The sequence below is a fragment of the Hephaestia caeni genome, from assembly GCF_003550065.1.
GTDB classification, from domain to species: Bacteria; Pseudomonadota; Alphaproteobacteria; order Sphingomonadales; family Sphingomonadaceae; genus Sphingomonas; species Sphingomonas caeni_A.
On record NZ_QXDC01000004.1, the window covers coordinates 677,187 to 732,350 of the forward strand.

Consider the following 55,164-nt stretch of genomic DNA (forward strand, 5'->3'; position numbering starts at 1 on the left):
GCGCGTGAACCGCAAGCACGGGCTCGACCCCAAGATCGCCGACGCGATCGAGGCCGCCGCGCAGGAAGTCATCACCGGCAAGCTCGACGATCAATTCCCGCTCGTCATCTGGCAGACGGGCTCGGGCACCCAGACCAACATGAACGTCAACGAGGTGATCGCGGGCCGCGCCAACGAGATGCTGGCCGGCACGCGCGGCGGCAAATCGCCCGTCCACCCCAACGATCACGTCAACATGAGCCAGTCGTCGAACGACAGCTTCCCCACCGCGCTTCACGTCGCCGCCGTGCTCGCCGCGCGCGACGCGCTCGCCCCCGCGCTCGACCGGCTCGAAGGCGCGCTGGCGGCCAAGGCGAAAGCGTGGGATCACATCGTCAAGATCGGCCGCACGCATACGCAAGACGCGACCCCGCTCACGCTCGGCCAGGAATTTTCGGGCTATGCCGCGCAACTCATAAGCTGCCGCGCGCGGATCGAGGGCGCGCTGGGCGGCAATCTGCGCAAGCTCGCGATCGGCGGCACCGCGGTCGGCACCGGCCTCAACGCGCCCGAAGGCTGGGCCGAGGATATGGCGGGGGCGATCTCCGACATCGCTGGCACGGCGTTCGAGCCCGCCCCCAACAAATTCGAGCAGCTCGCCGCCAAGGATGGCCTGGTGTTCTTCTCAGGCGCGCTCAACACGCTCGCGGTCGCCTTGAACAAGATCGGCAACGACATCCGCTATCTCGGCTCGGGCCCGCGCTCGGGGCTCGGCGAATTGTCGCTGCCCGCGAACGAGCCGGGCAGCTCGATCATGCCCGGCAAGGTCAATCCCACCCAGTGCGAATCGTTGACGATGGTGGCAGCCCAGGTGATCGGCAACAACCAGGCGGTCACGATCGGCGGGATGCAGGGCCAGTTCGAACTCAACGTCTTCATGCCGCTGATCGGCGCGAACGTGCTGCGCTCGATCCATCTGCTGGCGGTGGGCATGACCAATTTCGCCGAACGCTGCGTCGACGGGATCGAGGCCAACGAGCAGCAGATCGCCGATCTCGTCGGCCGCTCGCTGATGCTGGTCACCGCGCTCGCGCCCGAAATCGGCTACGACAACGCCGCCAAGATCGCCAAGAACGCCCACGAAAAGGGGCTTACCCTGAAAGAATCGGGTCTCCAGCTCGGCCTCGTCGACGAAGCCACGTTCGACCGCGTCGTCCGCCCCGAAACGATGGTCGGCCGCTAAGAGTCCGTTTGAGAAATCGCGAAAGGGCGATTTCCGAAGCGTCCCCGGCCCGCTCCCCCACCCGGCCACCCATAGGATAATCGCATTGGGTGGCCGGGTGGGGAAGCGGGCCGGGGCCGCAATGCACCGAGAGGCGCTTTCTCAAACGCCCCAAACTCCTTCCGTCACCCCGGCCTTGTGCCGGGGTCCAACCCTCCGCAAGCGCCGGCGCTCGCGGCTCATGGGTGCCGGAAGCACTTTTCCCGTCTCACCGGAACCCGCCTCCTCCTCGCGGATTGACCCCCTGATACCAAACGCCAAGGAGCATTGCATGGGAGCGACCACCATCGGCGCCATCGTCGGCGCCGCGATCGACGGCATGAGCGGGGACGACGGCGCGGTCGACGGCGCGATCACCGGCGCGGTGGCGGCGAACGTCCTCAAGGTCGCGGTGCCGGTCGTCGCGACCTGGGCGGTCGGCTGGCTGGTGCTGCGTGGCTTGGGCGCGGCCTGGGATCGAGTAGCGAAAGAGGGAGAGACGGCATGATCGGCAAGCTCATCGGCGCGCTGGTCGGCCGCGAGATCGATCGCCGCGACGGCAAGGGCGGCCTCAAGGGCGCTGCGATCGGCGCGGTCGCGGTCGGCGCGATGCGCCGCCTCGGCCCGCTCGGCCTCGCGCTCGGCGGCGCCTATGCCGCCAAGAAAATACACGACCGCCGCAAGGCGCGGCGCTGATCCGACTGCCGCACCGGCCCGCTCCCCTACCCCGCCTGCCACACGCGGATCGCCTCGACCGGCCACACCAGCATCAACACGTTGAGCGTCAGGTTGTCGCGGATCGCCGCCAGCGCGATCAGTTCGAGCGCGATCCCCAGCGCCACGCTCGCCCGCCACGGCAAGACGCGCGCGAGCCAGAAGCCTATGGCCATGCACCCGATGTCCGACAGCGAATTGAGGATCGAATCGCCGGCATAGCCCCACGCCATCGTCACGGCGCGATAGCGGTCGATGATGATCGGCGAGTTCTCGAGCACTTCCCATCCCGCCTCGACAAGCACCGCGAGCGTCAGCCGCGCCGCCACCGACCACCGCCTGAACACCGCCCAGCCAATCGCGTAGAACAGCAACCCGTGGATCACATGGCTCAGCGAATACCAGTCGGAGAGTTGCTGGCTGTTCTCGTCGGACTGGACGACGCCGTGCCACAGCTTGACCGTCCCGCACGGACAGATCGCCGACCGCCCCGCAAAATGCAGCGCCAGCCCCGCCGCCACGACGATCACTGCACAGGCGATGATCGCGCCGCGCGCACCAAGCGAAGAAAAAGGCCGCCCCATCATGATTTAGCGTAGCGCGCGCCGCTGCCACACACCATCACCTTTGTCTCCCCGGCGGCGTGCCCGGCTTGATTCGCGCCGCGCCGCCACCCAAGAAGAGCCATCTCGCAAGGAGCCCCGCACGACGTTGGCCGACGCCCCCCGCCTTACCCTGTTCCGGCCGTTCCGCCACCGCACCTTCCGTTCGGTGTGGATCGCGAGCACGGTCTCCAATTTCGGCGGGTTGATCGAGGGCGTCGGCGCGGCGTGGATGATGGTGCTGCTCTCGGCGCCCGCCAGCATGATCGCGCTCGTCCAGGCATCGAAGGCACTGCCGGTGATGCTGCTCTCGCTGCTGGCGGGCGCGATCGCCGACCAGTTCGATCGCCGGCGCGTGTTGATCGGCGCGCAATGGTTCCTGTTCATCGCCTCGGCGGGGCTCTGCCTCGTCACCTTTTTCGACGTGGTGACGCCGTGGTTGCTGCTCGTCTTCACCTTCCTGATCGGCTGCGGCAACGCCTTCAACCGCCCCGCCTGGCAAAGCTCGGTCGGCGAGATGGTGCCGCGGGAGGATCTGGCGGGCGCGGTCACGCTCAATTCGATGGGGTTCAACCTCGCGCGCAGCGTCGGCCCGGCGGTCGGCGGGATGATCGTCGCCGCGTTCGGCGCGGCGGCCGCGTTCGCGTTCAACGTCCTGTCCTATCTCGGGCTGATCGGCGTGCTCGGCCGCTGGCGCCCGGTGCTGCCCGAACGCACGCTCCCGCGCGAGCGGATCGGCGACGCGATGGCGGCCGGCGTGCGCTATGTCGCGATGTCGCCGCACATCCTCGTCGTGCTCGTCCGCTCGACCTTGTTCGGGATCGGCTCGATCGTGGTCCAGGCGCTGCTGCCGCTCGTGGCACGCGATCTCGTCGGCGGCGGCTCGTTCACCTACGGCGTCCTCCTCGGCGCATTCGGGATCGGCGCGGTCGGCGGCGCGGTCGGCAGCGGCGTCCTCCACGAGCGCCTGTCGACCGAGGCGGTGGTGCGCGTCGCGAGCATCGCCTTCGCGGTCGCCACCGTGGTCGTCGGCGTCTCGCCGTTCCTGCCGCTGACCCTGCTCGCGCTCGCGGTCACCGGGGGCGCGTGGATCATCGTGCTGTCGAGCTTCAACACCGTCATCCAGCTCGCCTCGCCGCGCTGGGTGGTGGGGCGCGCGCTCGCGCTCTACCAGATGGCGACCTTCGGCGGCATGGCATTGGGAAGCTGGCTCTGGGGTGTCGTCGCCGAAATCCACCAGGTCGGGATCGCGCTGGTCGTGGCGGGCCTCGTCCAGATCGTCGCGCTCGTCGTCGCGCTGCCGTTCCGCCTCACCGAGGTCGAGGATCTCGATCTCGCGCCGATGCGCGAATTCACCGCGCCCGACACGCAAGTGCCGGTCGACGCGCGCAGCGGCCCGGTCGTCATCACGATCACCTACACGATTCCCGAGCAGGACGAGGTCGCCTTCCTCACGGTGATGGCCGAGCGCCGCCGCATCCGCCGCCGCGACGGCGCGCGCCACTGGCATCTGCTGCGCGACCTCGCCGACCGCACCCACTGGATCGAGCGCTATCACGTGCCGACGTGGCTCGATTACGTTCGCCACAACCAGCGCCGCACCCGCGCCGACGCCGCGGTAAGCGAGGAACTCCGCCGCCTCCACCGCGGTGCCTGGCCCCCGCCGACGATCCGCATGCTCGAACGCGACATCTCCGCAACGCTGGGCGACCGGCTCGGCAATATCCTGCCTGGGCTCAGGCAGGTGCATTGGTAGCAGCGGCGTCCGGGCAGCCACGCCCGGGCGCCGGTGGCCATCGCTATGCCGGTGTCAAAGCAACGATCCCTGCGTTGCAGTCTCCTCGCGCCGCGCCTTCTTGCCGACGGTCGTGTCCACCCACGGAATGTCGGGGCGCTTGTTCTGGAACAGCTCGGCCAGCGTGATGATCTGCAACCGCCCGTGCTTGCGGCCGGTATAATCGTTCGCCCAGACCCCGACCGCCGCGGCGTCGCGCTCCATCGCGCGCGTCGGCATCTGCGCGGTGATCAGCACGCCGATCTTCGCATTCTCGCGCTGGATCACCTGTGCCAGCCGCCCGACATCCTTCACGCCGGTGCCGCCGCCCTTGACCTCGACGATCGCCTTTTCGGTCTTCTTGCCGTCGGGCTTGAACCAGATGATGCCGTCGATGCCGCCATCGGGGCCCTTACGGCCGCCCTTCCACGGATCGGCCTCGACGACGGAGAGCGCCCATAGCTCGAACTGATGCTTGTCGCGCCGCGCCAGATCCCGCGCGGAGGACAGCGATTGCGGGCGGCCGACCACCTCGAACGCGATGCCGGGAAACGCCTCGGTCATCCGCTTTTCGATCAAGCCGATCGCCAGATGGGTCACATCGATCCCTATCCACCGCCGCCCCAGTTTCTGCGCGGCATGAACGGCGGTGCCGCAGCCGCAGAACGGATCGAGCACCACATCGCCCTCGCTGGACGACGCCGAGATGATCCGTTCGAGCAGCGCAAGGGGCTTTTGCGTGGGATAGCCAAGGCGTTCCCTTGAGGACGAAGAGATGATGGGAATCCGCCACACGTCCGAAATCGCCTTGCCGCCCTCGATGATATCATCGACCCGGCGCATCTTGCTCTTGGATTTGCCTTTGCCGCCCGGCATCCAAATCCACTCGACGCCGTCATCGTCGGTATGGATTTTCTGTTTTCGGCTGCGTTCGAGATCGTCGCGTGTCCACGCCGTCTTGGGCATATGAAATGTCTGCCCTTTGCCTTTGGCATAGAACAGGATCACGTCGTGTTTGCGGTTGTAGAAGCTGGGCAAGTCCATCAGCCTGAACGAATAATCCCAGATGATCTCGTTTCTGTAGGCTTTGGCTCCGAACACCCCGTCGAGCAGCAACTTCAGATAGTGGCTCGCGGTCGGATCGCAGTGCAGGTAGAGCGACCCCGTCGGCTTCAGCACGCGGTGGAGTTCGATCAACCGCACCGCCATCATGGCGAGATACGCCATCATGTCGTTGTCGCCCAGAAACTCGCGCATCGCGCGCAGCAGCGTGAACGCGCCGGTGTTCCCGCTGTGCATCACCTCGTCGAAGGCGCGTTCGGCGCGGTCGTTCCAGTGCCAGGTGTCCTCGAACGCCTCGATCTGCGATTCGGATTGCCGGCCCTCGGGCGATTTGAACAGGATGTTGTAATTGGCGTTCGAATTGAACGGCGGGTCGAGATAGATCAGGTCGACGCTCGCGTCGGGCACATGCGCGCGCAGCACGTCGAGATTGTCGCCGTAGAACAGATGATTTGTCGGTTGCATCGCCGGTCCCCCCGGCGGCGCATCCTCGGGCGACGGCGGTGCGAAAGCCCGCAGCGATGACGCAGCTTCGGAGGCGTCGCCACTTTCCGGGCGGGAGACCGCTCCATATCGGATACGATCGCCGCCTGCTGGCACGCCGGCCGCCGCCTTCCTATCTCCCCTCTAGCCTCCAGCAAAGAACAGAAGTAGAACCCGCTTCATGGCCCTGACTCAGATAAGCGTGCGCGGCGCGCGCGAGCACAACCTCAAGAATGTCTCGATCGACATCCCCCGCGACACGCTCACGGTGATCACCGGCCTGTCGGGCTCGGGCAAATCGAGCCTCGCGTTCGACACCATCTATGCCGAGGGGCAGCGCCGCTATGTCGAGTCGCTCTCGGCCTATGCGCGCCAGTTCCTCGAACTGATGCAGAAGCCCGATGTCGATCATATCGAGGGGCTCAGCCCCGCGATCTCGATCGAGCAGAAGACCACCAGCCGCAACCCGCGCTCGACGGTCGCCACCGTCACCGAGATCTACGATTACATGCGGCTGTTGTGGGCGCGCGTCGGCATCCCTTATTCGCCCGCCACGGGTCTTCCGATCAGCGCGCAGACCGTCAGCCAGATGGTCGATCGCGTGCTGGCGCTGCCGCAAGGCACGCGGCTCTATCTGCTCGCCCCCGTCGTGCGCGGCCGCAAGGGCGAGTATCGCAAGGAACTCGCCGAGTGGCAGAAGGCGGGCTTCACCCGCGTGCGCATCGACGGCGAACTGTACGAGATCGACGATGCCCCCGCGCTCGACAAGAAATACAAGCACGACATCGAGGTCGTGGTCGATCGCCTCGTCGTCGGCCCCGATCTCGCGACGCGCCTCGCCGACAGTTTCGAAACCGCGCTCAAGCTCGCCGATGGCCTCGCCTATGTCGATCTGGTGGATACGACGGTGGCAAGCGCAACCCAGTTCCCCTCCCCTTCAGGGGAGGGGCTAGGGGAGGGGAACGCATCAACTGCCCCTCTCCCAACCCTCTCCCCTGAAGGGGAGAGGGCTAGTGGCATGAAGGGCGCCGGCATCCCCGCCAACCGCATCGTGTTCAGCGAGCGTTTCGCCTGCCCGGTCTCGGGCTTCACGATCGCCGAGATCGAGCCGCGCCTGTTCAGCTTCAACGCGCCGCAAGGCGCCTGCCCCGCGTGCGACGGCCTGGGTGAGAAGATGCTGTTCGACGAGGATCTGGTCGTCCCCAACCACGCCCTCTCGATCAAGAAGGGCGCGGTCGTCCCCTGGGCCAAGTCCAACCCGCCGTCGCCTTATTACATGCAGGTGCTGGGCTCCCTCGCCCGCGAGTTCGATTTCGACCTCGAGACCCCGTGGAAAGACCTGCCTGACGAGGTCCGCCAGATCATCCTCCACGGCACGCGCGGGCGCCCGGTCACGCTGCGCTTCGTCGACGGCCGCAAATCCTATGAGGTGAAGAAGCCGTTCGAGGGCGTGATCGGCAACCTCAACCGCCGCCTGCTGCAAACCGAATCGGCGTGGATGCGCGAGGAACTGAGCAAATACCAGGCCGCGCAGCCCTGCGAGGTGTGCCACGGCGCCCGCCTCAAGCCCGAGGCGCTCGCAGTCAAGGTCGCGATGCGCGATATCTCCAGCGTCACGCGCCTGTCTGTCGTGGATGCGCTCGCCTTCTTCGCGGCGCTCCCCGCCGATCTCACCGATCAGCAGAACGAGATCGCCCGCGCCATCCTGAAGGAAATCGACGAGCGGCTCGGCTTCCTCAACAATGTCGGGCTCGATTATCTCAACCTTGATCGCACCTCGGGCACCCTCTCGGGCGGTGAATCGCAGCGCATCCGCCTCGCGTCGCAGATCGGCAGCGGCCTGTCGGGCGTGCTCTACGTCCTCGACGAGCCCTCGATCGGCCTCCACCAGCGCGACAACGACATGCTGCTCGCCACGCTCAAGCGGCTGCGCGATCTCGGCAACACCGTTCTCGTCGTCGAGCATGACGAGGATGCGATCCGCACCGCCGATTATGTGATCGACATGGGGCCCGGCGCGGGGGTGCGCGGCGGCCATGTCGTCGCCCACGGCACGCTCGATCAACTGCTCGCGAGCACCGGCAGCATCACCGCCGATTATCTGAACGGCACCCGCGAAGTCCCCGTCCCTGCGCACCGCCGCAAGGGCAGCGGCAAGAAGCTCAGCGTCGTTGGCGCCACCGCGAACAATTTGCGCGACATCACCGCGACCATCCCCTTGGGCACCTTCACCTGCATCACCGGCGTCTCGGGCTCGGGCAAGTCGAGCCTCACGATCGACACGCTCTACGCCGCCGCCGCGCGCACGCTCAACGGCGCCCGCATCCTCGCGGGCAAGCATGACAAGATCACCGGCCTCCAGCATCTCGACAAGGTGATCGACATCGATCAGTCGCCGATCGGCCGCACCCCGCGTTCGAACCCGGCGACCTATACCGGCGCCTTCACCCAGATCCGCGATTGGTTCGCGGGGCTGCCCGAGGCGCAGGCGCGCGGCTACAAGCCCGGCCGCTTCTCGTTCAACGTCAAGGGCGGCCGCTGCGAGGCGTGCACCGGCGACGGCCTGATCAAGATCGAGATGCACTTCCTCCCCGACGTCTACGTCCAATGCGACGTCTGCCAGGGCCGCCGCTACAACCGCGAGACGCTCGAGGTGAAGTTCAAGGGCCATTCGATCGCCGACGTGCTCGACATGACGGTCGAGGACGCCGCCGAATTCTTCAAGGCCGTGCCCCCGATCCGCGACAAGATGGCGATGCTTGTCGAGGTCGGCCTCGGCTACGTCAAGGTCGGCCAGCAGGCGACGACGCTCTCGGGCGGCGAGGCGCAACGCGTCAAGCTCGCCAAGGAACTCTCGCGCCGCGCCACCGGCAACACGCTCTACATCCTCGACGAGCCCACCACCGGCCTCCATTTCGACGACGTGAGGAAGCTGCTGGAGGTGCTCCACGCACTGGTCGAGCAGGGCAATACGGTGGTGGTAATCGAGCACAACCTTGATGTCATCAAAACCGCCGACTGGGTGATCGACCTTGGCCCAGAAGGCGGCGTCAAGGGCGGGGAGATTGTGGCGGTTGGGACGCCGGAGACGGTCGCGGGGACGGCGCGGAGCTTTACCGGGCGGTATCTGGCGCCGTTGTTGGGGGTGCGAGGGGCGCGTGGTGAGGCTGAGCGGGTGGCGGCGGAGTGAAGTATATATTGGGTGAACATTTATCTCCCAAGGCTTGTTAAGTTTTCCGCCAAAAAGCCTTCTCCCTTGCCCGTTATATGCCAAAGTTCGCCGTTCTTATGGATATAGCGTTCGTCGTCCAACTTTTTCAAAGCATGTGTAATCGAACTGGGAGTTCGTTTTACGAGTCGCCCGAGATCGCGGCGGTTTATTCCGCCCGGATTACCATCAATGATATAAAGTGTTTCGATATAAGCGGGTAGATTTTCTGTCACAACTTGAATTCCATCGATTACTTCTACAATCGGCTTCTTAGCTCTCACCAATGAATTAATAATATCATCCAGTTTATTAGCAGGAAGATCGCTAAATAGGTCAAGCAATTCCGCCATAACCCAAGAACTGGAATTAACGACGAGAAAGGCATCGCGTTTTCTTGGGCTAACTTCTTTTACATGAACCGCTCCCCGCTTCGAGCGGACATCATATATCAGCGCAGCCAATATCGACGGAACGAGCTTCGTGACTGTTTCGCTCTGATCGCCAGACTTCTTGACCTGTTCAACCGCCTGACCAAAGTTCTTGATCTCTTTTGGCAAACTCCCGGTCACGCGCAACAGCAGGGCCCTCATCGCGTGCTCCGCAAAAAGTCCGCTCGTGACTAGGCAACTAGAATAGTCCGCAGCGTGCAAATTTTGGACGGCGGAAGAGTAGGTGCCTTCAAGATCACGAGCGAGATTTTCTGGCATTCCCGCTGCGAGAGCCTCGGCCATCTCTCTACTGCGACTCACTTACCACTTCCTAAATGAGACTTAACTTTCGCCAAATTTGCAGCGATCACTCTGTAGCCACTTCCCATCTTCCGAATGAAATTGTCTGCCTCCAAGGCGCGCAGCGTAGGCCTGAGTGACCCCCCCTTCATTCCAAGGGGGGCCTCCATGTCCTTCGGAGCAAGAGGCTGGACGGTGTAATCGTCGATCACATAGGGCCAACCCTCATTAGCTGTCAGATAGACAAGAACTTTGACTTTATTGCTTAACGAAGCAGCTTCTGGAGTCATGACAATAGATTTTTCATCCGAGTCATAGCGGACATAAGATCGAACAATGTCCTCAATCAAATCTTCACTGACTGAAAAAACGGAGCCTTTTAGATCCTTTAGAGCCATGACTCGATCTCCTAACCTTTTTTAGATAGCGCCTGACCTGTCTTAGTTACGTAAAATCTATTCTTGTTACCGCGCATCGGTGCCAAAAATCCCTTTTGTACGGCTTTGGCAAAATCCCTGTGAAAATTTCCCGGCATAGAGAGGCGCGCATCTTGGTACCGATCGCTGACATCCTCCCGAGAAATGCTCTCGACCTCGTCCTCGCTCATTACCCAGTCAGCGATGACCGCAATGGTTTCGGGACTTGTTTTAGGCTCCGCGGTAGAAAGAGCTTCGCTTAAGGAAATTTGTGCGCCCATTCTCGGCTGCTCGATTTTAGCGCCAGCAGAGACGTCATCCACGCTAGCGACCTCGTCTGCGGACATCGCAGCTACGCGCATGATTGCAACGGCCTGCTTCATGCTAATATACTTCTCGAAGCTCAGCCCATCACCAGCCAAACTGAGCTTGACCGACCCCATTTCACCGCTCATTCTTACCTCCGCATTATACCGTTGCCGCCATGTAGGTATAAACCTTGTACGGAGTCAAGCATGGCTTTACTCATTGGAACGCCCAGCCCTGGCGGGCATCTGCCTCATTCCATCCGAAAACCACGGTGAACGATTCCTTTTCGCCGACGAGTTGCATTCTTTTTTGCGTAGCTATGCCCGTTCAAATTCGATCTATGCCTTGTCCTGCGTCAGCAAGACGCGCGGCTGTCATGGCGACGTAGGTGTTTGGAACGGTATTTTCCTCCTGTATTAGACTGATATAGAAGAATAATATAAGGCACCATAAAATACTCTGACGTATACGGTTATGACTTTTTTATTGCTGATGCAGGACAAGAAGCGGACTCAGTTTGAATGGATTGCGGAGCGAGCCGCAGGACTGCTTCCAAAGCCCCTCAAGGACGGCACACCGTTTGTCCTCGGAGCTGCGACTTAACGATATTGTTATTTCTGGCGGGAAGCAGTTGGCCAACGCGGGAGTAAATCCCGCGTCGTCGGTCGGCGCTGGCAGCGCCGCCGGCCGGCCCGCGCTAGTCGCTCGCGATTAGCGTTCCCGCTAATCGCGTCGCCGCGCGGGCTGTCCTACAAGCCCCGTTTCGGTATATATGGCCGGTCGTCTTTTGTTCTCATCTGGGAAAGGACGACCCGCATGAACGCCATCACCGAGACCACCGCCGCACCGCAATTGCCCGCCCCCCGCGCCCAGCGGCACGATGGCTGGACGCCCGATCGGCAGCGCGCCTTTCTCGAAAACGTGGCCGAGGGGTACAGCGCCGAACAGGCCTGCCGCATCGTCGGCATGGCGCCGTCCTCGGCCTATGCGCTGCGCCGGCGCGCCGCCGGCGCCGCCTTCGCGATCGGCTGGCGCGCCGCCAATCTGCTCGCGCGCGACAAGGTCGCCGATACGCTGCTCGCCCGCGCGATCGACGGCCAGGTCGATACCTATACCCGCGCCGACGGCACCGAGGTCACGCGCCACCGCTATGATAACCGCCTCGCCTCGACCATGCTCGCCCGGCTCGATCGCTTCGCCGATGCCGCCGCCGGTGAGGCGACGCATCACGCCGCGCGGCTCGTCGCCGCCGAGTTCGACAGTTTCCTCGATCTGATCGATCGCGATCAGGGCCCGGCGCGCACCGGCATGTTCCTCGCCACGCGCATCGCCGGAGAGGAGGCCGATCCCGATCTCGGCGCCGTCGTCGCGCTCGCCCGCGCCGATCGCTGGCTGCGCACCGGGCGCGGCACCGCCGCCGAGGTCGATACAAGCGATCTCGATCCCGATGCCCGCGCGGCATGGACCGCCGAGCAATGGACTCGCGCCGAAGCCGCCGGGCTGATCGCCTTCGCCGCCCCGGCTGATGCCGCGCCACACGCTCCACTTTCTCCACTTCACCCCGAAGCGATGCGTGAACCCGAGCCCGATTCGCCGGTCTGGTGGTGCCCCTATGCCGACGATTGGCGCACCCGCTTCGCCCCGCCCGCCGGTTTCGACGGCGATCAGGCCGGCCGCTTCGGGGACGAAGGCTACAGCCGCACGCTGACGCTCGACGAGCACCATCTGGTCGAAACCGCCGCCGCGATCGAGCATGTCGAGCTGTGCGCGGAACACGCCCCCGAGCGGACCGCCTGGTTCGCCGCACTCGCGGCCCAGACCGGCCCCGACGCCCCCGATGCCTCCGCACCCGATGTCGCTGACGCGCCCGAGGCGCCCGCCCCCGACTCAGCCGATCACGCCGCCGCCGACCAACCGGCCACCGCCCCGCAACAGGATCAACCCGACTCCATCAACCCGGCGGATAACCTCAGGACTGATCGAGATTCTGGCCACGTTGAGCCGAAAATGGTGGTTTCTCGCGACCCGAAGCGCAGTGCACGCGCGGTTCATCAGCACCGCAAGCGCGGAAAACCGCCCGTTGCAGGTCAATCCGAGGGCCGACCGACATTCAGTTCACGTCGAGTCGAACATGGTGGTTTCTCGTGACCCGGAGCGCAGCGTCCTAAAGGATCGTGAGCACTGGAAGCACGGGAAACCGCCATTTGCGCAGCCAACATGGGCGGAATGCCGGCCGGTCCTAATCCTCGGCGGCGATCGTCACGCGCAGCCCGTCGAGCGCCTCGCTGAACGCGATCTGGCATGACAGCCGCGAGTCGGCGTCGCGGTCGGACGAGGAATCGAGCAGATCGTTCTCGTCCTCGCTCATCGGCGGCAGTTTGGCCGCAAATTCCGGGTCGACATGGACGTGGCACGTGGCGCACGAACAGCAGCCGCCGCACAGCGCGAGCACTTCGTCGATGCCGTTGTCGCGGATCACTTCCATCACCGAAAGGCCCGCCTCACCCGAGACCACGCGTTCTTCCCCTTCGCGGGTGACGACGATAAGCTTGGGCATGCAATCCTCCTGGCGGGTGAGCCGTCGCCATGCCGCCCCCGCGCGGCGAGATCAAGGGATCGACCGATGGGCCTGACCGCCGACCAGCTCCGCGCCGGGATCGATGCGCTCGCCGCGGGCGAACCCGGTTTCGCCGCCGCGCTCGCCCGCGCCGGCTATCCCGAGCCCCGGATTCGGGAACGCGGCTATGCCACGTTGCTGCGCACGATCGTCGGCCAGCAGGTCAGCGTCGCCGCCGCCGCGTCGATCTGGCGCAAGCTGGAGGAACAGGTCGGCGATCTCACCGATCCCGCCGCCATCGCCGCCGCCGCCGACGAAGCGCTCCGCGCCGCCGGTCTCTCCCGCCAGAAAGCAGGCTATGCCCGCAGTCTCGCCGACGAAGTGATCAGCGGCCGGCTCGATCTTGAGCATCTTCCCGGCGACGACGAGGATGCGATCAAGGCGCTCACCCGGATCAAGGGCATCGGCCGCTGGTCCGCCGAAATCTACCTGCTGTTCGCGGAAGGGCGCCCCGATGTCTGGCCCGCGGGCGATCTCGCGGTCCAGATCGAGATCGGCCGCATCCTCGGCCATCCCGAACGCCCCAGCGAAAAGGCGCTGCGCACGCTCGCCGAAGGATGGCGCCCGCATCGCGGCGCGGCGGCGATCATGGCGTGGCACCATTACAAGATCGAGGTCATCTGATCGCCATGCCGCCGCCGTCGGCCTCGCTAGCGGAAGACGCCGCACCGCGCGCCAGCCGCTATCCCTCGCTCGAGGAAAGCCACCACACGATTCCGGTGCCCAAAGGCGGCGGCATCTGGCGGCGGTTGTTCGCCTTTGCCGGGCCGGGCTATCTGGTCGCGGTCGGCTATATGGATCCGGGCAATTGGGCGACCGACATCGCCGGCGGTTCCGCCTTCGGCTATGCGTTGCTCTCGGTCATCCTGCTGTCGAGCCTGATGGCGATGGTGCTGCAAGCGCTGTCGACCAAGCTCGGCATCGTCGCCGGGCTCGATCTGGCGCAGGCGTGCCGTGCTCGCTATTCGCGCCGCACCACGATCGGGCTGTGGGTGCTGTGCGAGATCGCGATCATCGCGATGGATTTGGCCGAAGTGCTCGGCACCGCGATCGCGCTGCAATTGCTGTTCGGGCTGCCGCTGCTTGCCGGCGTCGCGATCACCACCTTCGACGTGATGCTCATCCTTGCGCTGCAACGCTTCGGATTCCGCAAGATCGAAGCGGTGATCGCCACGCTGCTCATCGTCGTGGCGGGCAGTTTCGCCTACGAATTGTGGCTCGCCAGGCCCGATATGGCCGCGGTCGCCGGCGGGCTCGTCCCCACCACGCAGATCGTCACCGATCCGGTGATGCTCTATCTGGCGATCGGTATCCTCGGCGCCACGGTGATGCCGCACAATCTCTATCTCCATTCCGCCGTCGTCCAGACCCGCGCCGTGGCGCCGGACGCGGTGTCGAAGCGCCAGGCGCTGCGCCTCGCCACGCTCGATTCGAGCGTGGCGCTGACGCTGGCCCTGTTCATCAACGCCGCGATTCTGATCCTTGCCGCTGCGACCTTCCACGTCGCCGGGCGCCACGATGTCGCCGATATCGATCAGGCCTATCACCTGCTCAGCCCGATGCTGGGGGCCAGCGCGGCCAGCGTGGTGTTCGCCGTCGCCTTGCTCGCCTCGGGGCAGAATTCGACGATCACCGGCACGCTCGCGGGGCAGATCGTCGCCGAAGGTTTCCTCGATCTCCGCCTCCCCTTCTGGGCGCGGCGGATGGCGACCCGGCTGCTCGCGATCATCCCCGCCGTCGCGATGATCTGGATTGCGGGCGAAGGCTCGGCTACCGAATTGCTGGTGATGAGCCAGGTGGTGCTCAGCCTCCAGCTTCCCTTTGCGATCGTCCCGCTCGTCACCTTCACCGGCGATCGCAAGTTGATGGGCGAATTCGTCAATCCGCGCTGGCTGGCGGCGCTCGCCTGGGCGATCGCGCTGGTCATCATCGGGCTCAACCTGACGCTGGTGATCGGCTTTTTCTGACGCGCGCGCCTGGGCGATGGCCATCGGTGTCATCGCCCGCTATGCGCAAACCGCCGCCGCCACCCGCGCGGCACGAACCGGGAGATGATGATGGGGCGCTTCCTCGCCTTTGGGGAAATCATGCTGCGGCTGTCGCCGCCCAACCGCGAGTTGCTGCTCCAGACCCCGCATCTCGACGTGTGGACCGCGGGCGCCGAAGCCAATGTCGCGACCGCGCTCGCCTTGCTCGGCCACGACGTCGCCTTCGCCACCGCGCTCCCCCAAAATGCGCTCGGCGATACGGCGATCCGCTCGCTGCGCGGGCACGGCGTCGATTGCCGCCGCATCATCCGCCGTGCGGGGCGAATGGGGCTCTATTTCGTCACCCCGGGCGCCGGGCTGCGGCCGACCGATGTGGTCTATGACCGCACCGGCTCCGCCTTTGCCGAAACCCCTGCCGAAACGTGGGATTGGGACGCGCTGCTGGACGGGGTGACGCGGCTGCATCTGTCGGGGATCACGCCCGCTTTGGGGCCGGTGCCCGCCGCAAGCGCGCTCGCCGCCGCCCGCGCTGCCGCCGAACGGAACATTCCGATCTCGTTCGACGGCAATTACCGCGCCCGGCTGTGGGAAGCCTGGGACAGCGACCCGCGCAGCATCTTGGCCGAACTGGTCAGCCATGCCGACATCCTGTTCGGCAACCATCGCGACATCGCGCTGCTGCTCGACCGCGATTTCGGCGAGGACAGCGAAGGCCGTCGCCGCGCCGCCGCCGAGGCCGCGTTCGAGGCGTTCCCGAAGCTCACCGTCATGGCCTCAACCGCGCGCCACGTCGTCGATGCCGATCGCCACCGCCTTTCCGCCCGCATCGACGCACGCGACGCCGTCGCGCAGACCGAGGAAGTCGCGCTCTCGGGGATCGTCGACCGGATCGGCGCGGGCGACGCCTTCGCCGCCGGTGTGCTCCACGCGCTGTTGCTCGGCGAAGACATCGAGCGTGCCGCCCACTCCGGGCTCGCGCTCACCTGCCTCAAACATTCGCTGCCCGGCGACGTGAGCCTCTTCACCCGCGCCGATCTCGACGCCTTCACCGCCGACGGCGTCGACGTCCGGCGTTAATAACGCCCCCAGGTGAAACGCGACGACAGCGCATAGTTCCACACCGCGCCGACGAGCACCCCGACAAGCGCGGACGCCGCCCAGGTGCCGCTGCGGGCATCGTGAAGGAAGGCCGCCACACCGACATTGGCGACGAGGCCGACCGAACAGACGACGCAGAACGACACCCAGCCGTCGATCAACTGCCGCCAGCCCCGGAGCCGCCGGTCGCGATAGGTGAGCGCGTTGTTGAGGAAGAAGTTGGCGGTCATCGCCACCGTTGCCGCAACGATCTGCCCGGCGACGAAAGCAGTGTCGAACGCGAACAACAGCACCGACAGCACCGCCATATGTACCCCGACGCCCAACAGGCCGATCGCGGAGAACATCGCGAACCGCACCGGAATCAGCCGTCCGAACATGCGATCATAAAGCGCGATCAGATATTCCATCGCGACGACGTGATCGAGCTTGCTCTCGCCTCGCGTGCGGCTGCGGAACGTGTAGGGCAGTTCGACAAAGGCAAGCGGTCGCGGGCTGGTGGTCATGATATCGAGCAGGATCTTGAAGCCGATCCCCGTCAGGTCAGGCGCGAGACGGCGGACGATCGCCGTGCGCACCATGAAGAAGCCGCTCATCGGATCGCTGAGATCGGCGCGCAGCACATGGCGCGCGAGCCGCGTCGCAAGCGCCGACTTGGCGATCCGGTCGCGATCCCAATTGCCGGTCCCGCCGCCCTCGGCGAAGCGCGAGCCGATCGCGATGTCGAGCGTGGGATCGCCCTCGAGTGCATCGAGCATCCGGGGCAGCAATGTTTCGTCATGCTGGAGATCGCCGTCGATCACCGCGACCAGCGGCGCGGCAGTGGCGCACATGCCCTCGATGCACGCCGTCGAAAGCCCGCGCCGGCCGATCCGCTGAATCACGCGCACCCGACGATCGATCCGGGCGATCTCGCGCGCCGCATCGGCCGTGCCGTCGGGCGAATTATCGTCGACGACGATCGCTTCCCAGGTACGCCCCGCCAGCGCCGCATCGAGCCGGGCAACGAGCGTCGCGACGTTCGCGGCCTCGTTGAAGGTCGGGATGACGACCGCCAACTCGATGCACTCCGCGGTCATGCGAGCCCGGCAAGCACCGCATCACCCATCGCCGAGGTCGAGAGCGTACCGCCGAGATCGGGCGTCCGCGCGCCGCCGGCGATCGCCGCGGCCACCGCAGTTTCGATCCGATCGGCAGGCTCGGGCATGTCGAGCGAATGGCGCAGCAGCATCGCCGCCGACAGGATCGCCGCGCACGGATTGGCCTTGCCCTGCCCGGCAATGTCGGGCGCGCTGCCGTGGATCGGCTCGTACAGGCCGCACGCGCCCGCCCATTCGCGGAGCGCCGCCGAGGGCAGCATCCCGATCGAGCCGACGCACATGCTCGCGAGATCGGACAGGATGTCGCCGAACATATTGCCCGTCACCATGACGTCGAACTGGCCGGGGTGGCGCACGAGCTGCATCGCGGCGTTGTCGGCATACATATGGATGAGCGCAACCTCGGGATAGCCCGTGGCCACCTCGTTCACCACGTCGCGCCACAATTGCGAGGTTTCGAGCACATTGGCCTTGTCGACCGAATGGAGCCGCTTCTTGCGCCGCATCGCCATCTCGAAGCCCACGATCGCGATCCGACGCACCTCGGCCTCGTCATAGGCCATCACGTCATAACCCTGACGCAGCCCCTCGCCGGTGGTGCGCAGCCCCTTTTCGCCGAAATAGACGTCGCCGGTCAGTTCGCGCAGGATCACCATATCGATGTCGCGGGCCACGTCGGGGCGCAGCGCCGCGGCATCCTCGAGCCCCTCGAACAGCGTCGCCGGGCGCAGATTGGCGAACAGCCCCAGTTCCTTGCGCAGGCCCAGGATCGCCTGTTCGGGCCGCATCGCACGTTCGAGCGCATCGCACGCCGGATCGCCGACCGCACCGAACAGTACGCCATCGGCGCGCTTGGCGAGATCGAGCGTTGCGGGCGGCAGCGGGTGCCCGGCGCCGCGATAGCCCGCGCCGCCGACCAGCCCTTCTTCGAAGTCGATCCCGAGATCGAGCGCCTCGAGCACGCGCCGCGCCTCGGCGGTCACTTCGGGGCCGATCCCGTCTCCGGCAAGAATCGCGACAAGCGGCATCAAATTTTCCCCCGGTTCGGTGAGCGTCGCGCCCGACTAGCCGCGCCGCGCCCGATCACGCAACCGCTCTCTTGAGACGATCGACCAACCGGGCGCGTGCCGCCAGCGTATCGGCGCGGCGATCACCGAATAGGTCGCGTTCGAGGAAGTGCCCCGTGATCGCGAGCCCGGCGAGGATGTCCGCCCAATCGGCCGCACCGCCCGATGCCAGAAACGGCGGCAGGGCAAAGAGGCGATCGGCATAACCCGCCCCGGCGGTGCGACAGACGGCGGCACCGCTTTTGGGGCTGACGAAGGCCAGATCGGCGGTCGCGCCCGTCACCACGCATCGATCGAGCGCGAGCCCGAAGCCGAGTTCGGCGAGCAGCAGCAGTTCGTAGCGAACCAGCGCCACCGCCCAGCCGCGCGCCGCGGGCGCAGCCTCGATCGCGTCGAGCACGCCCGCAAGTGCAGCGTGGACCGCGGGATAGGGCTGCCCTTCGGGAAGCACGGACGCGGTGAGCGCGGTCACCCAGTCGAGCGCGACCGCGGGCAGCGGCTCGGCGAACAGCAGCGCGCGGCTGTGGACGAGGTCGACCGCGAGCTGCGGTAGTTGATCGTCGGTGCGCGCGCGCCATTCGCCGAGAACGATGTTGGCGGGTTGCAGGATCGGCCGCAGCCGCCGCGAACGGCCCCCGCGCACATAGCCCGCGAGCATCCCGTCGACGGGCGTGAGCGCGCGGAGAATCGCGCCGTGCTCGCCGTGGGCACGGACCGCGAGGACGATGGCTTCGGCACGCAGGTGCATGGCTTGGGCATAGCCGAGCCGGGGCGAAGCGCAATCAGTGGCGGCGCAGGCGGCGGACCAGCGCCTCGGCGCGCAGCTTCCTGGTCAGACGCTTGGCGAGCGCCATCGTGCGGTCGAAACCCGCCAGCGCGGCGATCGCGGCGCGGTTGGCGAGGCTCGGCCGCAACAGCATCAGATCGACGCAGGCGACGCCGCCGGTCGCGAACTGGCGCTTGTGCTGGCCCTCACCCTCGGTGAAATCGAAGCGGGCGAAGCGGCTTTCCGCGAACAAGACGCGCATCGCCTCGACCTGGAGCACGCTGCCGGCCGACCAATCCGACCATTCTGGATCGTGCCCGAGATAGTCGTAGCGCAGCGTATCGCCCTCGGCGGTGCAATAGAGATAGGCGATCGGAAACCCGTCCACGAACAACAGCCAGGCGCGCACCTGATCGGCGGCGGCGGCGGCGAGCATCGCGCGGACGAAGGCGGGCGTCGCGGGCAGGCCGCTGCCGAGCAGCGCTTCCTGATACGTCCGTTCCGAGACGGTGCGCGCGATCGGATGGAAGACCGCCAGTTCGTCGGGCGTGCGATAGGCGCGGACGTCGAGCGTGCCCCCCGAGCGTTTGGCGAGCTTCTTCGCCTTGCGCTTCAGCCCCGAGCGCGTGTTGGCCGACATGCCGCCGAGCCAGGCGTCGAAACCGCCGTCCAGATCGGCGAAGTAGCGCGTGTAGCGCTGGCGGACGAAGGCGATGAGGCCCGGCGCCTGCGCGGTGACCGCCGCGACGCGCGCTTCGGGGAGCGAGGTGACGAGGATGCCGTCGGCCGCGTCGCCCAGCGACGGCAAGGGCGGCACGCGCGGTTCGAGCACGTCGGCAAGCGACAGCGGCACGCGCACCAGCCGCCGCGGGATCGACCACAGGGTGCGCGCGCCGACCTGGAATTTGAGCGGCTGGACGACCGCGCTCACGCCGCGCGTTCCTCGACCATGTTCGACCAGAGCTGTTCGGCCTGCCGCCAGCGCGTGCGCAGCGTGTTGGGCGCAAGCGGATGATCGGCGGCCCCGAGGCGAAGCGCGGGGCGATCGGCGAAATGGCAGGTCGGCAGATCGTGGCGCCGCGCGCGCAGCATCTCGCAGAGCGCCTCGAAGCGGCGGGCGTGGATACCGTTGGCACGGGTGCCGGCGCGGCTGGCGAGTTCGAACGAATGGCTGACGATCGTCACCGCGGCGTGATCGGCTGCCACCGCATGATCAAGCGCGGCGCGGATCTCGCCGATCGACAGCGCGCAGACCTGGACGTTGCGCAGGCTGCCCGGCGCGTCTTCAATCAGCGTCACGGGAAGCTCGACCAGCCCGGCGCGGACGACCGGGGCGATGGTATCGGCGGGCAGGCCGATCTGGCTGGGCCACGGCGTCGCGGCGCCGTTGTGGCTGCTGTCATAGACGAAGCCCAGCGCGGCGAGCGCGGCGAGCGTTGTATCATTGGCGCCGTAGCTGCCCGCGCGGAACGCGATCGGATGCGGGGCGCCGCCGGCTTTGAGCAGGTCGATCGCGCCGGCGATCAGATCGCGCTGTTCGTGCGCCGAATATTCGACCATCTCGAAGCGGGCATGGGCGGCACCGCCGTCGCCGGCCCTGGCCCCCGCCCAATTGGGGTGGAGGTGAAGCTGCACCTCCTGCCCGCGCGCGAGGATCGTCGCGACGAGCGGCTTGAGCCAATCGAGCCCGAACACCAGCGCGGGCATCGGATCGACGAAGAAGCACGCCTTGAGCCCGTGCATCGCGAGGCGATCGAGCTGATGGCGGACCCCGACGCCCGCCGGATCGAGCGAGCGTTCGACGATTGCGGCCGCGTCGAGCCCGGTGGCGTGATGGCGCCAGGCCAACTCGGTATCGACGGTGAGGAAGACAGGCGTCGGCATGAAACCAGCGCTAGCGTGGGCGAGTGAAGAATTTGCCAATGCGCGGGGGATCACGGCGCGGAAGGTTAGGCGAAGGTGAGGCCAAAACGCTGTCGGGTGATTGTCCACTTCGACCACGTACCGCCTCGCTTGTATCCCCGCACAAGGATGGGGATGGGGATACGGTACAGGCGCACGCTATCGAATCCGTTCGGTTCGGCGGCGGGACGAGTCGATACTATCAAAGAGCGGCGGCAATCATGACATGATCGCGCGCTTGTAGGACAGCGTTTTTTCGCCATGCACCGCACACGCTCTGCGACCCGTGCCGCCCCGGAAACCACAGCCCTGGAGCGGCGAGCGTTAAACCTGAATCGTTCGCCCTGAGCTTGTCGAAAGGGCCGCCCTTCCCCTTCCTGCGAAAGAAAGAGCGGTGCTTCGACAAGCTCAGCACGAACGGGATAAGTGGGTCCGATGTCGCGCATCCGGCCCTAAGGCTTGATCCCGAAGCGCGCATAATCCTTGTCGATCGTCGGCCGGATCAGGCGCGCCGCCGCGAGATCGGCGGTGGCGCTGGCGGTGGTGCCCTGCCGCTTGTGGATGATGCCGCGCAGGTAGATGCTCGCGGCCTGTTCCGGCGCCGCATCGAGCGCGGCGTTGAGATCGGCGAGCGCGTCTTCCATCCGATCCATGCGGAAATAGACCAGCGCGCGGCTATCGAGCGCGGCCGCGGGCGAATCGGCAAGCTCGATCGCCTTGGTGCAATCCTTGAGCGCGGTATCGAGCGCGACGCCGAGCGTGCCCTTGATCCAGCAGCGGCTGTTGAGCAGGTTCGGATCGCCGGGACGGACGGTGATCGCCTCGTCGATCGTCGCGAGCGCGGCCTCGTCGTCGCCGGTGCGGCTGAGAAGATCGGCCTTGAGCGCCAGGAAACCGGGCTTTTCCTTGCCGCCCTGATCGATCCGCTCCTGGACCAGCGCGATCGCCGCATCCTTGTTCCCGAGATCGCTCTGCGCCGTGGCGAGCCCGCCGACACCCGCGATCGAGCCCGGATCGAGCGCCTGTGCCGCCTGATAATCGGTGAGCGCTTTGGCGTCGTCACCGAGCCCGGCATAGAGCATCGCGCGCCGGCGATAGAAATCGGCATCGGGCTGGAGCGCGATCGCCTGATCGAGATCGGCGATCGCGGCGCGATAATCGTAGATCCCGGCCTGAAAATAGGCGCGGTTGCTATATGCCCATGCCTTGTCCGGATCGTCGGTCTGTTTGGCCAGCGCCTTGGCATAGACGGCGAGGATCGCGGCGGCGCCATGATCGCGCGCCAGACGCTGCGCCAGTTGCCAGTGCGTCGGCGTATCGGTCGGCGCCAGCGCCCGCAGGACGCGGGACTTGGCCAGCGTGACCGCCGCGCGCGCCTGCGGCAGATCCGCCACCGCGATTTCGCGCGCGGCCGAGGTGACATGATCCTCGACCGAGATCGTGCCGTCGTTCAGCGCGAAACGCCGCTCGATATGGCCGCCGGCAAGATCGGCGGACAAGCTCTTGTCGCCTTCGATCGTGAATCCCTGGCCGCGATCGGGCAAGGCCATCGTCGTGTGCAGCGCGATGTCGAACGGCTGGCCGGTCGAGACCGGGATGGTCTTCCAGGCGGCGCGGCTACGATCGGGATTGAACGTCAGATTGTCGACGAAATAATCGAGCGTCGCCCGATAGCGCCGATCCTCGCGATGCCATTTGGTCGATACCAGCCCCGACGCGGTGATCGTCGCGGTGGCGTCCGCCTCATTATAGGCGACGGCGTTGTCGGCGATGACGGCGTTGCCGACATAGGGCGAAATCGTCGCGCGGACCATCTGCTCGATCTGATCCTTGCTCGCCTGGCTCTTGGCGGCGTGGACCATCTGCGCCAACTGGCCGCGCGCCTTCATGGTGAAGGTGTAGAGTGTCGGCAGCGTGAGCCCGGCCGATTGATCGAACGCGATGGCGATATCGGCATCGGGCCGCGCGGCGGTGCGGATCGGCAGCGGCATGATGTCCGCGCCGCCGGCGCGCAGCGGAAGGACGTTCGCAAACGCCGGCACATCATCGATATCGACGAATTGCGCGCCGATGTCGGTGCCGTCGAGCCACAGCGACCGACCGCCGATCGTCGCGTGGACAAGGACGTGATCGAACGCGCCGGGCATCGGCAGCCGCGTCGGGATCGCATCGCCGAGATTGCTCGAGGCGAGCACCGGTTCGGCATCGATCTTCATCGCGTGCAGCAGCGCCAGCAGCAGCATCGTCTTCGCCTTGCAGTCGCCGTAGCGCGATTGCCAGGTGGCGGCGGGCGTCTGCGGCACGTAATTGCCGTTATCCATGCCGTTGAACAGATAGCGGACCTTATCCTGGACGAGTTGCAGCGCGAGCATCGCGCGCCGCGCCGGATCGGGGGTCGCCTGCTCGATCCGGGCGACTTCGGCGGCAAGCGGGCTATCGGGCGCGATCGTGCCGGCGGTGTCGTAGAGCGGCGCCATCACCTTCGATACCGACGCCCAATCGGCGAAGGTCGTCGCCTCGATCGCGGTGCCGCGCTTGTAGCGCGGGGGTGCGTCGCCCGGCATCTCGGGCTGTTTGGCGACCGGTTCGGTGATCACCAGTTCCTGATAGCCGCCGGCGCGGGTGACGACGGGCGTGATCTTGGCGCCGAGCACCTTGTAATGAAGCCCGGCGCCGTCCGGCCACAGCAGCCGCTCGCGCGCGAACCGGACGCGGAAGGGATCGGCGACGATCGGCGCGAACGTCTGGACGTTGCCGGCGAGCGTCGGATCCTTTTGCGTGGTCGAATAGGTCAGCCGCAGCGCATCGCCGACGCGCAGGCCGCTGACCGCCATCGTCGCGGTCAACATGCCGTCGAGCTGGAGCTGTTCGAGCTGCTGCTCGCGCCGCAGCACGGTGAACGGATCGCCGCCCTTGAGCAGATTGATATGCTCGCCGCCGCGGATGATCTCGGCACGGTGGATGATGAGATCGCCCTTGTCGGGCGACCAGGTGAGCGAGATGGTGCCGATCTGCGAAAGGATTTCCGGGTTGGCCGCGCGCGTCTCGCTATCCTGATACGACCAGACCTGCCCATCCTGGAGCCGTTGCTGCCGATCGAGGATCAGGAACACCGGCGCGTCATCGGCGAGCGTCGCGAGATCGACCGCGGGGGCCGGCGTCACCCAATCGGGCGCGGGCGCGTAGATCGGCTTGTCGCTGGCATAAGCGGCGGTGGTGGCCGTGGCGGCCAGAAGACCCGCGATGATGACGCGACCGAACATGCTGATACTCCCCCGTTTTAAACGGGGTCACCCTAAACCCCGCGCCCGCCGGATCAAAGGATGAATCGTGCAGATTCAGCGACGAAATGACGTCATTTCAGTGGGAAGGCCAGCTCGGCGGCGGCGTTATACTTACCGCGCGTGGTAGAAATCGTAGACCTGCTGCGCGACGGCGTGGCTGACGCCGGGCGCGCGCTGGAGATCCTCGAGGCTGGCGCCACGCACGGCGCGGGCGGTGCCGAAATGCATCAGCAGCGCCTTTTTGCGCGCCGGGCCGATGCCGGGAACCTCGTCGAGCGGACTGGCGCCGATCGCCCGGGCGCGCTTCGCCCGGTGCGCGCCGATCGCGAAGCGGTGGACCTCGTCGCGCAGCCGCTGGAGGTAGAACAGGACCGGCGCGTTGACCGGCAGCGTCAGCTCACGGCCGTCCATCAGGTGGAACACCTCGCGCCCCTCGCGGCCGTGGTGCGGCCCCTTGGCGACGCCGACGAGGCACACGTCCTCGATTCCCATTTCCTCGAGCACCGCCTTCGCCGCGTTCAGATGGCCGCGACCGCCGTCGATCAGCACCAGATCGGGCCAGGTGCCGCCGTCGCGATCGGGATCGTCGGCCTGCGCGCGGGCGAAGCGGCGCTGGAAGACCTCGCGCATCATCGCGAAATCGTCATCGGTCGCGGCCTGTCTGATATTGAACTTGCGATACTGGCCCTTGCGGAACCCTTCCGGCCCCGCGACGACCATCGCGCCGAGCGCATTGGTGCCCTGGATGTGGCTGTTGTCGTAGATTTCGATGCGGTCGGGCGGTTCCCCCAGTTCGAACAGATCGGCGACCTCGCGGAGCAATTTCGCCTGCGTCGTCGATTCGGCGAGGCGGCGATCGAGCGCTTCGGCGGCGTTGCGCGTCGCCTGCTCCATCAGCCGGCGGCGGGTGCCGCGCTGGGGCACCGAGATCGCGATCCTGTGCCCCGCGCGCTCGCCGAGTGCCTCGGCCATCAGCGCGGGATCGGGCAGCGCGCGATCAAGCAGGATCGTGCGGGCAGGGGGCACGTCCTCATAGAATTGGGTGAGGAAGCTCGCGAGCACCTCGGCCTCGGGCACGTCGGCTGTGTGCGCGGGGAAGAAGCTGCGATGCCCCCAATTCTGGCCACCGCGGATGAAGAAGGCCTGGATGCCGATCGTGCCCTCTTTCGACGCCAGCGCGAAGATATCGGCATCGCCCACGCCGTCGGCGTTGATCGCCTGGCTGCCCTGGATGAAGGTGAGCGCCTTGAGCCGATCGCGCAGGATCGCGGCAAGCTCGAAATCCTGCCGCTCGGCCGCCGCCTCCATCCGGGCGCCGAGCTTGGCCTGGACATCGGTGGCCTTGCCCGAGAGGAAGCGCTTCGCATCGTCGACCAGCTCGGCATAATCGGCCTCACTGATCCGGCCGACGCACGGCGCCGAGCAGCGCTTGATCTGGTAGAGCAGGCACGGCCGGTCGCGGGTCTTGAAGAAGCCGTCGGTGCAGCTTCTGAGCAGGAACAGCTTTTCGAGCGCGTTGAGCGTCTGGTTGACGCTGCCAGCCGACGCGAAGGGGCCGTAGTAATTACCCTTCGCGCGCCGCGCGCCGCGATGCTTCTGGATGCGCGGGAAGGCGTGATCGGCGCGCAGCAAGATGAAGGGGAAGCTTTTATCGTCGCGCAGCAGCACGTTGTAGGCGGGGCGATGGCGCTTGATGAGTTGCGCCTCGAGCAGCAACGCCTCGGCCTCGTTGTTGGTGGTGACGATCGTCATGCTGCGCGTCTGCGCGACCATGCGCTGGAGCCGCTTGGGCAGGCGATCGACCTGGGTGTAGTTGGTGACGCGATGGCGGAGCGCACGCGCCTTGCCGACATAGAGCACATCGCCGCGCGCATCGAGCATCCGGTAGACGCCCGGGCGCGCGGGGAGCGTTTTCAGGACATTGCGGATCGCCGCGACGCCGGCTTCCAGATCGGGCTGACCGGCGCCGCGCACGGTATAGGTTTGGGCCTCCTCGTTAAAGCGCGAGGCGGCGTTGGGGCGATCGGGACGGTCGGCTTTGCTGCGCGGCATGGAAGGGATTTAGGGTGTATGGGTGGCGAGCGAAAGCAGTGCTCCCGCGAAAGCAGGAGCCCAGAGCCATTGGGCACCGCGCTTGTAACCCTGGGCTCCTGCTTTCGCAGGAGCACGGGGCATCACCCCTGCGCGAACAGCTTGGTGCCGACGACGCCGATCACGATCAGCGCCATGAAGGCGGCCTGCACGCCGCTGACCTTGTCGCCGAAGAAGATCATGCCGCCGATGATGACGCCGACCGCGCCGAGACCGGTCCACACGGCATAAGCGGTGCCGGCCGGGATGCCGCGCATCGCCAGCGCGAGTAGCCCCATGTTGACGAACGACAGGATGATCGGGACCGCCGAGGCCTGCCATGTCGCGGCGGTCGCGGCCCATTTGAGGCTGAGCGCCCAGCAGATTTCGGTGAACACGGCGATGCCGAGGATGAGCCAGTGCATGGGGTTTGTCCCACGGGCTCTGGGATGGAGCGCGGCCGCCGGAAACCCGTAAGAGGCGGGACGCTTTGTAATGCTGACCGCGCCTCATGCCGGAGCTGGCCCGGCATTCAACCCTCAACGAACATTAGCGTTCGAGGCCCGTCGGACCCCGGAACAAGTCCGGGGTGACGCCACGTTCAGTTCGCCCGGCCGAGTCCCGCGATCGTTTTGTCGACCAGCGGCTTGTCCGCCTTGGCGCCGTGCTGCTGCGCGATGATGGCGCCCGCGGCGGCGGTGGCGGCTTCGGCGGCGTGCGCGCGGACGTCGGCGATCGCCTGACGTTCGGCGGCGGCGATCTTGTCTTCGGCCATCGCGGCGCGGCGCGTCATCAGATCATCGGCGTCGGCCTCGGCCTTGGCGAGCAACGCCTTGGCCTCGGCCTCGGCATGGGTGATGATCGCCTGCGCGTCGCCCGCGCTGGCGGCGTTGCGCCGCTGCGCTTCGGCGAGCAGCGCCTCGGCCTCGGCACGCAGCCGGGCGGCCTCGTCGAGTTCGCGGCGCGTATCGGCGATCCGGGCGTCGAGCGCGTCACGCAGCCGATGATGCGCGCGGCCGAACCAGAAGATGCCGACGATGAAGATCGTCAGGCTGACATAGACCCAACCCTCGGCGTTGAGGCCGAGCATCGTTTCGCCGGTGGTGATGCCGTGGGCGGCGCCTTCGGCATGGCCCGCGGCGGCGGCGAGGAAAAGCAGCATCCAGCCCGCTCCCTTACGCCAGCGCGGCGCGCGCGGCGCCGGTGGCGGTATCGGCGTCGGGGCGGGTGCCCGTCAGCTTTTCGACGATCTGGGTGGCGGCGTCGGCGGCGACGCGCTCGATCTCGCCCATTGCCTTGGCACGGGCAGCGCCGAGCGCCTTGTCCGCCGCCTCGGCACGCGCGCCGAGCGCGGCCTTGGACTGCGCGAGCTTCGCGTCGAGCGCGGCGGCGGCGGAACCGCGCGCCGCATCGAGCGTCGCCCGCGCCGATTCCTGCGCGGACGCGATCCCCGCCGCGTAATCGGCCTCGATCCGGTCGGCGTCGGCCTTCGCCTTCGCCGCCGAATCGATGTCCCCCGTCACCTTGTCCGCGCGTGCCTGCACCACGCGGCCGAGCTTGGGCAGCGTCGGCATCACGATCCCGAAGAACAGGATCGCGAAGGCGATGCAAAGCCAAACCATCTGCGGCGCGAAATTGGCAAGCTCGAACTGAGGCATCGGACTGGGACTCTAGCTTTCGAGTGTTACGCGAACGCGAGGTAGAGCGACACGACCGCCGCGATCAGACCAAGCGCTTCGACCACCGCGAAGCCGAGGAACAGGCGGCCCGAGATGCGCGGTTCGGCATCGGGATTGCGGAACGCGCCCTGAAGGTGGCTGCCGAACACGTAGCCGACGCCGATACCGGCGAGGCCCGCACCCATCGCCGCAAGACCGGCACCGATGAACTTGGCTGCTTCTGGATCCATGATCTCTCTTCCCTTGGATTAACGTCAGTGACTTAGTGGAGGTTGATCGCGTCGTTGAGATAGATCGACGCGAGCAGGGCGAAAACATAAGCCTGGATAAGCGCAATCAGCAATTCGAGCGCGGCAAGCGCGACGTTGACCGCGAGCGGCAGGACACCAAACACGACCGGAATAGCCTCGAACGACCCCAGCGCGACGACGAAGGTGCCGAACACCTTCAGCAGCACGTGCCCCGCGGTCATGTTCGCGAACAGCCGGACCGCGAGCGTGAACGGGCGCGCGAGGAAGCTGACCACCTCGATCGGCAGGATGACGATGCCGAGCGCGACGTTGACGCCCTTCGGCCAGAACAGCGTGAAGAAGTGCAGCCCGTGCTTCCAGAAGCCGACGATCAGCACGATGCCGAAGATGATGAACGCGAGCGCGAGCGTCACCGCGACATGGCTGGTGGGCGTGAACGCGCCGACCCAGGGAATCAGCCCGAGGATGTTGAGCGCGAGCACGAAGATGAAGATCGAGAAGATCAGCGGCACGAAACGACGGCCGTTGGGGCCGACGTTTTCGTCCATCATGCTGACGATGAAGCCGTAGATGGTTTCGACCGCGGCCTGCATCCGGCCCGGCACCAGCGTCGGCCGCGCGGTGCCCGCATAGAGGAACACCGCGACCACCGCGAGCGCGATGAGCATCCACAGCGATGAATTGGTGAACGAGAGGTCCACGCCCGCGACCGGCGGGATCGGGTGAAGCACCCGGATCGCGAACTGTTCCATCGGATTGTTGCCGGCCATCGCTTCCGCTCTACTCGTTATCGTTGGTCGGATCGGTATCGAACTGCTTCGACGTCTTCATCGCGCGGCGGAAACCGGCGGCAAAACCGAGCAGCAGGAACACGATCATCAGCCAGGGCGCGGTGCCGAGCCCCTTGTCGAGCAAGAAACCGATCAGCGCGGCGACCAGCACCGTGCCGACGAATTCGACGCCGACCGCCCAGCCCTTGGTTTCGGCCGAGCCGCCCGCACGCCCCGTCGGCACCTCGTGCGCGGCCCTGGCCTGCGCGATGCGGCGGTCCAGATCGTCGGACCCGTTCTGTCGGTCGTCAGCCAACGCTCGAATACACCCTGATATAGAAACGCCGCCAGGCATGATGCCGGCGACGAACAAAACCCCGGGCGACGCACGGTCCCCGTTGCGGCGCCCGTTTAGGAAAGGGGGGTGGTCGAGTCAACCATTGTGACCCGACCCCGCCACGCAATCGTCACTCCAGCGAAAGCTGGAGTCGCCCTTGCGGATAAAGATGCCAGCCTTCGCTGGCATGACGGAGGATCACACGCAGCGCGGATCGCGTTCGGGGGCGGCGGCGCCGCGCGTCTTCCAGGTGCCGTCGGGCGCCTTGTACTTCTCGCCCGCGGTCGTCTTGAGGATCAGGTTGCAGCCGGCGACGAACGCCATCTGCTCCACCGTCGCGCCGCTGGCGGCCTGCTTGGTGTAGGCGGCCTTGCGCTGGATATTGATGTTGTTGACGAGCGCGCGCAGATCGGGCGTCGCCGCGCCGACGATGCCGATATAGCCATCGGGCTGTTCGCCGATCTGGCCGGCGGCGCGCGCCGCGGCATAGGCCGGATCGCGCTGTGCGTAGGCAGCGGTGGCGAGCCCCGCGACCGCGAGCGTGCCGAGCCCCAAGGCCGCGAAGAAAAGCAATTTACCCTGTTTCATCAGAAAATTCCCGGGTTGTCCTGGATCAGCGATTTCGCCTCGCCATCGAGACGATACACCACTTCCTGGTCGATTTTGACGTTGAGGTTGATCTCGATCGGCTTGTCGGGCGCATTCACGGTCACGCAGCCGCCGGTGGCGCCGCCTGCGCCGATGAGCAGAATCGCGATCGCGCCCTTCATGCCTGCCGTGGTCGGTCTCCTGTCGGTTTGCGTCAATCCTGTTTCGGTCATGGCACGGTCTCGCTTTCGGTGGGCTGAATGGGCGCGTCAGCGGGCGTTGTCGAGGCGGGGGCGGCCGTCGCGGCGTTCTGCTGCTCGATGAGGCGGGGCAGGTTGCGCTCGATCAAGCGCGTGGGATCATAGAGGCTCTGCGCCGAATCGATCAGGCTGCGGAAGGGCGCGCGGATCGTCACGTTGAAGACGAACGGCAGTTTGGCGAGCCGCCGGATCAGGAAATTGGATTTGGTGCCCGCGCCCTGATCGATGCCCGCGAAATGGACTTCGGTGACCATCTCGCCGGCGAGCGGGCCGTTCATCGCGATCGTCAGGCTTTTATACTTTAGCGCCTTCAAGGCCTGAAACGCCATGTTGCCCCAGGTGCCGAGATCGTGCTGCGACACCGGGCCGACATAGGCGAGCGAGCCGCCGCCTTCGCGCACCGTAAGGTGGCCGTTCTCGATCCGGCCGCCGGTTTCGTCGAACACCATCGGCAGCGTGCCGTCGAACACGCCGGTCGCGCTGAGATTCTTGAAATCGAACTGCTGGAGGAACTGCGCAGCGTCCATGCCCCGAATCGTGAAGGTGAGCCGCCGCTGGCGGTGCTCGGCGAAATCGAGCGTGGTCGGCTCCAGCACCAGCTCACCGCCCGCGAACGGCCAGCGTCCGCCATCGACCTGGACCTGGGTGGGGCCGAGGAGGCGATAGCGGATGACGCCGTCGGTCGCCGCGACGCCCGGGTTGACCGACGCGATCGTCGCGGTCTGGCCGGGGGCGCTGACCATGTTGAGCAAGTCGGTGAAGCGGATTTCGGTAGCGAGCCCCTGGACGGGGCCGAACGCGGCGGCGAGATCGGTGGCGTCGGTGCCGAACCGGCCGGTGCTCGTCACGCCCTCCGGGCTCCACGCGATATGCCCCTGCCCGTGGACGATTCCGTTGACGTTGGCGATCACGCCGAAGGTGAGGCGCGTCAGCTTGTCGGGCTGGAAACCCTTGCCGAAGGTGACGCCGGGAATGGTGAGATCGGCGGTGCCGGTGCCCGCCGACAGATCGTGGCCGAGCCGGACGTCGGCGACCTTGGTGGCGGTTTCGGGCTCGGCGAGCGTGCCGGTGGCAGTGATCCGGTTGGCGGCGAGATCGAACGCGACGTCGTGCGAGACCAGCGGGTTGAAGCGTGGTTCCACCGCCGCGTCGGCGACGGTGAGGCCGCCGGTGAGCGCGAGCTTGCCGTCGGCGAAGCGCCAGTCGCCCGCCGCGGCGGACAGGATCAGCGGGACGTCGCCGATCTGCCCGCCCGCGCCCGAGAAGGTGCCCGCGACCGCGCCACCCGCGAGGCGGCCGTCGAGATGCGCGGCGTCGATCCGCGTCTGATTGCCTGTCGCGCCCAGCCGCGCAGCGACGTCGCTGAGCACGAAGCCGCGGCGGCCGAGCGCCAGTTCGGCCCCAGACGCATCAAGCGACAGCGGTGTCCGGCCGAGCCGGCCTTCGAGATGCGAGGCAGCGAGCCGTGCCCCGCCCGACAGCGCCGCGCCGTCGATCGCGAGCAGTGCGCGTCCCGCCGGGCAGAGCGTGAGCCGGGTGGGGTCGAGCACGAGGCTCGACACCGTCAGCGAATCGAACGAGAGCGGCGCGCACTGGCGGTTGACCAGCAGCCGCCCCGCCCCGTTCCAGACGCCGCTGATCGGCATCCGCGCATTCTCGATCCGCCCGTCGCCGAGCGGGCCGGAAAGCGTGGCGGTGGTCGCAAAGTGCGTCGCGCCATCGGGCGTCGCGGTAAAACTGACCGGGGTCAGCGCCAGCGACGCGCCGCCGGCGGCATAGGGGCGGATCAGCGCGTTGCCCGTCATCGGCCCGCGGGCGTGATCCTGATGAAGCTGCACTGCTGCGTCGGGCATCCCTCCGCCAGCGAGCGTCAGCAGCCCGTCGACGCGCAGGCCGCGATCGGGCCAGGCATATTGAACCCCGTCGCCGCTCGCGAGCGTCGCGTTGGCGCCGTTCGCCGCATGGACGATCAACCGCGAGACGCCGATACGGCCCTGCCCCTTGGCCTGGAGCGCGTCGATATTGGCGGTGACGTTGAAATCGCGGGTCGCCTCGGCACCCGCACGCGCGAGTTTCGCGACCAGCGGCCCGACGGGCGAGCCCTGCGTCGTGCCGGCGGCGTTTTCGATCCGCGCGCGCCAACCGTCGGCAAGCCGCGCCCCGCGCGCGCCGGCGCTGCCCTGGAAGGCGAGGAACCCATCCTCGACGCGGTAGCCGCCCGACAGGGTAACCCGGCCCCCGGTCACCTGATCCGATGCGAATGCGCCGGTCGCGAGATCGACCGAGCCCGAGGTCCGCGAGGGCGAGCCTTCGAAATCCACGCTGCCGGCCAGATCGCGCGCGTGCGCGGACGGCGCCCGAAGCGTCGCGACCCGAACCCGCGCGCGGCCCTGCCAGCGATCGAGCCGCTCGCCCAGCGTCACCGCGATCTCGCTGCGCGCGCCGGTGAGCCGCGCATCGCCGCAGGTGATGGTACCCGCGCTCAACGGGCCGTTGAGCGTCGGCCGCGCATCGGCGATCGAGACCCGCATCAGCGCCGCCGCACGCCCGAACGCGCAGCCAGCAAGATCGAGCTTTTCCGCCACGGCAACGACACGCCCCGCAAAGCCGTCGTCAAGCCGGCCGCTGCCGCGCGCGTGCAGGCCGATGACGCCATAGGGCGTTTCCAGCCGCATCCCGGCATCGGCCACCGTCACGTCGAGCGCGGGCAGCGCGAAGGGCTTTCCCGACGGCGGCGGCAGCAGCCGATCGATCGCGCCGAGCGACAGCGTGCCATCCACCAGCCGCCCGCGCAGCCGGACATGGCCCGCGCGCACCGCCGTTATCGACGCGCCCGACAGGCCGATGTCGGTCGACAGTTCGACCCAGTCGGCAACCAGATCGGGGTGTGCGGGATCGCCGATGACGAGGTTGGTCAGCCGCTGGCGGCCGAACCCGAGGTCGGCGATGTGATAGCGCGCGGTGACGCCCTTTTCGGCGAGGAAGCGATCGACATAGCCCGCCGCGATCGGCTTGCGCTGGGTCCACACCCCGATCAGCGGGACGAGCACCAGCGCCGAACCGCCGATCAGCCACCAGCGCAGCGCGCCGAGCCGGGGAACGGTACGACGACGACGCGGCGCCGGTGCGGGCTCGACGGTCGCCTCGTCCTCGTCCTCGTCACGCGTCACGCCGCTCGTCACTCCTCACCCATGCTTCAGGCGCCTCTTAACCATAGGCAAGATGAACGCAGACACAATTGCATACGTCCCCGTCGCTGCGTAATCCCTGGGTGACATGGATGCGCCTTCGCCAGACTATATCGGCCATCGCAGCCGGTTGCGCGAGCGCCTGATCTCGGGCGGCGGCGATACGTTGCTCGACCACGAGCTGATCGAATATCTGCTGATGCTCGCCGTGCCGCGGCGCGACACCAAGGCGCTCGCCAAGCGGCTGCTCGCCGAATTCGGGGGGATGGCAGAGCTGCTCGCCGCCGACGCCGGCTCGATCGCGCGGGTGAAGGATGCCGGCGACGGCGTCGTCGCGGCGATCAAAATCGCGCAGGCGGTGGCGCTGCGCGTGCTCCAGGCGGAGGCATCGGCGCAGCCGGTGCTCGCCAACTGGCAGGCGCTGATCGATTACCTGACCGCGCGGCTGGCGCACCAGACGATCGAAAGCGTGCGCGTGCTCCACCTTAACACGCGCAACATCCTGATCCGCGACGAGGAGATGAGCCGCGGCTCGATCGACGAATCGGCGGTCTATGTCCGCGAGGTGATCCGGCGTGCGATCGAGCTGGGTTCGGCGGCGCTGATCCTCGTCCACAACCATCCCTCCGGCGACCCCGCGCCGAGCCGCGCCGATATCGACATCACCCGCAACGTGATCGAGGCGGGCAAGAGGATGGGGATCGCGGTGCACGACCATCTGATCATTGGCCGTGGGGGGCACGCCAGCCTGAGGTCGATGGGGCTGATCTAGGGTCAGGACCCTAAGTTTTCCGGGGAGGAACGAAGCGGCCGCCGGGCGCGGTCGCCCGGCGGCCGGTCTCAGGGCTCGTAGCCGTTCCGTAGTGACGTACGAGGTGCCCTGGGACGGGAAAGGCGGTCAACCCACGTTGGTGCGCGCCGCAAAGGGGAACGGCGCCGTGACCGCGCTTGGTTCTCAGGTTCAACCCTTCGCGTCGCGACATGGGTTCGTCGGCTGGCGGTTTGTCGGCGCGGCTCGTCCCTGCTACCGCGCCCCTCGCCGCGACTCCGAGCCCGATTTGCGACGAGGCGCCCGGCGACATTGTTTCAGCAAAGGATTTGCCCGCATGGTGCCGCGTTACGCCCGCCCCGCGATGTCGGATATCTGGACTCCCGAATCGCGATTCCGCATCTGGTTCGAGATCGAGGCGCACGCCACCGATGCGCTCGCCGAGTTGGGCGTCGTGCCCAAGGAGGCCGCCAAGGCGATCTGGGAGAAAGGCGCGTTCGAGGTCGAGCGGATCGACGCGATCGAGGCCGAGGTGAAGCACGACGTCATCGCCTTTTTGACCAACGTCGCCGAGCATGTCGGCGAGCCGGCGCGCTTCATGCACCAGGGGATGACCAGTTCGGACGTGCTCGACACCTGCCTTGCGGTGCAACTGGCGCGCGCGAGCGACATCCTGCTCGACGATCTCGACAAGCTGCTCGAGGCGATCAAGCGCCGCGCGCTGGAGCACAAGCTGACGCCGACGATCGGGCGCAGTCACGGCATCCATGCCGAGCCCGTCACCTTCGGGCTCAAGCTCGCGCAGGCCTATGCCGAGTTCGACCGCAACCGCGCGCGGTTGAAGGCGGCGCGCGCCGATGTCGCGACCTGTGCGATCTCGGGCGCGGTGGGGACGTTCGCCAACATCGACCCCCGCGTCGAAGCGCATGTGGCCGAGAAGATGGGGCTCACCACCGAGCCGGTCTCGACGCAGGTGATCCCGCGCGACCGGCACGCGATGTTCTTCGCGACGCTGGGCGTGATCGCGTCGTCGATCGAGCGGCTGGCGACCGAAGTGCGGCACCTGCAACGTACCGAGGTACTGGAGGCCGAGGAATATTTCTCGCCGGGCCAGAAGGGCTCATCGGCGATGCCGCACAAGCGCAATCCGGTGCTGACCGAGAATCTGACCGGGCTCGCGCGGATGGTGCGTGGCTATGTGACCCCGGCGCTGGAGAATGTGGCGCTGTGGCACGAGCGCGATATCTCGCATTCTTCCGTGGAGCGCTTCATCGGGCCGGATGCCACGATCACGCTCGATTTCGCGCTCGCACGGCTGACGAGCGTGATCGACAAGCTCGTCGTCTATCCGGCGCGGATGCAGAAGAATCTCGATCGTATGGGCGGGCTCGTTCATTCGCAGCGCGTGCTGCTGGCGCTGACGCAGGCGGGGGTGAGCCGCGAGGACGCGTACCGGCTGGTGCAGCGCAACGCGATGAAGGTGTGGGAGTCAGACGGCGCGCTGTCGCTGATGGAATTGCTCAAGGCCGATCCCGACGTGACCGCCGCCTTGTCGCCGCAGGAGATCGAGGCGCGGTTCGACCTCGATTATCACCTCAAGCACGTCGACACGATCTTCGCGCGGGTGTTCGGGGATTAGGGTCAGGACCCCAGGCTGAGCGCAGCCAGGGGTTCGCTGTTCTCCCGCGAAGGCGGGAGTCCGTCTTAGATCGAGCACCGGAACCTGATCCGCTCTCGCAATCGTTACGGTAGCGGTTGCGTTTGCTGCAAGTGCGAAGAAATTCCTTGCGGTTGCCCTTTAAATTGCCGTCCCTATCTATGTTGCACCGCAGCGATGCGGAAGCCGGGCACGGGGCCCGGCCAGACAGGAGACCGGATAATGCGCAACTATGAGACGACGGCGTTCGGCGCCGTGGCCCTGATTGCCCAGGCACTGGTCGTCGCCGTGATCTTCGCGGCCTGAACCAGTTTCCGACAATCCCGCCTGCCGCGCCGCTGGGCATGGCAGGCGGCAGCCTGGTTTTCGATCTCAGCCGCCGACCGCTTTCTTCACCTTCGCGAAAAAGCCCGTCGATTCAGGGCATTCCTCGCCGGTTTCGGTCTCGCGGAACGCCTCGAGCAATTCCTTCTGGCGCGCGCTCAGCCGGGTCGGCGTTTCGACCTCGATCCGCACCACGAGATCGCCGCGGCCGCGGCCCTGAAGCACCGGCATGCCCGCGCCGCGATGGCGGATCTCGCGGCCGGACTGGATACCCGTCGGAATCTTGACCTGATAGGTCTCCCCATCGGGATTGGGAATTTCGATCACCCCGCCGAGCGCGGCGGTGGTGAAGCTGATCGGCGCGCGCGCGTAGAGCGTGGTGCCCTCGCGCTCGAACAGCGGGTGCCGCGCGACATGGATGAAGATGTAGAGATCGCCCGCCGGCGCGCCGCGCGCGCCCGCCTCGCCTTCGCCCGACAGGCGGATGCGCGTGCCTTCGTCGACCCCGGCGGGGATATTGACGCTCAGCGTCCTGGTGGTGTCGACGCGGCCCTCGCCGCGGCAGTCGCGGCACGGATCGGCGATCGTCTCGCCCGCGCCGGCGCATGAAGGGCAGGCGCGTTCGACAACGAAAAAACCCTGTTGCGCGCGGACCTTGCCCATGCCGCCGCAGGTGCGGCACGTCTGCGCCTCGGTGCCCGGCGTGGCGCCGGAGCCCTCGCAGGTGTCGCACGCACCCGAGACATCGATCGTGATGTCGGCCGACTTGCCGTGGAACGCCTCTTCGAGGCTGATCTCCATATCGTAGCGCAGATCGGCGCCGCGGCGCGCCTGCGGGCGGCCGCGCGCGCTGGCACCGCCCATGAACTCGCCGAAAATATCCTCGAAAATGTCGCTGAAAGCACCGAAATCGGCGCCGCCGCCGCCGCGATGGCCGCCGCCCCCGTTCGCGAAAGCGGCATGGCCGAAACGATCATAAGCCGCACGTTTCTGCGGATCCTTGAGGCAATCATAGGCCTCGTTGACCGCCTTGAACTTGGCCTCATGCTCCTTGCACCCGCCATGTTTGTCGGGGTGCAGATTGATCGCGAGGCGGCGATAGGCGGACTTGATCGTCCCCGCATCCGCATCGCGCGCGCAGCCGAGCAGCTCGTAATAATCGACTTGGGTGGTCATGCGGCCCCCGCAAGCTTTTCCACGTCACCCCCGCGGAGGAAGCGGGGGTCCATCTCCCCACTGTCCCACATAGCGGCAACGGCAAGAGATGGGTTCCCGCCTACGCGGGAATGACGTGAGATAAGCATGTCTTACGCCTTGTTGTCGTCCACTTCCGAGAATTCGGCATCGACCACGTCGTCGTCGCCGCCGGCCTCGCCGCCAGCCCCCGCACCGTCGCCGGGGGAGGCCTCGCTCTGCTGCTGCTTCTCGTAGATTGCCTGGCCGAGCTTCATCGCGACCTGTGCGAGGGCATTTGCCTTGTCCTTCATCGCTTCGGCATCGCCGCCCTCAACCGCGGCCTTGGCGTCGGTGATCGCCGTTTCGATCTCACCCTTGAGCGCGGCGTCGATCTTGTCGCCATGTTCGGCGAGTTCGCGTTCGGTGGTGTGGATCAGGCTTTCGGCGTTGTTCTTCGCCTCGGCCGCCTCGCGGCGCTTCTTGTCCTCGTCGGCGAACTTCTCGGCGTCCTGGACCATCGATTCGATGTCGGAATCGGACAGACCGCCCGAGGCCTGGATGCGGATCTGCTGTTCCTTGCCCGTGCCCTTGTCCTTGGCCGAGACGTTGACGATGCCGTTGGCGTCGATGTCGAACGTGACCTCGATCTGCGGCACGCCGCGCGGCGCCGGCGGGATGCCGACGAGATCGAACTGGCCGAGCATCTTGTTGTCGGCCGCCATCTCGCGCTCGCCCTGGAACACGCGGATCGTCACCGCCTGCTGGTTGTCGTCGGCGGTCGAATAGGTCTGGCTTTTCTTGGTCGGGATCGTCGTGTTGCGATCGATCATGCGCGTGAACACGCCGCCCAGCGTCTCGATGCCGAGCGACAGCGGGGTCACGTCGAGCAGCAGCACGTCCTTGACGTCGCCCTGGAGCACGCCAGCCTGGATCGCGGCGCCGATCGCCACCACCTCGTCCGGGTTGACGCCGGTGTGCGGCTCCTTGCCGAAGAAATCCTTCACGATCGAGCGGACCTTGGGCATCCGCGTCATGCCGCCGACGAGCACGACCTCGTCGATCGCATCGGCCTTGAGGCCGGCATCCTTGAGCGCCTTCTTGCACGGATCGAGCGTGCGCTTGATGAGATCCTCGACCAATTGTTCGAGATCGGCGCGGGTGATCGCCTTCACCAGATGCTTCGGGCCGTTCTGATCGGCGGTGATGAAGGGCAGGTTGACCTCGGTCGTCTGCGCCGACGACAGCTCGATCTTCGCCTTTTCAGCCGCTTCCTTCAAACGCTGGAGCGCGAGCTTGTCCTTGGTGAGATCGATGCCCTCGGTCTTCTTGAAATCCTCCGCGAGGAATTTCAGCAGCTTGGCGTCGAAATCCTCGCCGCCCAGGAAAGTGTCGCCGTTGGTCGCCTTCACCTCGAACACGCCGTCGCCGACCTCGAGGATCGAGATATCGAACGTGCCGCCGCCGAGATCGTAGACCGCGATGGTCTTGTTCTCGTTCTTGTCGAGCCCGTAGGCGAGCGCCGCCGCGGTCGGCTCGTTGATGATGCGCAGCACTTCGAGGCCCGCAATCTTGCCGGCATCCTTGGTCGCCTGGCGCTGGGCGTCGTTGAAATAGGCCGGCACGGTGATCACCGCCTGCGCCACCGTTTCGCCGAGATACGATTCGGCGGTTTCCTTCATCTTCTGCAGGATGAACGCCGAAATCTGCGCCGGGCTGTAATCCTGCCCGCCTGCCTTCACCCAGGCATCGCCGTTCGAGCCCTTGGCGATCGTATAGGGGACGAGTTCCATGTCCTTCTTGGTCATGGGATCGTCGAAGCGGCGGCCGATCAGGCGCTTGACCGCGAAGACGGTGTTGTCCGGATTGGTGACCGCCTGGCGCTTGGCCGGCTGGCCGATCAGGCGCTCGCCATCCTTGGCGAACGCGACCACCGACGGCGTCGTCCGCGCGCCTTCGGCATTTTCGATAACCTTGGGCTTGCCGCCTTCCATCACCGCAACGCAGCTATTGGTGGTGCCCAGATCGATTCCGATAACTTTAGCCATAGTTCCTCATTGGCCCCGAACTATTAAACAACAGCCGGCTGCACGCACCGTCGAAGCGACGCCACGCGCAACCGTTACCGAGCGGATATAGGGGGGCTTGTCCTTGCCGCAAGATTGCCGTGGCCGTAGAATGCGCCTGTCCCGAAGCTGTACGAAGAGACCCGGTGTTCAAACCCATCGCGATCGCGCTTGCCGCCGCCGCCGCACTATCAGGGTGCCAGACGCAGGACGACATCGTCGTCAGCGATGCCTGGGTGCGGTTGCCCGCGGTGGCGGGGCGGCCCGCCGCGGCCTATTTCACCATCCACGGCTATTCGAAGGATTCGGCGCTGATCGACGTCGCGGACCCGGTGTCGATCCGCACCGAGATGCACGAGACGATGACCCACGGCAGCATGTCGAGCATGGCGCCGATCGAAACGGTGCCGCTGCCCGCCAAATCGACCGTCGTCTTCGCGCCCGGCGGCAAGCATGTGATGCTGTTCGGCGTCAATCCGTCGGTCAAGCCCGGCGCGACGATCCCGCTGACGCTGACCTTCACGGGTTTCCCACGGATCGAGGTCGATGCCGTCGTCGTCGCCGCGGGCGACCCCGCGCCGTTCAAGGACAAGTGAGCCGTTGACCGCACGGCCGCTCACCAGCGGCGAGGTCGCGCTTGCCCGCCACGTGTTCGGCGATGCGATCGATTATGCCCGCGCGACGATCGCGCGGAGCAAATGGGCGTTCTTCCAGCCGCGCCGCGTGGTGATGGCGCCGCGTGGCTGCATCCATTTCCACCCCACGGGCACACTCTATCGCGACGATTTCGCCGATGCGGCGCTCACCGACCAGGGGTTGTTCATCCACGAGATGACGCATATCTGGCAGCACCAGAAGGGAATTTTCCTGCCGATCGCGCGGCATCCTTTCTGCCGCTACGGCTATGCGCTCCATCCGGGCTGGCCGCTCGCGCGCTACGGGATCGAGCAGCAAGCCGAAATCGTCCGCCACGCCTTCCTGCTGCGCGCCGGGGCGCGGGTGGCGGGAGCGCCGTCGATCGACCAGTATGAGAGCGTGCTGCCGTTTCGCGGGTGAGGCATGATCGGCGGATCGACTCGGCAGGAACAGCCCCGTGCCCACCTGCGAAATGTCCGACCGCGAAATGCCCGACCGCGAACCGCGCCTTGTGGCGATCGTCCCGTGCAACGATCTCGACGCCGCCGAAGGCGTGGTGGAACCGGCTCGGCTTCCGGCGCCCGCCCGATCCCGACGGGCTGCTGGTGCGGATCGGCTGGCCGAGCCGATTGGTTGAAGGGTAATCGGGCCGTTCGCGCCCAATTGCCGTCATGCCAGCGAAGGCTGGCATCCATGACTCGATCCGCAAACGAACGGGCTGCCTTACTGGAGAGATAGACCCCAGCCTTCGCTGGGGTGACGAAAACGGGGGCGTCTGTTTCCCACCAATCCCGGCGTTTCCGGCTCGCAGCCTAAACCACCCCGAACGGCACCACATGGTTGTCCGCGTCATGGCCGATCGCCGCCCTCCCGAGATACGGCACGCCCATCTCGCCGCACCAGCGGGTGATCATCTGTTCGGGCGTTTCGGCGAAGGGGGGATCGTTTTCCTGCACGTCGCGGATCGCGCCGAGGCGGATGCCGGCGATACCCCGAAGCTGGGTGGCGTGCGCGAGCTGGAACAGCATCCGATCGATCCGGTAGAGCGGCTCCGACACTTCCTCGATCATCAGCACGTGATCGGTGAGATCGGGAAGCCAGGGCGTGCCGATCATGCTGGTAAGGATCGCGAGGTTGAAGGCGGCGGCGGGGCGGCGGCCGAGGCTGGGTTCGAGCCCCTTGCGATCGTGCGCGGTGAGCCAGGCGAGGCTACGCGTCACCGTCACGTCACCGCCGGTGCGGTCGATATCGATCGGCATCGGCCCGTGCGCCGGCCGCCCGATCCGGCGGGCGTAGAGCGCGCCGAGGAGGAAGCCGGTATCCGAATAGCCGAGATACGCCTTGGCGTACGCCGCCGGGCCGAGCGCATCCATCACGCGCGTCAGGATGCGGTTCGAGCCGTAGCCGCCGCGACCGAACCAGAGTGCGTCGATCGCGGGATCGTTGGCCATTTCGAGGAAGGCGGCGGCGCGCTGATCGTCGGTGCCCGCGAAATGCCCCGACGACAGGAAGCATTGCGGGTGGAAGACGAGGTCCACCTCGGGAAAGGCGATCGCGGCGAACGCGGCCGTGCGCGCCGCGATCGCCCGATCCAGCTCGCGCGCAGGGGCGATGATCCCGATCCGCATGACGCCTCCTTGCTCCCGATCCCGAAACCGTCGATAGCGCGCAGCGATGAGCGACGGCAAATCCTACTTCTTCGTCGGCATCGGCGGCAGCGGCATGATGCCGCTCGCGATGATCCTGGCCGCGCGCGGCGCCGAGGTGGCGGGATCGGATCGCGCGCTCGACGCAGGCCGCGTGCCTGCCAAGTTCGACGCGCTCGCCGCGCGCGGGATCGCGCTGTTCCCGCAGGACGGCAGCGGCATCACCTCGGCACGCCAGATCGTCGTCGCGTCGGCCGCCGTCGAGGACACAGTGCCCGACATGATCGCCGCCGCGCGGGTGGGCGCGACACGCCTGCGCCGCGCCGAGCTGCTCGCGTCGCTGTTCAACGCCGCGATGCTGCCGATCGGGGTCGCGGGCACGAGCGGCAAATCGACCGTTACCGGGATGATCGGCTGGATCCTGCACGAGACCGGCCGCGACCCCACGGTGATGAACGGCGCGGTGATGACCAATTTCGTGAGCGCCGACGCACCGTTCGCGAGCGCGCTGGTCGGCGAGGGCGATGCCTTCGTCAGCGAGGTCGACGAGAGCGACGGCTCGATCGCGCTCTACCGCCCGCAGATCGCGGTGCTCAACAATGTCAGCCTCGATCACAAGAGCCTCGACGAACTGCGCGTGCTGTTCGGCGACTTCATCGGCCATGCCGGGCGCGCCGTGATCAACATGGACAATGACGAAGGCGCCGCGCTGGCGGCCGCCTTGCCGCCCGAACGGCGGCTGACGGTGGCCATCGACGGCGATGCCGATCTGATCGCGACACACCTCGATCCACGGCCTTTCGGGATCGATTTCGATCTGGTCGAGCGCGGCGAGGCCCCCATCCGCGTGGCGCTCCAGGTGCCGGGGCGCCACAATGTATCGAACGCGCTCGCCGCGATCGGGGCGGTGCGCGCGGCGGGGGTGCCGCTTACCAACGCCGCCGCCGCGATCGCCGGCTTCACCGGGCTCAAGCGACGGATGGAACGGATCGGCACGGCGAATGGCGTCACCGTAATCGACGATTTCGGGCACAATCCCGACAAGATCGCCGCCACGCTCGATACGCTCCACGCCTTTCCCGGCCGGCTGCTGATCCTGTTCCAGCCGCACGGCTACGGGCCGCTCAAGGTGATGCGGCACGCGCTGGTCGCGAGCCTTGCCGCGCGGCTCGCGCCCGAGGATGTGCTCGTGCTGCCCGATCCGGTCTATCAGGGCGGCACCGTGACCCGCGAGGTGACGAGCGCGGACATCGTCGCCGATCTTACCGCCGAAGGCGCGACCGCGCTCCACATCGCCGACCGCGAGGCCGCGGCCGCGCATCTCGTGGCCGAAGCGAAACCCGGCGACCGCATCGTCGTGATGGGCGCGCGCGACGACACGCTGGGCGTGCTCGCCCGGTCGATGCTCGACCGCCTCTGACCGCACCCGGCGGAACGCACGCCGGCGTTGCCCGTTCATCCGGCGAAAGGACTGGCCGCGAAAGGACGGGCATCATGAATTTCAAGCGGATCGGCATCGGGCTGGGTAGCCTGGCGGGCGCGGCGCTGGCGGTGGTGGGCGGCGCGCTGCTCTACGACGTCGCGGCGCGCAAGGCGACGCGGCGACGCGAGGGCCATCCGGCGCCCGATCTCGCCGAGGACGCGCCGCATCCCGGCCCCGGCGATCGCGCGCCGGAGGCGTTCCGCCCCGACCCCACCGCACCCGTATTCGGCGCCGAACGCGAGGCGCTGGCGCCCGCGACAATGCCGGTATCCGGGCCAGTATCGGGAGGACGCGGAATCGACAGGCGAAACGAGGTCGCCCCCGCCAATGTTGATCGGCCTTAGAGTCGAATGACTTTAGGTTGATCCGTTCGCCCTGAGCTTGTCGAAGGGCCGTTCTGCGATGGGCTCGTTAATCGCTTGCGGCACGAAGTACGGTGCTTCGACAAGCTCAGCACGAACGGTTTGGGGAGCGGTTCGACTTAAGGGCATCAGGCTCTAGGTTTCTTCCACTGACGTGGGAGCGGGTCGGTGCCGCCTCTGTTTCAGTATAACTGAAACAGACCACAGAGCCTATTTCCCGCCGCCGCGCCGGGTGAGCGCGGCGACGCAGCTCGCGCGGTCGATCGGGGTGCCGTCGCGCTGGCGGGCATCGACATAGGTGACGCGGGGTTCGGCGCCTTTTTCGGGATAGAGATAGGCGTCGAGCACGCAGATCGGCCCCTGAAACTGGAGCTTGCGGGCAGCGCCTTCGCGAAAATCGGCATCGGGCTTGCCGAACAGCGCCGTGAGCCCCGCCGCATTCTGCCCCATCACGCGTTCGAGCCCGACGATGCCCACCGGCATCGCCACCCGCCCGGGCGCGAGGCGCACAGGAGGCGCGACCGCCGTCGTACAACCGGCGAGCAATGCCGATCCCGCCAGGCCGGCCAACAGGTTCCTCATGCGATCACCACAAGGTTTCCTGCCGCGCGCGCAGCCCGAGCGCAAGCGGGACAGGCGCGAGGCCGCCACGGCTCGTCCGGCGCGGGCCGGTTGCGTTGGTCGAAGCGGCGCTTTACGGCACCGCCCAATCGCCCGCACACGGGCCGACAAGTATCGATCTTCATGGAGAATTGCGTGACCAACCCCGCCTATGACGTCGTCGCGATCGGCAATGCGATCGTCGACATCCTCGCCACCACCGACGACGCCTTCATCGCCGAGGAAGGCATGACCAAGGGCTCGATGCAGCTCATGTTCTCCCCCCAGGAAGCCGACGCGCTCTACGCCAAGATGGGGCCGGGCCAGGAAGTGAGCGGCGGCTCGGCGGCGAATACCGTGGCGGGGATCGCCGCGCTGGGCGGCCGATGCGGTTTCATCGGCCAGGTTGCCGACGACGAACTGGGGCGCATCTTCAAGCACGATATCAACAATGCCGGCATCACGTTCGATACCGTGGTGCGCCCCGGCGAGCCGACCACCGCGCGCTGCCTGATCTTCGTCACCCCCGATGGCCAGCGGACGATGAACACCTTTCTCGGCGCGTCGCAATTCCTGCCCGAAGGCGCGCTCGACCGCGATCTGATCGCGGCCGGTGCGATCCTTTATCTCGAAGGCTATCTGTGGGATCCGGAAGAACCGCGCCGGGCAATGCGCACCGCGATCGAGATCGCGCGCGAGGCCGGGCGCAAGGTCGCCTTCACGCTCAGCGACGTGTTCTGCATCTCGCGCCACGGCGGCGATTTCCGCACGCTGATCGCCGACGGGCTGATCGATATCCTGTTCGCCAACGAAAACGAGCTGATTGCGCTGGCCGAAGTCGACGATTTCGAGACGGCGGTGGCGGCGATCGCGCCGCAGGTGCCGGTGCTGGTCGCAACGCGCAGCGAGCAGGGCGCGATCGCGGTTGCAAACGGCACCCGCGCGGAAGTTCCCGCCGAGCCGATCGACGCAGTGGTCGACACCACCGGCGCGGGCGATCTGTTCGCGGCGGGCTTCCTCCACGGCCAGGCGCAGGGCCATGGTCTCGAAAAGTCGCTCCGGCTCGGCGCAATCTGCGCCGCCGAGATCATCTCGCACTATGGCGCGCGGCCGCAGAGCGACATGAAGGCGCTGATCGCCGAAAAGCTCGGCCAGGCTTGATTTATTTGCGTAGGAGCGGCACCGGCCTGCTCCCCCACCCCACCTCCCATTCAGTATACTGCCGTTGGGAGGCGGGGTGGGGGAGCAGGCCGGTGCCGCGATCAGACGAACGCAATCAAACGAAAAAGGGCCGCGGGAGACGATCCCGCGGCCCTTTTTTAGGCGAACGGCGCGGCGTTACACACCCGGCGTCAGCGGCTCCTCGTCGTCCATCGGCACGACTTCGACAATGCCCCGCGCGAGCTGGCTCTTGCGGTAACCATAAGCGAAATAGACGAACAGCCCGATCACGCCCCAGATCGGCAGCACCAGCATCGCCGCCGCCGGCAGGTTGAAGAACAGGAAGACGCAGCCCGCGACCGTCAGCGGCGCGACCACCCAGATGAACGGCGTACGGAACGAGCGCGGCCGATCCGCCTGGGTCTTGCGCAGCACCAGCACCGCGATCGCGACCATCATGAACGCATAGAGCGTCCCCGCATTGGCGATGTCGGCAAGCTGACCCACCGGCAGGAACGCCGCCGCCACGGCCACCAGCGACCCGGTGATCGCCGTCACGACATAGGGCGTCTTCCACTTGGGATGGATTTTCGACAGCCCCTCGGGCAGCAGCCCGTCGCGGCTCATCACGAAGAAGATGCGCGTCTGCCCGAACAGCAGGATCAGGATCACCGAGGGCAGTGCGAAATTGGCCGCGACGCCGATCATGTTGCCCACGCCCGACCAGCCGATCATACGCAGCACGTGCGCCAGCGCCTCGTTCGAGCAGACCAGCGCCTCGGCATATTGCGGCAGCGCGCACTGGCGCGCCAGTTCTTCCGACCCGGCGGGGAAGGGAATCCCGTTCGGCCCCATGATCGGCTGGCCGCCGATCGTGCCGATCGCGCCCGCCGCCACGAGAATGTAGAAGACGGTGCAGAACAGCAGCGAGCCGATCAGCCCGATCGGCACGTTGCGTTGCGGGTTCTTGGTTTCCTCGGCGGCCGTCGAGACCGCGTCGAAGCCGACATAGGCGAAGAAGATCGTCGCCGCCGCGCCGACCGCGCCGACGCCGGTGCCGAACCCGCCGAACACGCCCGCGGGCAGGAACGGGTTGAAGCGTTCGACATCGAAATCGCTCGACGGCAAGGTAAGCGCGACGAACGCCGTGAGCGCGGCGACCTTGATCAGCACCAGCACGGCATTGACGCGCGCCGATTCGGTGGTGCCGATCATCAGCAGCCAGGTGATCAGCAGTGCGATCGCCACCGCCGGCAGGTTGATGAACCCGCCCGGCGCCCCGCCCAGCGCCAGCGGCGCCGCGGCGAGCCAGGGGGGTAACTGGATGCCCAGGAACTGGTTGAGGATCGTGCCCGAAAAATAGCCGGACCACCCCACCGACACCGCGCTGGCCGCGACGGCATATTCGAGGATCAACGCCCAGCCGACCGTCCAGGCGAGAAACTCGCCCATCGTCGTGTAGGTATAAGTGTAGGCGGAACCCGCGACCGGGACCATCGCGGCGATTTCGGCATAGCAGAGCGCCGCGACGATACAGATCGCCCCGGCGATCGCGAACGCCAGCATCAGGCCCGGCCCGGCCTTCTGCGCGCCGGCGGCGGTCAGCACGAAAATGCCCGTGCCGATCACGCAGCCGATGCCGAACAGCATGAGCTGGAACCAGCCGAGCGTGCGATGAAGTGATTTCTTTTCAGCGGTCGCAAGGATCGCATCGAGTGGCTTTACGCGCCAATCCATATAGATCATCCCCCCGGGAGGCGCGGCGTGTCGAGCCGCCGCGGATTGTGAATTGCGCGCGAACCTAGTGGCAAATGTGCCCCGCGCAAACCCCTACCGCGCGAGCATCGGGCCGAGTGGAGCGCCGGCAAAAATATGGACATGGAGGTGGGGCACCTCCTGGTTGCTGTCCGGCCCGGTATTGGCGAGCAGGCGATAACCCGGCGCGACCAGCCCCGCCGCGCGCGCGACCTTGCCGACAGCGCGAACGAAGCCGGCGATCTCCTCGTCGGATGCCCGATCCGAAAAATCGTCCCATGACACATAGGCGCCTTTGGGGATTACGAGGATGTGGGTCGGCGCCTGCGGGTTGATATCGTGGAACGCCAGCGCGTGCGCGTCTTCGTAGACCTTGCTCGACGGAATCTCGCCACGCAGGATCTTCGCGAAGATGTTCTGATCGTCATAAGGCTGTGTCGCGTCGATGGGCATGGTCACTCCTTTCGCTGCGCCTTTTCCTCGAGCCCCGAGAGCCCCTCGCGCCGTGCAAGCTCCGCACGCACGTCGTCGAGCGACAGCCCGGCGTCGGCGAGCAGGACGAGCAGGTGAAAAACGAGATCGGCGGCCTCGGGCACGATCGCGGACGGATCGCTGCCGACCGCGGCGATCACGGTTTCGACCGCTTCCTCACCCAGTTTCTGCGCGATCTTGGCGCGGCCCCTGGTGAAAAGCCGGGCGACATAGGAGGCGTCGGGGTCACCGCCCCGGCGCGATCGGATCAGCGCTTCGAGCGCGTCGAGCTGGTCGGAAGCCATGCGCGCTGGCTGGCGCAGGACGCGGCCAAGGTCAATCCTCGCGATGCTTGTCGAAACGACGGCGCATCGCGCGGCGGGCGAGGAACAGGCCGGCGGCGGCCATCGCGACCAACGCGACGTCGGAGGGTTCGGGCGCGGTGCGTTCCTTGACCACGCCCGAATGCGGCGGCGGATCGGCGGCAGCCGCCGGGGCGGCCAACAACAGCAAGGGAAGAAGCGCGCGCATCGGCGACGCGTATAGGCGTGGCCGGGTTAACGCCCGCCAAAAACCCTCAATAGGCCCGTTCGCCGACGACGTTGCCGGGCGGATCGTAGCGGCAGACGAGAACATCGTCGCGCGCGTTGCTCGCAAGCGCGCAACCCATTCTTTGCGTGCCGCGCCAGACGATCTGCGCGTAATGCACCGCGTCGCGATAATCGCCGGTGGTGCTGAAATCGGGGGTCACGCCGTTGGTGAAGAAGCGTTTCTCGTCCACCCAATGCGCGACCATCTCGTCATAGCCGTATGCGTCGCGCGTTCCCGTCCACAGGTTTTCGCCCTCGCGGCCCGGCCCCTGGGGCTGATCGGCATGTTCGAACCGGCCGGTGCGCGCGAGTTCACGGGCGTAGGCGCGGGCATGGTCGGCGAGCGTCGCATCCCAGGCCAGCGGCGGCACGCCCGCGCGGGTGCGCGCGGCGTTCTGGTCGTTGAGCATCGTGGTGCGCAACAGAGCATCGCCGCGTACGGCCGCGCTCGCGTCGGGGCGCGGCTCGACCACGCGTTGCGGGCCATCGGGGGCACAGGCCGCGATCAGAAGCAACGCCAGCATCGCCTTCACACGCTTTCCTTTCATCCTCCCCACCGCCATATCCCCCGCGCCATGAACGCCAGCCCAACGCCCGATCTCGCCTTATACGTCCATTGGCCGTTCTGCGTCTCCAAATGCCCCTATTGCGATTTCAACAGCCATGTCCGCGATTCGGTCGATCAGGCGCTGTGGCGCCGGGGCTTGCTGGCCGACCTCGCGCATGAGGCACAGCAGGCCGAAGGGCGGCTGGGATCGATCTTCTTCGGCGGCGGCACGCCCTCGCTGATGCCGCCCGAAACGGTGGCGGCGGTGCTCAATGCTGCCGAACGCGCGTGGGGATTCGCGCCCGATATCGAGATCACGCTCGAGGCCAATCCGTCGTCGGTCGAGGCCGCGCGCTTCGCCGATATCGCGGCGGCGGGGGTCAACCGCGTGTCGCTGGGGTTGCAGGCGCTCGACGACGATGCGTTGCGTTTTCTGGGCCGCGCGCACGACGTCGCCGAGGGGCTGGGCGCGCTCGCCACCGCGCAGGCCGCGTTCGGGCGGGTCTCGTTCGACCTGATCTATGCGCGGCCGGGCCAGAGCCTCGCCGCGTGGCAGGCCGAACTGACCCGCGCGCTCGGCTTCGGCACCGAGCATCTGTCGCTCTACCAGCTCACGATCGAGCCCGGCACGCGCTTCGCGACCGAGGCCGCGGCGGGGCGGCTGACGATCCCCGATGCCGACGCCGCCGCCGATCTGTTCGAGGCGACGCGCAGCATGACCGCCGCTGCGGGGCTGCCCGCCTACGAAATTTCGAACCACGCGCGGCCGGGTGCCGAGAGCCGGCACAACCTGACCTATTGGCGCTACGGCGATTATCTGGGCGTCGGCCCCGGCGCGCACGGGCGGCGCGGCGGCTGTGCGACCTTTCGGCGGCGCAAGCCCGAAAACTGGCTCGCCGCACTGGCACGCAACGGCCACGGCATCGAAAGCGAGGAGCCGCTCGCCCCGCGCACCCGCGCGATCGAGGCGCTGCTGATGGGATTGCGACTCGATGAAGGCGTCGATCTCGCGCGCATCGCCACGCTGGGCGGCACGACCCCCGAGGTGCTGATCGATGCGCGCGCGGTGGAACGGCTCGCCCGCGAGGGGCTGGTCGAGCGTACCGGCGAGCAGTTGCGCGTAACCGGCGCCGGGATGCTGCTGCTCGACGCGATCCTGCCGGCGATCGTGGTGACCGATTGACCGACCCGAAATTTTGGCGCGAGCGCCTTTCATGAAGCGCGGCAACACCTAGGGTCAGGACCCATTGATTGCGCGGTCGTGACGGAGGCGGGAAAGATGGCGCGAGAAGGCGCGAGTGCGGTCCATAGCAGCGCTATGGACCAATCGAGCAACGCCGTCGCAGCGCTTTCCCGCCCCGCCCTTCGGGTGTCACCATGCAGGCCCGTGGCAGCGTCGACGCGTCTCGGCGGGGCAAAAACCCGCCTTCGACGCTTGTCCTCGCCACGAACCTGCATGGCGACATCACGATCCTCGCAATCAATGGGTCCTGACCCTAGATCGCCCCTGCACCATCTTTCGGCAGGAGCACCTCCATGAAGCAGACCGGCAACACTATCCTCGTCACCGGCGGCGGATCGGGCATCGGCGAAGCGCTCGCGCGGCGTTTCCACGACCTCGGTAACAAGGTGATCGTCGCGGGCAGGCGGCGGGAGGCGCTCGATCGCGCGATCGCGGGGCGCGAGAACATGGTGGCGATGACGCTCGACATCGGCGATGCGAACGCGATCGAGGATGTCGCGCGGTGCGCGATCGCCGAGCATCCCGATCTCAACGTCCTGATCAACAACGCCGGCATCATGCGGTTCGAAAGGCTCGAGCGTCGCGGTGATCTCACCGATGCCGAAGCGACGATCACCACCAACCTGCTCGGCCCGATCCGGTTGACCAACGCGTTGATCGATCACTTGTCGGCGCAGCCCGACGCAGCGATCGTCAACGTCACCTCGGGGCTTGCCTTCGTGCCGCTGCTGACGACGCCGACCTACAACGCCACCAAGGCCGCGATCCATTCGTACACCGTGGCGATGCGCGCGCTGCTGAAGGGCAAGATCGAGGTGATCGAACTCGCGCCGCCGGCGGTGCAGACCGGCCTCACCCCCGGCCAGGCGACGCGGCCGGGCTATCAGCCGCTCGACGCCTTCGCCGACGAGGTGATGGCGCTGTTCGCGCAAAGCCCGACGCCGAGCGAGATCCTGGTCGAGCGCGTGCGTTTCCTGCGCGATGCGGAGGCCGAGCACCGTTTCGACGAAACGCTGCTCCAGCTCAACCAGTTCGCGCAGGCCGCTCGCGACGGCACCGCCTGATCGATTACGTCGATACCGCTACTTGCCGAAGCCCTTCGGCGCCGGCGACACCGTGACGGTCTGGCCGCCGCGAATCTCCTGCACCTCGAGCGCGCGCTGGGCAACGCCGTCGCGGCCGAAGCGGAACGCGCCGTCGATCCCCGAAAAACCGCTATCGTCGCGCAGCCGAGGCTCGGGGAAGGCGGTGCCCGGCTTCCAGTCGCGCGCGAGCCGCACCGTCAGCAGCACAACATCGTAGCCGAGCGTCGACAGCCGATACGGCGCCTTGCCGAACCGCGCCCGGTATTTCGCCGCATATTGGCGATAGAGGCCGTTCGGCACGCTCGCGAACCAGGCGCCGTCAAGCGACGATTTGGACGCCAGCGACGATTCGGTGTTCCACAATTCGGTGCCGAGGATGCGCTCGCTGCCGCCGCTCTTGCGGATCAGCGGCGCGGCGGTCGCCGCGGTCTCGCCGGTGTCGGCGATCAGCACCGCGCCATAGGGGCCGTTGTCAGCGATGCGCGCGATCGCGCCCGACAGCGCGCCCTTGGAACGGCCGTAGGTTTCGAGGCTCACGACCTCCCCGCCGGCATTCTCCACCGCGCGCAGGAACGCGGTCGAGGCGCGCTGGCCGTAGAGGCCGAGCGGGATCAGCCCGGCATATTGGGTCACGCCGCGCTGATGCGCGTAATCGACGACGCGATCGATCGACTGCGCGGGCGAATAGCCGAGCACATAGGTGCCGCCGCCTGCGACCGAGACGTCGTTGGAGAAGGTGATGACCGGCACACCGGCGTTGCGCGCGATCGGCGACACCGCTTTGACGTCTTCCGACAAGAGCGGGCCGATGATCAGCTTGTTGCCATCGGCCAGCGCCTGGCGCGCGGCGACGGCAGCGCCCTTGCTGGTGTCGTAATTGGTGATTCGCACGCGCTGGCTCTGCGAATCGAGCAGCGCCATCATCGTCGCGTTGGCGATCGATTGCCCGACCCCGGCATTGGTGCCCGCGAGCGGCACGAGCAGCGCGACGCGGTTACGCTCGGTATCGGTCGGGATGCCCTGTTCGACCGGCGGCCGCGTTTCGGGCGGCGGCGCAGTGGTCTCGACCGGCGGCGGCCCCTTGGGCACAAGCGTCTGACAACCCGCCAGAAAAGCGGTGGCGACGATCGCCAGCGTCTTCAGGAGCGAACGGCCCCGTTGCGGTTCGACCATCGCCTCTGCCATGACTGCTCCTCACATGAACGCATTACTTTCCCCCGGCCTCTATATCGTCGCAACCCCGATCGGCAATCTCGGCGACCTTTCGCCGCGCGCTGTGGAGATTTTGTCGCACGCCGATGTGATCGCGGTCGAAGACAGCCGCGTGACCGCCAAACTGCTCCACCATATCGGCGTCAAGCGGCCGATGATCCCCTATCACGATCACAATGCCGATGGGATGCGGCCGGGGCTGGTGGCGCGGATGGGCACCGAGGCGGTGGCGCTGGTTTCCGACGCGGGCACGCCGCTGATCTCCGATCCGGGCTATAAGCTGGTGCGCGACGCGCGCGCTGCGGGGCACTCGATCGTGACGATCCCCGGCCCGTGCGCGGCGATCGCGGCGCTGACGCTGTCGGCGCTGCCCACCGATCGGTTCCTGTTCGCGGGCTTCCTGCCGCCCAAGGAGAAAGCGCGCGCCGACGCGATCGCGGAGGTGGCGGGCATCCGCGCGACGCTGGTATTCTACGAATCGGGGCCGCGATTGGGCGCGATGCTGGCTGCGCTTGCCGCAGGGCTGGGCAATCGCGACGCGGCGGTGGCGCGCGAAATCACCAAGCGCTTCGAGGAAGCGGTGACGGGGCCGCTCGAAACACTTGCCGCGCGCTACGCCGTGGCGCCGCCCAGGGGCGAAATCGTCGTCATCGTCGCGCCGCCGGGCGAGGCCCCGCCGCCCAGCACCGAGGATGCCGAAGCAGCGCTCGCCGAGGCGCTGACCCGCCTGCCCACCTCCAAAGCCGCGGGCGAAGTCGCCAAGCGCCTCGGGCTCGATCGCAAGGCGCTCTACGCACGGGCGCTGGAGATGAAGCAATGACGCGTGTGGCCGACGCCCGCCGCGCCGCCGAAGCTGCCGGCCGGCGCGGCGAGCGGCTGGCGGCGTGGTGGCTGCGGCTCAAGGGCTGGCGCATCCTCGACACCCGCGTGCGGACGCCGGCGGGCGAGGTCGATCTGGTGGCGAAACGCGGCAACCTCGTCGCCTTCGTCGAGGTCAAGATGCGCAAATCGGCCGCCGACCTTGATATCGCGATCGACGAGCGGCGGTTGGCGCGGGTTGCGGCGGCGGCCGAAGTGCTGATGCCGCGCTACGCCACAAACGGCGAGGATATCCGCGTCGACGTGATCCTGCTCGCGCCGGCCACGCGCCCGCGCCACATCGAGAATGCCTGGATCGGGTGACTTCTCGGGCGTCCGCCCCTACATGCCCGACGCACCAGAGGAGACCCCAATGCCGCTTCGCGTCGCCGTCCAGATGGATCCGCTCGACAAGATCAACATCGCCGGCGATTCGAGCTTCGCGCTCATGCTGACCGCGCAGGCGCGCGGCCATGCGGTCTATCATTACGCGCCCGAAGACCTCAATTATGCCGACGGCCATGTCTGGACGCAGGCGCATCCGGTGACGGTGCAGCGCGTCGCGGGCGATCATTTCAGCTTCGGCGATCCTGTGCGACTCGATCTCGGCGACGAAGCCGATGTCGTGCTGATGCGGCAGGATCCGCCGTTCGACCTCGGCTATATCACCGCGACCCACCTGCTCGAGCGGATCAGCGACAGGACGCTGGTGGTCAACGATCCCGCCAACGTGCGCAACGCGCCCGAAAAGGTGTTCGTGCTCGATTTCCCCCAGTTCATGCCGCCGACGCTGGTGACGCGCAGCCTCGAGGAGACGCGCGCCTTCCTTGCCGAGCACGGCGAGATCATCGTCAAGCCGCTCCACGGCAATGGCGGCAAGGCGATCTTCAAGGTGGGACGCGACGGCGCCAACCTCTCGTCGCTGATCGAGGTGTTCAACACCGCCTATCGCGAGCCGCACATGATCCAGGCGTTCCTCCCCGAAGTGGCGCAAGGCGACAAGCGCATCGTGCTCGTCGACGGCGAGGTGGCGGGGGCCGTCAACCGGCTGCCGGGCGCGGGCGAGATCCGCTCCAACCTCGCGGTCGGCGGTTCCGCGGCCAAGGCCGGGCTGACGCCGCGCGAGCAGGAAATCTGCGCCGCGCTCGCCCCCGAACTCAAGCGCCGCGGGCTGCTGTTCGTCGGCATCGACGTGATCGGCGGCGAATGGCTGACCGAAATCAACGTTACCTCGCCCACCGGCATCGTCGCGATCGACACCTTCAACGGCACCGATACGTCGGCCATGATCTGGGACGCGATCGAGCGCCGGATCTCGGCACGGCAGCGCGCAGCACAGGGCTGATCCATGACCGAGCTTATCCTGCGGATCATCACCGCGGGCGGCTATTGGGGCATCGCGGCCCTGATGGCGCTCGAAAACATCTTTCCGCCGGTCCCGTCCGAAGTCATCATGGGCTTTGGCGGGATCGCGGTGGCGCATGGCGAGATGCGCTTCTGGCCGCTGCTCGTGGCGGGCACGATCGGATCGGTGATCGGCAATTACTGCTGGTTTCTCGCCGGACAGAAGCTCGGCTATCGGCGCTTGAAGCCGCTGATCGATCGCTGGGGGCGCTGGCTGACGATCGACTGGGAGGACATGGAGCGGCTGGAACGCTTCTTCACCGCGCATGGCGGCAAGACGGTGCTGCTGTTCCGCATCGTCCCCACTTTTCGCACGATGATCTCGCTGCCTGCCGGGTTGATGCATATGCCAACCGCCAAGTTCCTCGCGATGACCGCGGTCGGCTCGGCGGTGTGGAATTGCGTGCTGATCGCGGCGGGCTATTGGCTGGGGCATAATTTCAGCCAGCTCGAACATTATACCGGGCCGGTGACGATCGGCATCATCGTGCTTGCGGTCGGCTGGTACATCTATCGCGTCGCGACGTGGAAGCGGCGGGGCTAAGCCCGCGGATGCGCGTTGCGATAGACGTCCATCAGATGCGCGGCATCGACCGCGGTGTAGATCTGGGTCGAGCT

At 66.9% G+C, this 55,164-nt stretch carries 56 protein-coding genes (2 of these 56 running past the window's edge); 23 read left to right on the plus strand and 33 right to left on the minus strand.

Annotation, left to right across the window (positions count from 1 at the left end; genetic code table 11):
- The 3 genes from fumC to DFR49_RS17805 all read left to right on the plus strand — a co-directional run.
- On the plus strand, positions 1 to 1,222 hold the 3' portion of the coding sequence (gene fumC, locus DFR49_RS17795; RefSeq protein WP_119036999.1) for a class II fumarate hydratase. Its footprint begins 206 nt before the window's first position; the window shows 1,222 of its 1,428 coding nt (coding positions 207-1,428); its start codon lies off the left edge, out of view; its stop codon occupies positions 1,220 to 1,222.
- Positions 1,223 to 1,532: 310 nt separating this feature from the next.
- Positions 1,533 to 1,748 (plus strand): hypothetical protein, encoded by a 216-nt coding sequence (locus DFR49_RS17800; protein WP_119037000.1) that lies wholly within the window; start codon positions 1,533 to 1,535, stop codon positions 1,746 to 1,748.
- The gene (locus DFR49_RS17805; RefSeq protein ID WP_119037001.1) at positions 1,745 to 1,936 is read left to right on the plus strand and encodes a hypothetical protein; all 192 of its coding nucleotides are present in this window, start codon (positions 1,745 to 1,747) and stop codon (positions 1,934 to 1,936) included. Before DFR49_RS17800 ends, DFR49_RS17805 begins: the two co-directional genes overlap by 4 nt.
- Before the next feature lie 26 nt (positions 1,937 to 1,962).
- On the opposite strand, the gene DFR49_RS17810 is transcribed toward DFR49_RS17805, so the two are convergent.
- The gene (locus DFR49_RS17810; protein ID WP_119037296.1) at positions 1,963 to 2,538 is read right to left on the minus strand and encodes a DUF2585 domain-containing protein; all 576 of its coding nucleotides are present in this window, start codon (positions 2,536 to 2,538) and stop codon (positions 1,963 to 1,965) included.
- Positions 2,539 to 2,665: 127 nt separating this feature from the next.
- Between DFR49_RS17810 and DFR49_RS17815 the strand changes: the two genes are divergently transcribed.
- The gene (locus DFR49_RS17815) at positions 2,666 to 4,312 is read left to right on the plus strand and encodes an MFS transporter (RefSeq protein ID WP_119037002.1); all 1,647 of its coding nucleotides are present in this window, start codon (positions 2,666 to 2,668) and stop codon (positions 4,310 to 4,312) included.
- Between the two features lie 54 nt (positions 4,313 to 4,366).
- On the opposite strand, the gene DFR49_RS17820 is transcribed toward DFR49_RS17815, so the two are convergent.
- Positions 4,367 to 5,857 carry a DNA methyltransferase gene (locus DFR49_RS17820; RefSeq protein WP_119037003.1) on the minus strand — a complete coding sequence of 497 codons (1,491 nt, stop codon included), beginning with the start codon at positions 5,855 to 5,857 and terminating at the stop codon, positions 4,367 to 4,369.
- Between the two features lie 199 nt (positions 5,858 to 6,056).
- Between DFR49_RS17820 and uvrA the strand changes: the two genes are divergently transcribed.
- Positions 6,057 to 9,065, plus strand: a complete 3,009-nt coding sequence (gene uvrA, locus DFR49_RS17825) for an excinuclease ABC subunit UvrA (protein WP_119037004.1) — start codon at positions 6,057 to 6,059, stop codon at positions 9,063 to 9,065.
- Between the two features lie 20 nt (positions 9,066 to 9,085).
- Here the strand turns inward: uvrA and DFR49_RS21765 are convergent, their stop codons facing one another.
- From DFR49_RS21765 to DFR49_RS17830, 3 genes are read right to left on the minus strand one after another with little or no spacing between them, the layout of a single operon-like run.
- The gene (locus DFR49_RS21765; protein ID WP_147373727.1) at positions 9,086 to 9,817 is read right to left on the minus strand and encodes a HEPN domain-containing protein; all 732 of its coding nucleotides are present in this window, start codon (positions 9,815 to 9,817) and stop codon (positions 9,086 to 9,088) included.
- Positions 9,818 to 9,831: 14 nt separating this feature from the next.
- On the minus strand, positions 9,832 to 10,212 hold the full coding sequence (locus DFR49_RS21770) for a hypothetical protein (protein ID WP_147373728.1): 381 nt from the start codon (positions 10,210 to 10,212) through the stop codon (positions 9,832 to 9,834).
- A gap of 11 nt (positions 10,213 to 10,223) precedes the next feature.
- A complete protein-coding gene (locus tag DFR49_RS17830) occupies positions 10,224 to 10,685 on the minus strand; it encodes a hypothetical protein (RefSeq protein WP_119037005.1) in 462 nt (153 codons plus the stop codon).
- 670 nt (positions 10,686 to 11,355) lie between these two features.
- On the opposite strand from DFR49_RS17830, the gene DFR49_RS17835 reads away from it, so the two are divergent.
- Positions 11,356 to 12,687 carry a hypothetical protein gene (locus tag DFR49_RS17835; RefSeq protein WP_119037006.1) on the plus strand — a complete coding sequence of 444 codons (1,332 nt, stop codon included), beginning with the start codon at positions 11,356 to 11,358 and terminating at the stop codon, positions 12,685 to 12,687.
- A gap of 91 nt (positions 12,688 to 12,778) precedes the next feature.
- Here the strand turns inward: DFR49_RS17835 and DFR49_RS17840 are convergent, their stop codons facing one another.
- Positions 12,779 to 13,096, minus strand: a complete 318-nt coding sequence (locus tag DFR49_RS17840) for a 2Fe-2S iron-sulfur cluster-binding protein (RefSeq protein ID WP_119037007.1) — start codon at positions 13,094 to 13,096, stop codon at positions 12,779 to 12,781.
- 66 nt (positions 13,097 to 13,162) lie between these two features.
- Between DFR49_RS17840 and DFR49_RS17845 the strand changes: the two genes are divergently transcribed.
- From DFR49_RS17845 to DFR49_RS17855, 3 genes are all read left to right on the plus strand, one after another.
- Positions 13,163 to 13,780, plus strand: a complete 618-nt coding sequence (locus tag DFR49_RS17845) for a DNA-3-methyladenine glycosylase family protein (RefSeq protein ID WP_119037008.1) — start codon at positions 13,163 to 13,165, stop codon at positions 13,778 to 13,780.
- The gene (locus DFR49_RS17850) at positions 13,750 to 15,123 is read left to right on the plus strand and encodes an Nramp family divalent metal transporter (RefSeq protein ID WP_245968621.1); all 1,374 of its coding nucleotides are present in this window, start codon (positions 13,750 to 13,752) and stop codon (positions 15,121 to 15,123) included. The genes DFR49_RS17845 and DFR49_RS17850 overlap by 31 nt, the downstream gene beginning before the upstream one ends.
- Positions 15,124 to 15,213: 90 nt before the next feature.
- On the plus strand, positions 15,214 to 16,221 hold the full coding sequence (locus tag DFR49_RS17855) for a sugar kinase (protein WP_119037010.1): 1,008 nt from the start codon (positions 15,214 to 15,216) through the stop codon (positions 16,219 to 16,221).
- Here DFR49_RS17855 and DFR49_RS17860 read toward each other — a convergent pair.
- The 16 genes from DFR49_RS17860 to DFR49_RS17935 form a co-directional block, all read right to left on the minus strand.
- On the minus strand, positions 16,218 to 17,321 hold the full coding sequence (locus tag DFR49_RS17860) for a glycosyltransferase family 2 protein (protein WP_119037011.1): 1,104 nt from the start codon (positions 17,319 to 17,321) through the stop codon (positions 16,218 to 16,220). The genes DFR49_RS17855 and DFR49_RS17860 overlap by 4 nt on opposite strands.
- Complete coding sequence (leuB, locus tag DFR49_RS17865; protein ID WP_119037012.1) at positions 17,318 to 18,370, minus strand: 3-isopropylmalate dehydrogenase; 1,053 nt, start codon at positions 18,368 to 18,370, stop codon at positions 17,318 to 17,320. The genes DFR49_RS17860 and leuB overlap by 4 nt, the downstream gene beginning before the upstream one ends.
- 55 nt (positions 18,371 to 18,425) lie before the next feature.
- Complete coding sequence (gene recO / locus DFR49_RS17870; RefSeq protein ID WP_119037013.1) at positions 18,426 to 19,157, minus strand: DNA repair protein RecO; 732 nt, start codon at positions 19,155 to 19,157, stop codon at positions 18,426 to 18,428.
- Positions 19,158 to 19,191: 34 nt separating this feature from the next.
- Positions 19,192 to 20,106 carry a GNAT family N-acetyltransferase gene (locus tag DFR49_RS17875; protein ID WP_245968622.1) on the minus strand — a complete coding sequence of 305 codons (915 nt, stop codon included), beginning with the start codon at positions 20,104 to 20,106 and terminating at the stop codon, positions 19,192 to 19,194.
- On the minus strand, positions 20,103 to 21,059 hold the full coding sequence (locus DFR49_RS17880) for a polysaccharide deacetylase family protein (protein ID WP_119037015.1): 957 nt from the start codon (positions 21,057 to 21,059) through the stop codon (positions 20,103 to 20,105). Before DFR49_RS17880 ends, DFR49_RS17875 begins: the two co-directional genes overlap by 4 nt.
- A gap of 470 nt (positions 21,060 to 21,529) precedes the next feature.
- Entirely contained in the window at positions 21,530 to 24,340 is a 2,811-nt protein-coding gene (locus DFR49_RS17885; protein WP_119037016.1) for a DUF3857 domain-containing protein, read from the minus strand.
- A 132-nt stretch (positions 24,341 to 24,472) separates the two neighbouring features.
- Positions 24,473 to 26,413, minus strand: coding sequence for an excinuclease ABC subunit UvrC (gene uvrC / locus DFR49_RS17890; RefSeq protein WP_119037017.1), 1,941 nt, complete (start codon positions 26,411 to 26,413; stop codon positions 24,473 to 24,475).
- Between the two features lie 122 nt (positions 26,414 to 26,535).
- Entirely contained in the window at positions 26,536 to 26,856 is a 321-nt protein-coding gene (locus DFR49_RS17895; protein ID WP_119037018.1) for a DMT family transporter, read from the minus strand.
- A 176-nt stretch (positions 26,857 to 27,032) separates the two neighbouring features.
- Complete coding sequence (locus tag DFR49_RS17900) at positions 27,033 to 27,593, minus strand: F0F1 ATP synthase subunit B family protein (protein WP_245968623.1); 561 nt, start codon at positions 27,591 to 27,593, stop codon at positions 27,033 to 27,035.
- A 13-nt stretch (positions 27,594 to 27,606) separates the two neighbouring features.
- A complete protein-coding gene (locus DFR49_RS17905) occupies positions 27,607 to 28,089 on the minus strand; it encodes a F0F1 ATP synthase subunit B (protein ID WP_119037019.1) in 483 nt (160 codons plus the stop codon).
- Between the two features lie 26 nt (positions 28,090 to 28,115).
- Entirely contained in the window at positions 28,116 to 28,340 is a 225-nt protein-coding gene (gene atpE / locus DFR49_RS17910; RefSeq protein ID WP_119037020.1) for an ATP synthase F0 subunit C, read from the minus strand.
- A gap of 32 nt (positions 28,341 to 28,372) precedes the next feature.
- The gene (locus DFR49_RS17915) at positions 28,373 to 29,131 is read right to left on the minus strand and encodes a F0F1 ATP synthase subunit A (protein ID WP_119037021.1); all 759 of its coding nucleotides are present in this window, start codon (positions 29,129 to 29,131) and stop codon (positions 28,373 to 28,375) included.
- A 10-nt stretch (positions 29,132 to 29,141) separates the two neighbouring features.
- Entirely contained in the window at positions 29,142 to 29,447 is a 306-nt protein-coding gene (locus DFR49_RS17920; protein WP_211325929.1) for an AtpZ/AtpI family protein, read from the minus strand.
- Positions 29,448 to 29,666: 219 nt separating this feature from the next.
- Positions 29,667 to 30,056, minus strand: a complete 390-nt coding sequence (locus tag DFR49_RS17925; RefSeq protein ID WP_119037023.1) for a YdbL family probable chaperone protein — start codon at positions 30,054 to 30,056, stop codon at positions 29,667 to 29,669.
- Positions 30,056 to 30,238, minus strand: a complete 183-nt coding sequence (locus tag DFR49_RS17930) for a YnbE family lipoprotein (RefSeq protein WP_119037024.1) — start codon at positions 30,236 to 30,238, stop codon at positions 30,056 to 30,058. Before DFR49_RS17930 ends, DFR49_RS17925 begins: the two co-directional genes overlap by 1 nt.
- A gap of 47 nt (positions 30,239 to 30,285) precedes the next feature.
- Positions 30,286 to 33,486, minus strand: coding sequence for an intermembrane phospholipid transport YdbH family protein (locus tag DFR49_RS17935; protein WP_245968624.1), 3,201 nt, complete (start codon positions 33,484 to 33,486; stop codon positions 30,286 to 30,288).
- 106 nt (positions 33,487 to 33,592) lie between these two features.
- Between DFR49_RS17935 and radC the strand changes: the two genes are divergently transcribed.
- Positions 33,593 to 34,276 carry a RadC family protein gene (radC, locus tag DFR49_RS17940; RefSeq protein WP_119037025.1) on the plus strand — a complete coding sequence of 228 codons (684 nt, stop codon included), beginning with the start codon at positions 33,593 to 33,595 and terminating at the stop codon, positions 34,274 to 34,276.
- 334 nt (positions 34,277 to 34,610) lie between these two features.
- Positions 34,611 to 35,912 (plus strand): adenylosuccinate lyase, encoded by a 1,302-nt coding sequence (gene purB, locus DFR49_RS17945; RefSeq protein ID WP_119037026.1) that lies wholly within the window; start codon positions 34,611 to 34,613, stop codon positions 35,910 to 35,912.
- A 390-nt stretch (positions 35,913 to 36,302) separates the two neighbouring features.
- Here purB and dnaJ read toward each other — a convergent pair whose 3' ends face one another.
- Positions 36,303 to 37,430, minus strand: a complete 1,128-nt coding sequence (gene dnaJ / locus DFR49_RS17950; RefSeq protein WP_119037027.1) for a molecular chaperone DnaJ — start codon at positions 37,428 to 37,430, stop codon at positions 36,303 to 36,305.
- Between the two features lie 131 nt (positions 37,431 to 37,561).
- Entirely contained in the window at positions 37,562 to 39,475 is a 1,914-nt protein-coding gene (gene dnaK, locus DFR49_RS17955; RefSeq protein ID WP_119037028.1) for a molecular chaperone DnaK, read from the minus strand.
- Between the two features lie 164 nt (positions 39,476 to 39,639).
- Between dnaK and DFR49_RS17960 the strand changes: the two genes are divergently transcribed.
- From DFR49_RS17960 to DFR49_RS22430, 3 genes are all read left to right on the plus strand, one after another.
- Positions 39,640 to 40,089 (plus strand): copper chaperone PCu(A)C, encoded by a 450-nt coding sequence (locus DFR49_RS17960; RefSeq protein ID WP_119037029.1) that lies wholly within the window; start codon positions 39,640 to 39,642, stop codon positions 40,087 to 40,089.
- Between the two features lie 4 nt (positions 40,090 to 40,093).
- A complete protein-coding gene (locus DFR49_RS17965; protein ID WP_119037030.1) occupies positions 40,094 to 40,549 on the plus strand; it encodes a vgr related protein in 456 nt (151 codons plus the stop codon).
- 89 nt (positions 40,550 to 40,638) lie between these two features.
- Entirely contained in the window at positions 40,639 to 40,773 is a 135-nt protein-coding gene (locus DFR49_RS22430) for a hypothetical protein (protein ID WP_281271796.1), read from the plus strand.
- Between the two features lie 168 nt (positions 40,774 to 40,941).
- Here the strand turns inward: DFR49_RS22430 and DFR49_RS17970 are convergent, their stop codons facing one another.
- Positions 40,942 to 41,757 (minus strand): LD-carboxypeptidase, encoded by an 816-nt coding sequence (locus tag DFR49_RS17970; protein WP_119037031.1) that lies wholly within the window; start codon positions 41,755 to 41,757, stop codon positions 40,942 to 40,944.
- Between the two features lie 46 nt (positions 41,758 to 41,803).
- Between DFR49_RS17970 and DFR49_RS17975 the strand changes: the two genes are divergently transcribed.
- A complete protein-coding gene (locus tag DFR49_RS17975; RefSeq protein ID WP_119037032.1) occupies positions 41,804 to 43,195 on the plus strand; it encodes a UDP-N-acetylmuramate--L-alanine ligase in 1,392 nt (463 codons plus the stop codon).
- 74 nt (positions 43,196 to 43,269) lie between these two features.
- Positions 43,270 to 43,602, plus strand: a complete 333-nt coding sequence (locus DFR49_RS17980) for a hypothetical protein (RefSeq protein WP_119037033.1) — start codon at positions 43,270 to 43,272, stop codon at positions 43,600 to 43,602.
- Positions 43,603 to 43,830: 228 nt separating this feature from the next.
- Here the strand turns inward: DFR49_RS17980 and DFR49_RS17985 are convergent, their stop codons facing one another.
- Positions 43,831 to 44,202 (minus strand): hypothetical protein, encoded by a 372-nt coding sequence (locus tag DFR49_RS17985; protein ID WP_119037034.1) that lies wholly within the window; start codon positions 44,200 to 44,202, stop codon positions 43,831 to 43,833.
- Positions 44,203 to 44,376: 174 nt separating this feature from the next.
- Between DFR49_RS17985 and DFR49_RS17990 the strand changes: the two genes are divergently transcribed.
- Positions 44,377 to 45,381, plus strand: coding sequence for an adenosine kinase (locus tag DFR49_RS17990; RefSeq protein WP_119037299.1), 1,005 nt, complete (start codon positions 44,377 to 44,379; stop codon positions 45,379 to 45,381).
- A 177-nt stretch (positions 45,382 to 45,558) separates the two neighbouring features.
- On the opposite strand, the gene DFR49_RS17995 is transcribed toward DFR49_RS17990, so the two are convergent.
- From DFR49_RS17995 to DFR49_RS18015, 5 genes are all read right to left on the minus strand, one after another.
- Positions 45,559 to 47,118, minus strand: coding sequence for an amino acid permease (locus DFR49_RS17995; protein ID WP_425454960.1), 1,560 nt, complete (start codon positions 47,116 to 47,118; stop codon positions 45,559 to 45,561).
- A gap of 93 nt (positions 47,119 to 47,211) precedes the next feature.
- Positions 47,212 to 47,589 (minus strand): histidine triad nucleotide-binding protein, encoded by a 378-nt coding sequence (locus tag DFR49_RS18000; protein WP_119037036.1) that lies wholly within the window; start codon positions 47,587 to 47,589, stop codon positions 47,212 to 47,214.
- Positions 47,590 to 47,591: 2 nt separating this feature from the next.
- Positions 47,592 to 47,912, minus strand: coding sequence for a phosphoribosyl-ATP diphosphatase (locus DFR49_RS18005; RefSeq protein WP_119037037.1), 321 nt, complete (start codon positions 47,910 to 47,912; stop codon positions 47,592 to 47,594).
- A 31-nt stretch (positions 47,913 to 47,943) separates the two neighbouring features.
- On the minus strand, positions 47,944 to 48,138 hold the full coding sequence (locus tag DFR49_RS18010) for a hypothetical protein (protein WP_119037038.1): 195 nt from the start codon (positions 48,136 to 48,138) through the stop codon (positions 47,944 to 47,946).
- A 46-nt stretch (positions 48,139 to 48,184) separates the two neighbouring features.
- On the minus strand, positions 48,185 to 48,745 hold the full coding sequence (locus DFR49_RS18015) for a CAP domain-containing protein (RefSeq protein ID WP_119037039.1): 561 nt from the start codon (positions 48,743 to 48,745) through the stop codon (positions 48,185 to 48,187).
- A 27-nt stretch (positions 48,746 to 48,772) separates the two neighbouring features.
- Here DFR49_RS18015 and hemW point away from each other — a divergent pair, with 27 nt between their 5' ends.
- Both hemW and DFR49_RS18025 read left to right on the plus strand, forming a co-directional pair.
- Positions 48,773 to 49,927, plus strand: a complete 1,155-nt coding sequence (gene hemW, locus DFR49_RS18020) for a radical SAM family heme chaperone HemW (protein ID WP_119037040.1) — start codon at positions 48,773 to 48,775, stop codon at positions 49,925 to 49,927.
- A gap of 353 nt (positions 49,928 to 50,280) precedes the next feature.
- Positions 50,281 to 51,051: an SDR family oxidoreductase gene (locus tag DFR49_RS18025; protein ID WP_119037041.1), complete on the plus strand. Its 771-nt coding sequence runs from the start codon at positions 50,281 to 50,283 to the stop codon at positions 51,049 to 51,051.
- 18 nt (positions 51,052 to 51,069) lie between these two features.
- Here the strand turns inward: DFR49_RS18025 and DFR49_RS18030 are convergent, their stop codons facing one another.
- Complete coding sequence (locus DFR49_RS18030) at positions 51,070 to 52,257, minus strand: penicillin-binding protein activator (RefSeq protein WP_119037042.1); 1,188 nt, start codon at positions 52,255 to 52,257, stop codon at positions 51,070 to 51,072.
- 13 nt (positions 52,258 to 52,270) lie between these two features.
- Between DFR49_RS18030 and rsmI the strand changes: the two genes are divergently transcribed.
- From rsmI to DFR49_RS18050, 4 genes are read left to right on the plus strand one after another with little or no spacing between them, the layout of a single operon-like run.
- A complete protein-coding gene (gene rsmI / locus DFR49_RS18035) occupies positions 52,271 to 53,104 on the plus strand; it encodes a 16S rRNA (cytidine(1402)-2'-O)-methyltransferase (RefSeq protein WP_119037043.1) in 834 nt (277 codons plus the stop codon).
- Positions 53,101 to 53,466: a YraN family protein gene (locus DFR49_RS18040; RefSeq protein ID WP_119037044.1), complete on the plus strand. Its 366-nt coding sequence runs from the start codon at positions 53,101 to 53,103 to the stop codon at positions 53,464 to 53,466. Before rsmI ends, DFR49_RS18040 begins: the two co-directional genes overlap by 4 nt.
- A 49-nt stretch (positions 53,467 to 53,515) precedes the next feature.
- A complete protein-coding gene (gene gshB / locus DFR49_RS18045; RefSeq protein ID WP_119037045.1) occupies positions 53,516 to 54,487 on the plus strand; it encodes a glutathione synthase in 972 nt (323 codons plus the stop codon).
- Between the two features lie 3 nt (positions 54,488 to 54,490).
- A complete protein-coding gene (locus DFR49_RS18050; RefSeq protein ID WP_119037046.1) occupies positions 54,491 to 55,090 on the plus strand; it encodes a DedA family protein in 600 nt (199 codons plus the stop codon).
- On the opposite strand, the gene DFR49_RS18055 is transcribed toward DFR49_RS18050, so the two are convergent.
- Positions 55,087 to 55,164, minus strand: the end of a protein-coding gene (locus DFR49_RS18055) for a tyrosine recombinase XerC (RefSeq protein ID WP_119037047.1). The gene runs 807 nt beyond the window's last position; 78 of the gene's 885 nt are visible here — the last part of the coding sequence; its start codon lies beyond the right edge, outside the window; its stop codon occupies positions 55,087 to 55,089. The two genes, DFR49_RS18050 and DFR49_RS18055, sit on opposite strands and share 4 nt — an antisense overlap.

Bases quoted from the DNA above. Each gene is read 5' to 3' on its own strand.
- DFR49_RS18025 (WP_119037041.1), top strand. From the start codon at position 50,281: ATGAAGCAGACCGGCAACACTATCCTCGTCACCGGCGGCGGATCGGGC.
- DFR49_RS18010 (WP_119037038.1), bottom strand. From the start codon at position 48,138: ATGCGCGCGCTTCTTCCCTTGCTGTTGTTGGCCGCCCCGGCGGCTGCC.
- DFR49_RS17835 (WP_119037006.1), top strand. From the start codon at position 11,356: ATGAACGCCATCACCGAGACCACCGCCGCACCGCAATTGCCCGCCCCC.
- DFR49_RS17860 (WP_119037011.1), bottom strand. From the start codon at position 17,321: ATGACCGCGGAGTGCATCGAGTTGGCGGTCGTCATCCCGACCTTCAAC.
- recO (WP_119037013.1), bottom strand. From the start codon at position 19,157: ATGCACCTGCGTGCCGAAGCCATCGTCCTCGCGGTCCGTGCCCACGGC.
- DFR49_RS17800 (WP_119037000.1), top strand. From the start codon at position 1,533: ATGGGAGCGACCACCATCGGCGCCATCGTCGGCGCCGCGATCGACGGC.
- DFR49_RS18040 (WP_119037044.1), top strand. From the start codon at position 53,101: ATGACGCGTGTGGCCGACGCCCGCCGCGCCGCCGAAGCTGCCGGCCGG.
- DFR49_RS17995 (WP_425454960.1), bottom strand. From the start codon at position 47,118: ATGGATTGGCGCGTAAAGCCACTCGATGCGATCCTTGCGACCGCTGAA.
- DFR49_RS17885 (WP_119037016.1), bottom strand. From the start codon at position 24,340: ATGTTCGGTCGCGTCATCATCGCGGGTCTTCTGGCCGCCACGGCCACC.
- hemW (WP_119037040.1), top strand. From the start codon at position 48,773: ATGAACGCCAGCCCAACGCCCGATCTCGCCTTATACGTCCATTGGCCG.
- DFR49_RS18005 (WP_119037037.1), bottom strand. From the start codon at position 47,912: ATGGCTTCCGACCAGCTCGACGCGCTCGAAGCGCTGATCCGATCGCGC.
- DFR49_RS17855 (WP_119037010.1), top strand. From the start codon at position 15,214: ATGGGGCGCTTCCTCGCCTTTGGGGAAATCATGCTGCGGCTGTCGCCG.
- DFR49_RS17930 (WP_119037024.1), bottom strand. From the start codon at position 30,238: ATGAAGGGCGCGATCGCGATTCTGCTCATCGGCGCAGGCGGCGCCACC.
- DFR49_RS17915 (WP_119037021.1), bottom strand. From the start codon at position 29,131: ATGGCCGGCAACAATCCGATGGAACAGTTCGCGATCCGGGTGCTTCAC.
- atpE (WP_119037020.1), bottom strand. From the start codon at position 28,340: ATGGATCCAGAAGCAGCCAAGTTCATCGGTGCCGGTCTTGCGGCGATG.
- DFR49_RS18030 (WP_119037042.1), bottom strand. From the start codon at position 52,257: ATGGCAGAGGCGATGGTCGAACCGCAACGGGGCCGTTCGCTCCTGAAG.
- gshB (WP_119037045.1), top strand. From the start codon at position 53,516: ATGCCGCTTCGCGTCGCCGTCCAGATGGATCCGCTCGACAAGATCAAC.
- leuB (WP_119037012.1), bottom strand. From the start codon at position 18,370: ATGCCGCTTGTCGCGATTCTTGCCGGAGACGGGATCGGCCCCGAAGTG.
- DFR49_RS17845 (WP_119037008.1), top strand. From the start codon at position 13,163: ATGGGCCTGACCGCCGACCAGCTCCGCGCCGGGATCGATGCGCTCGCC.
- uvrA (WP_119037004.1), top strand. From the start codon at position 6,057: ATGGCCCTGACTCAGATAAGCGTGCGCGGCGCGCGCGAGCACAACCTC.
- DFR49_RS17925 (WP_119037023.1), bottom strand. From the start codon at position 30,056: ATGAAACAGGGTAAATTGCTTTTCTTCGCGGCCTTGGGGCTCGGCACG.
- DFR49_RS17805 (WP_119037001.1), top strand. From the start codon at position 1,745: ATGATCGGCAAGCTCATCGGCGCGCTGGTCGGCCGCGAGATCGATCGC.
- DFR49_RS21765 (WP_147373727.1), bottom strand. From the start codon at position 9,817: ATGGCCGAGGCTCTCGCAGCGGGAATGCCAGAAAATCTCGCTCGTGAT.
- DFR49_RS17975 (WP_119037032.1), top strand. From the start codon at position 41,804: ATGAGCGACGGCAAATCCTACTTCTTCGTCGGCATCGGCGGCAGCGGC.
- rsmI (WP_119037043.1), top strand. From the start codon at position 52,271: ATGAACGCATTACTTTCCCCCGGCCTCTATATCGTCGCAACCCCGATC.
- uvrC (WP_119037017.1), bottom strand. From the start codon at position 26,413: ATGCCGCGCAGCAAAGCCGACCGTCCCGATCGCCCCAACGCCGCCTCG.
- purB (WP_119037026.1), top strand. From the start codon at position 34,611: ATGGTGCCGCGTTACGCCCGCCCCGCGATGTCGGATATCTGGACTCCC.
- DFR49_RS17980 (WP_119037033.1), top strand. From the start codon at position 43,270: ATGAATTTCAAGCGGATCGGCATCGGGCTGGGTAGCCTGGCGGGCGCG.
- dnaJ (WP_119037027.1), bottom strand. From the start codon at position 37,430: ATGACCACCCAAGTCGATTATTACGAGCTGCTCGGCTGCGCGCGCGAT.
- dnaK (WP_119037028.1), bottom strand. From the start codon at position 39,475: ATGGCTAAAGTTATCGGAATCGATCTGGGCACCACCAATAGCTGCGTT.
- DFR49_RS17810 (WP_119037296.1), bottom strand. From the start codon at position 2,538: ATGGGGCGGCCTTTTTCTTCGCTTGGTGCGCGCGGCGCGATCATCGCC.
- DFR49_RS17905 (WP_119037019.1), bottom strand. From the start codon at position 28,089: ATGCCTCAGTTCGAGCTTGCCAATTTCGCGCCGCAGATGGTTTGGCTT.
- DFR49_RS17985 (WP_119037034.1), bottom strand. From the start codon at position 44,202: ATGAGGAACCTGTTGGCCGGCCTGGCGGGATCGGCATTGCTCGCCGGT.
- DFR49_RS17840 (WP_119037007.1), bottom strand. From the start codon at position 13,096: ATGCCCAAGCTTATCGTCGTCACCCGCGAAGGGGAAGAACGCGTGGTC.
- DFR49_RS17820 (WP_119037003.1), bottom strand. From the start codon at position 5,857: ATGCAACCGACAAATCATCTGTTCTACGGCGACAATCTCGACGTGCTG.
- DFR49_RS17830 (WP_119037005.1), bottom strand. From the start codon at position 10,685: ATGAGCGGTGAAATGGGGTCGGTCAAGCTCAGTTTGGCTGGTGATGGG.
- DFR49_RS21770 (WP_147373728.1), bottom strand. From the start codon at position 10,212: ATGGCTCTAAAGGATCTAAAAGGCTCCGTTTTTTCAGTCAGTGAAGAT.
- DFR49_RS17880 (WP_119037015.1), bottom strand. From the start codon at position 21,059: ATGCCGACGCCTGTCTTCCTCACCGTCGATACCGAGTTGGCCTGGCGC.
- DFR49_RS17900 (WP_245968623.1), bottom strand. From the start codon at position 27,593: ATGCTGCTTTTCCTCGCCGCCGCCGCGGGCCATGCCGAAGGCGCCGCC.
- DFR49_RS18050 (WP_119037046.1), top strand. From the start codon at position 54,491: ATGACCGAGCTTATCCTGCGGATCATCACCGCGGGCGGCTATTGGGGC.
- DFR49_RS17970 (WP_119037031.1), bottom strand. From the start codon at position 41,757: ATGCGGATCGGGATCATCGCCCCTGCGCGCGAGCTGGATCGGGCGATC.
- DFR49_RS18015 (WP_119037039.1), bottom strand. From the start codon at position 48,745: ATGAAAGGAAAGCGTGTGAAGGCGATGCTGGCGTTGCTTCTGATCGCG.
- DFR49_RS18000 (WP_119037036.1), bottom strand. From the start codon at position 47,589: ATGCCCATCGACGCGACACAGCCTTATGACGATCAGAACATCTTCGCG.
- radC (WP_119037025.1), top strand. From the start codon at position 33,593: ATGGATGCGCCTTCGCCAGACTATATCGGCCATCGCAGCCGGTTGCGC.
- DFR49_RS17895 (WP_119037018.1), bottom strand. From the start codon at position 26,856: ATGCACTGGCTCATCCTCGGCATCGCCGTGTTCACCGAAATCTGCTGG.